This is a genomic window from Candidatus Eremiobacteraceae bacterium (assembly GCA_036511855.1).
In the GTDB taxonomy this organism is placed as follows: Bacteria; Vulcanimicrobiota; Vulcanimicrobiia; order Eremiobacterales; family Eremiobacteraceae; genus JABCYQ01.
The window spans coordinates 1-50136 of sequence record DATCBN010000074.1 but is presented as its reverse complement, the minus strand read 5'-3'; the positions used below and the strand labels follow the sequence as shown (position 1 = coordinate 50136).

The window sequence follows — 50136 nt, the reverse complement described above, 5'->3', positions numbered from 1 at the left end:
GGCTTCGACATTTCGGAAACGTACATCGACTATGCACGTGAACGAACGAACGATTCGCGCGCGACGTTTGCGGTAGCCGACGGGCAAGCGTTCACCTGCGCCGATGCCACCTACGACGTGGCAGTGGCCGGACTTTGCCTGAGCGCGATGCCCGATCAGCCGCGCGCGGTCGCCGAGATGATGCGGGTCGTGAAGCCCGGCGGCATCGTGGGAGCGTATGTATGGGACTTCGGTGGCAAGATGCAAATGCTGACGCATTTTTGGGAAACGGTCGAAGCGCTCGATCCGGGCTCGCAAGATTCCGATATCGACCCACAGTTTGCCATCTGCAAGCCCGAACCGCTTGCCGAATTATTTCGGAGCGCGGGTTTGCACGACGTCGAGGTGCGCGCCATCGATGCGCCCACAGTGTTCAAGGATTTCGATGACTATTGGAATCCATTTCTGACCGGCAAAGCCCCGGCACAGCAGCACACCGCGTCGCTCTCGACCGAACGCCGCGAGCTATTGCGCGATCGTTTGCGATCCACTCTGCCGGTTTCTCGAAACGGATCGATTCTGCTTATCGCTCGCGCATGGGCTGTGAAAGCAAGAGTTCCGCACGCTTAGCCGGTTTTGTAGGAGGGCAAGCATCGCTTGCCCATAGCAGAATCGGTTTATATGAAAAGCTGATAACTGATAGTTGATAACTGAACGGCACTTCTATATGACAGAGATCAACTAACCTTTAAATTGAAAATCAGACCGCTTCGTATGAGTCGCAAGTCCTATCAACGTGGGGATTATTTCCGCATGAGTGGGCGAGCAGTTGGTGAAGCCGTAACAGGACCAACTCGATGCATCATTGCGATCATACTCTAAGCAGGATGCGCGCATCGTCGGTCACCTTTTATTCTGAGGAGGAATCACACTAATGAGGGCAATTTTCCGGCCCGTGTTCGGCATTGCGTTCGCCGCGCTGTTGGCGGGCTGCAGTCACGGTATGAGCGGCGTCGCGCCGAATACCGGTGCGATGAACAATCCTGCGTCGACACATCAGGTATCGAGTCACGCTCTGTACGCAGGCGCGCTCCGTCCGGATGGTTCGGGCGAAGTTTGCGCTCAGGCGCTGTCTGGCCACGCGAGCTGCATGGCTCTCGTGCGGCTCAACGGGTTTGGCCAAATCAACCCCGACTTCAGCGGCTATGGCCCGACGGATCTGATCTCAGCCTACAAACTGCCGGCCGCTCCGCCGTCAGCGCAGACAGTCGCGATCGTCGACGCGTATGACGATCCGAATGCAGAAGCCGATCTGGGCGTGTATCGTTCGCACTACGGTTTGCCCGCGTGCACCACGTCCAACCATTGCTTCAAGAAGGTCAACCAAAACGGCCAAACCTCTCCGCTCCCGACCTCCAACGTCGGATGGGCCGAAGAAGAGTCGCTCGATGTCGACATGGTTTCGGCCATCTGCCCGACCTGCAAGATCATCCTCGTCGAGGGCAACGACAATTCGTTCAACAACCTGGCGCTGTCTGTTGACGAAGCCGCGATCCTGCACGCGAATGCGATCAGCAACAGTTACGCGGGCGGCGAGTCCGGCGGCTCGTCATTCAACTCGCACTACAACCACCCAGGTCACATGATCACGGCAGCTTCCGGCGATGGCGGCTTCGGCGTGCTGTTCCCGGCTAGCTCTCCGCACGTGACGGCAGTCGGCGGAACGCACCTCACAGTGGGCGGCGGAACGCGCGGCTGGACTGAAACCGTTTGGGGCGGCGCCGGCAGCGGTTGCAGCACCGTGTTCAGCAAGCCGGCATGGCAGCACGATCCGTTGTGCTCCAAGCGCATGGAAGCTGACGTTGCTGCGGTTGCTGACCCGAACACGGGCGTGGTCGTTTACGACTCGTTCGGCATTTCTCCAGGCTTCTACATCTTCGGCGGCACCAGTGTCGCGACGCCGATCATCGCCAGCGTCTACGCGCTTGCGGGCAATTCGGCTACCGTGCATTATGCGAAGCGCGGCTACACCCATACAGCCAACCTGTTCGACGTGACATCCGGAAGCAACGGCTCCTGCGGTGGCACATACGAGTGCACCGGCAAAGTCGGATATGACGGACCCACCGGAAACGGCACGCCGAACGGAGTCGGCGCGTTCTAACACCTACCCCCCGACAACGGAGTGGGGCAAGCATCGCTTGCCCCACTCCTATTTGCCCGACTTATGTAGTAGGCGAGCATCGCTCGCCCAAATTCTTTGGTGTGGGAGGGTGAGCAACGCTCACCCATTTTTTTGCGATGGGCAAGCGATGCTTGCCCTCCTACGGGATTGACGGGGCAAGCGATGCTTGCCCTACTACATTTGCCCTCCTACGGGATCAGCGGGGCACCTCGCACGACTCGAACGCGAAGCTGTAGATGCCGGCCCCGAATCGCTGCGGAAGCAAGCGCAGATCGTGCTGCCCGAATTTTGCGTTCGCGAGCAATTCGAAAGCGCGCGCCGCACCGACGGTCACGTATGACATGCCGCTCGAATCGTACTTTATGTCGCTCCCCGCGTCTTCGCGAGCGATGGGCTTGCCGTCTTGCGTGACGTTTACCCGGACCGAATCACCGGTCTCCGGCTTCATGACCGCGACTACTTGGATGGCATGATAGTGCAGGCTGAGCGCGCTGTCGTTGCCGCCCGAGATCATGGCCTGACCCTGCGGACCGGCGTGCCAGTACCCCTGTAGATAGACACTCCCGTCGCTGTGATTGGTGCCGCTGTCAACGTAGTTCGTGTCGCCGGGCCCGCTGTTCAGCGCGCCGGCATTTGCGATCATCTGACCATGCCACGGCCCGACGTACGTTTCCGCAGTCTGCGGATAACAGACAGCCCCTGGTTTGTCGTAGCTGTCTTGCGGCAGGAGCGCCATCACCGATGGAAACTTGAGACTCGGCGTCGCCGCCTTGAGCAACGATTGGATCTTCGCCTCGGTCGACTGGTAATTGCCCTCACCGGCTTGGCTTTCGACAAGATTGCCCTGCTGGTCGTAAAGGTACTCTTTCGGCCACGCATCGTTTTGGTAGCGCTTCCAGATCACGTATCCATCGTCCAATGCAACCGGCCATTTTATTCCGAGCCGTGCAACCGCAGCGGTGACGTTCTTCGTGTCTCCGGAGAATCCGAATTCAGGCGTGTGTACTCCCACGATGACCAATCCGTCGTCGTGGTAGCGATCGTACCATGTCTTCATGTACGGCAGCGTGCGAAGACAATTGATGCACGTGTATTCCCAAAAGTCGACGAGCACGACTTTGCCATGCAGGTCCGCCGCGGTCAACGGCTTGCTGTTGAGCCAGCCCACGGCACCGTCGAAGCTGGGAATGCCGGCCCCGCTCGGTGCGGGAGCCGCGGCGATTCGCGAGGATGCGCCCGGTGCCGCGAGCAACAGCGCGGCGGCGGCGATGACGAAGCGAGATCCGAGGAACTTCATTGACGGTCGGGACCTCCGAATTCATAAGAGCATCGAGAAAATTTGACAATCGACCATTCGCCCCTGCGATAACGTTATTCGCGCCACGTTCGGTTCGCGCTCAGGGTGCAACGGCGCTGCGTGTGCGAGGACGCATTCGAAGGCAATCGGGGCAGCGTTGCGAATCCGCCTCGTCAATTGTGGAACTAGATTGCGGCATCTGTCGCGTTCGCTCATGGCGGTCAACCGATCGCGACGTTCTCGCCCGCCACGCCGACAATCCGAAGGTGGCCGTGAATCTTCGCGATCGTTTTCCGAACCCGTACACGCTCGCCGATGCCGACGCGTGGCTCAAGCTCGCGTCCGAAACCCAGCCGGAGACGAACTTCGCGATCGAGCTGGACGGCGCCGCGGTAGGCGGCATCGGCTTCGAAATCCTCGACGACTTCGATCGATGCTCGGCGGAGATCGGCTATTGGCTCGGCCAGTCCGTTTGGGGGCGTGGCCTCGCCACGGCCGCATTGCGGGCCGTGACGGACTACGCATTTGCGAATCATAGCCTGACGCGCATCTTCGCCATACCGTTCGAGGGCAACGCGCGCTCGCGGCGCGTGCTGGAAACGGCCGGCTATGCGTTCGAGGGCATCATGCGGCGCAGCGTGCGGAAGCGAGGCATCGTCATCGACGCTGCGTTGTATGCGGTCACCCGTTAACGGAATGGAGCAAAGCGGACGCAGTGGAATGCAACACATAGCTTGATGCCTATCGTTCACTTCATCGGCCAATGGCTCTACGCATCGTTTGCGATGTTCTGGGCCGTGCTTTGGTCTTTGCTCTTCGGCTTTATGATGTCGGCGATGGTGCAGGCGTACGTGCCCAAAGGAGGCATGGCCAAGCACCTTGGTCGCGCGGGCCTTCGTGAACTCGGGCTGGCGACGGTCATGGGCGCGGCAAGTTCATCGTGCAGCTACGCCGCCGCCGCCACTGCAAAATCGCTGTTCAAACGAGGCGCCAATTTCACCACCTCGATGGTCTTCATGTTCGCCTCTACGAATCTGGTCATCGAACTCGGCTTCATTCTATGGCGGCTGCTGGGCTGGCCGTTTGTCATAGCTGAATGGATCGGCGGGATCGTGCTGATCGCGATCTTTGCAATTCTAGCGAAATTTTTCATTCCGGCCGACATGGCCGAAACAGGCCGCACGCACGTAGAAACCGAGTCGACGCATCAGCACGATCACGGCGAAATGCTCGCACCGGGCAACAGCCTTTGGCAAAAACTCCGATCGGGCGAGGGATGGCGCTACGTCGCGCACTATTTCGCGATGGACTGGTCCATGCTGCGGACAGACCTCATCCTCGGGTTCTTGATCGCCGGCTTTCTGGCGGTCGCCGTTCCCGTGACGTGGTGGCAGCATCTGTTCATCACCACCGGCTCCGCCCCGGTCCGGATCATCGAAAATGCGCTCATCGGACCGGTCATCGCATTCTTGAGCTTTGTTTGCTCGATCGGCAACGTGCCGCTTGCGGCTGTGCTGTGGAGTGGCGGCAGCACGTTCGGCGGCGTCATCGCCTTCCTCTATGCCGATCTCATCGTGTTGCCGCTCGTCGACATCTATCGAAAATACTATGGCTGGCCGCTCGCGCTGCGAATGGTCGCCGTATTCTATGCGTCGATGGTGATCGCCGGCATCGTGGTTGAATGGGCGTTCTCGCTACTACATGTGATCACGCGTCCGCCGGGCAACCTTTTGATGGCAGTCGAGCACATCGGCCTCGACTTCACCGCCGTTCTCAACATATCGTTTCTAGTTATCGTGGCCGTCTTGCTTTGGTGGGGCGGCCGCGATCGAAACGAGCCGGCGCCCGACGCTAAATTGTGAGATCTGTGGGGCCGATGTTTATCATCGGCCTCGTTTTTGAGTACTAGGGTGAGCAGCGCTCACCCATGGGCAAGCGATGCTTGCCCTCCTACAAGAAACGGGGCAAGCGATGCTTGCCCTAGTACACCTGCCCTCCTACAAATACAGAAACGGGCAAGCGATGCTTGCCCTAGTACACCTGCCCTCCTACAAATACAGAAATGGGCAAGCGATGCTTGCCCTAGTACACTTGCCCTGCTACCCCTGCATCATCGCGGGGAGCCCGAAGCCCTCGTATTGCACGACGGTCATCAGCCCGCTCATCACGTCGTGATTGTCGACCATGTGTGAGATGATATGACAGTGAAGCGGCCACACGCCTGGATTATTGGCTAGAAAGTCGATGTCGATGGTCTGCCCGGGCTGAACCGGAATGGTGTTCATGATGGCCGGCCGTTCAAGTGGACTGCCGTCTTGCGCGATGAAGCGGAACCAGTGGCCATGGAGATGGATGGGATGCGCCATGTTCGTCAAGTTTGCGAAGCGCACGCGCACGAGATCGCCGGTTTTGACCTCGATGGGTTTCGTGGCGGGAAAAGTCTTGCCGTTGAAGCACCAATACTCCACCATGTCCATGCGATCCATCGCATCGCCCATGTCGGGCTTCGGATCGGCCGCTGCGTTCGAAGCCATCGAAGGCATCAGCATGCTGTTCGCGAGCACCGCTTGCGCCTCCACGTTTCTCGTCTGCTCCCATTCCATGGAGCTGATGAAGATCGGCACATCCGAAGCATAACGTGGTTCGCGACCGGACGTCTGCGGATCGACCACGAGCATGCCTGCCACCGCTTGAAGTTCCAAGTCGTTGTAGTGGCTGTGGTACATATACGTTCCCGCTTGCGGCGCGGTGAAGCGGTAGACGAAAGATTGGCCGGGCTCGATGGCTTGTTGCGAGATCATGCCCGCGCCATCCATCAGAAAAGGAACCGGCACGCCATGCCAATGGATGGTGGCCGCCATCGTCAAGCGGTTGATCACGGTTACGGAAACGTCGTCGCCTTCGGTGGCGCGCAGCGTTGGTCCGGGCGACAATCCGTTGACCGCACGCACCGGCACGGAGTGGCCGGGAAGCGGTTCGGCGTTGGCGGTGGCCAAGGTGAGCGTGAACGTCTTCGTGCGGCCGGTTCGCGAGATGGCGTGCGGAGGCCGCAGTGCCGGCAACGCGCGCAACGCGGCGGTGGTCAGCCGGTCTAAGTCTCCGCCGCCGGAAGCTACTGCATATTGCTGCGGCGCGGTGACGCCCGCCATCGCGATGCCCGCCTTTGCCATGGCAGCGCCGAACGCGCCCGCCGCACCCATCTTCAAGACATCACGTCGATTGATCATGCGTTCCTCACATCACGGGTGTGGCTGCAGCGCCGCTCCAACGGGCGCGCTTTGTGTATCGAGCACTTCGAGGTATGCAGCTAAGTCCGCGATTTGTTTGTCGCTGAGTTTGATCCGCGGCATCGGCGGCGCCGGAGCCTTGATCTGCCATGCGAAATAACTCGGACTGTCCGTCTTCGCGAGACCCTGGAGCCGCGGACTGTCGGCGCCCACGCCTCCCGCGCCGTGGCAGCTTGCGCAGTTCGCGCCGAAGAGCGCCGCGCCGCTCACCGGATCGCCGGCCTCCACACCTGGGAAGTAGCCGTGCGTTCCTGCGTTCACCGGCGTTTGATCGGGTTGGCGCATCGGCGGCGCCATTCCCATCGACATCCCTGCCATTCCGCCGGCCGGGTGTTCTTTGGCGATATCGGCGGCGACCGCGTGCCCCGGCGTCAGCGAATCCACATACGCGACAAGGTCCGCGATCTCATCGTCGCCGAGTTTGAAGTCAGGCATCGGCGCACGCGGATGCTTGACGTAGTCGTAGATCTGCTCGGGCTGGAGCGACGTCGCCACGCCGATGAGCCGCGGACCGATGCCGCCGCCCGCACCGCCGGCGCCGTGACACTGCATGCACGAATGCGCAGTGAACGAGAGTGCGCCGCGGGTCGCATCGCCGTTCGCAAGCGTATGAGCCAGCGGCGACATTCCGCCGCCCATGCTCATGCCGCTCATCCCACTCATGCCGCTCATGTTCATGCCGGCCATCGTGCCCAAGTGCGGAGTGGCGATGATACGCGACTTGCTCCACGGCCCGGCCCATTCGAGCGCCATGCCCATCGTGGTGCCGGCGGTCGACTTGCGCCCCTCGATGGTGAACTTCGTGTTCGGTTCGATCTGATGGATGAGGTCGAGCGTGGCGCCGGCTTCGGGCGCGTCTCCATTTTGCGTATCCCAGCGAAGCACCATGAAGTTCTTGTGCGGCAACTCATATTGCGCTTCGAGGAATCCGCCGCGCGTGCGTGTGGCGACACCGATCCCCGTGGGATTTTCATCGTAACCGAGTTGACCCACAGCCTGGAACTGCAGCCCTTGGAATCCGCTTGGCCGGTACTGCAGATATAACGCCTCGCGGCTGAACGGGTCGAAGCCGCCTTCGGCCAGCGGAGAAAATCCGCGAACCAGGCCAAGACCGTAATTCAGCGGCGCATCGCTCATGGTCATCAAGTTGAAGTCGACGCTGTGATCGTGATCGCCGGTGAGTTGGAATGCGCCCTTGCCGATGAGATCGTTGCCGCCCAAGACGCTGAGGCCGTACATGAGCGTGCCTTGCATGTTCGACATCGTGACGCCCCAGTGGCTGTCGTCCTCGTTGAAGTCGTTCTCGCCCACCGTGTTGCTCGTGGTTTCGTACGGGGATAGCGTGATGCGGTGCGCGGGCATGAAGGGGAACGGCGTGTGGAACTTGCCGAACTGCAGCGAACCGGTGCCCCCGAAAAGATTATTGTACGCCATCCACATCTGATCGGTGCCGCCGATGAAGCCCCCGTCGACGACGTGCTGCTCGACGTAGTACGTGAAATCTTTTCCTACAAAGCCGCCCGATAAGAAGCCGAGATTATCGGTGTGGAGCTTCGGCACGCCGTCATCGGGCAGCGAATCGAACTCTTCGGCGAAGACCAGCGATGTGAAGCCGGGGCTGTGCGCCGCATCGTGCGGCAGCATCGAGAAGTTCGACATCATGACCATCATGCCGTAGTTCGTCATGCCGGGAAAAGTGGAATGACATAGATCGCACGACGCACCCGTCCGGATCGCGAACATCGGAATGGCCTGCGCAGGCTCCGGCTTCATGAATCCCACCGCCCATACACACGCCGAAATGCTCGTCATCAATGTGAACAGGACGCCAACGATGCGGACGCCCCGATCCTCCAAAAACCTAACCATCTACTTCGCTTCTCCACCAAATCATGCACGAGATAGCGTCCGTGTCGGCAGTTTCAGCACGACATCAAACGCAATGTCCGCGATAAGCGTAAGCGGCAGGCCGCTTACGCTGCGATCGACGGTGGAGGCCGGTTGGCGAAGCGAAGTGCGAGCGGGGCAGGGCGGACGGCCGAGCCTGAAGCGCGATAATGTTGCAGCGTCGTGGCCGCGGGCGATGGGCGCGAGCGTCGCCGGACTGTCGGCAAGAGCAGGCCGCGGATCCGCGACTCTGCCCGAACGACCGCGTGCGCGACGGCGAAGAGCAGCCAAACGATGGCCAGCGCGCAAAGTGCGTGGATCGGAATTCCAACGAAGAGCGGCGCGCCTAGTGCTGCCGCCGGCCCAAGCGAGTGCCCGAATTGGAGGATTTGCTCGGCGGCTTCGAGAGCGATGATCGCGCCGAGCTGCACGCTGGCGACCACGGCGAAAGCTCGCCGAGGACCAATAGCGGTGATCGTGCGGTGCAGAGCGGCGAGCCACGCCTCGCTGCCGCGCACGCCGGATGTGAAAGCGCAGGCGAGTGCGACGACTCCGATGATCCCGCCGGCGACGGCGGCGGTCAGGACAGCGGCGAACATCGCATCGTGCCGGTATGCGAGATAAGGCCCGTCGATCGCGCCCAAGGCGCTGAGCGACCAGACCAAAACGTGACTAAGACCGGCGGAGCAGAAACCTGCGACGACCAGCGACAGGACAGCCATGGCGGTCCGAAGGTGGTTCACGGGCGTTAGATTGGATGAGGCAAGCCCCCGGCCCTTGGCGCTATTATCTCTCGAGCACGTCTATGATCTGTCCGACCGGGTTGTCTTGCTCTTGCATCGATGTGGCTCCATATCGTGGCACCTGCAGGCAGCAGGCGTTTCTAATTGGCCTTGACGTCGCCGGTTCCTAGCTTCGTTGCATACGTATGCATTTGGTATTGAATCGTCCAGCAGGCCCGGCGAATGAAAAACAGTCGCGATTGTTTTCCGGCGTAGCTCTCCGGATTTCGTCGGCAGTCGCGATTGCCAACTTCGGAAATCCCGGTAACGCGCCCGCCCCAGACCCCCTGAGCCGGGACAGGCAAAACTTGATGGCCGCCCGGAAAGTGTTTCGAGGTGCTCTAGAAGAATCTGGATGCCGAGAAGCAAGCACCTCGCTATGAGATCAGAAGGAAATCAACATGATCATTGCCGCCTTGGCATTGACGGGCTTGATGCAGTTTCAAGCCGCGCCGGCCAACGACTTCCAGATGACCACCGCATTGCAACAGATCGCGGGCACCTCGAACTACGCCAGATACGTCAACTACGCTCCAAGGATCAACATGCGCAGCCCGGTATCCGGCAGCGTTTTGATCGCGCAGGCCATTCGTGCGGGAAAATTGCGGATTCCATATGCGATTCGGCCCCAAGTGTCTCCCGACAACTTAAATTGTTCGCCCGTGCCGTGCACGACGCCCAACGTCCAAGCGTCTAACGGTGGCAGTCCCGCCAACGAAACACCCATCACCGTAGACCCGAACAACTCGATGCATTTGCTTTCCGGAGCCAACGATTACAACTGTTCAGCCGTGGAAGGCTTCTATGCATCGAGCAACGGCGGATCGACCTGGAACCACACCTGCATGAACGTGCTTTCCGGCGCCAGCGGCGACGGCGATCCCGGCGTGGGTTATGACACGAACCACGTCGCCTATATCACCGCCATCGACGCCATCGGGTCTGGGAGTGTGATTGCGTTCGAAAAGTCGACAAACAATGGAACGACATGGTCGGCGCCCGCGCAAGCGGTCGTTGGAATCTCTCCGTGGACTTTCGTCGACAAACCCTGGACGCAGATCGACGACACGCCGACGAGCCCAGGAAAAGACGACATCTACATCTCGACAACGGAATTCGATCCGTCTTCGAACTCGATCATCGCCGTGGGCCACTCCACGGACCACGGTAGCACCTGGCACAACGTCAAGGTCGACAGCGCTGTGTATCCCGTCGTCGACCAATTCAGCGACCTCGCGATTGGAAAAGACGGCACCGTCTACGTCACCTGGATGCGTTGCTCGGCCACCGGCCCAACCGGGGACTGCGGCGGAACCACATCCATGATCATGTTCGCGAAGTCCACAAATGGCGGCGTTTCTTGGTCGGCGCCGGTCCTCATTGCAAAAGCTCCTCTCGCTCCGGACTCCTGCGGAGCGTTCTACGGCTGCCTGCCCAACACGAGCGAGCGGGTCAGCAACGTTCCAGCCGTCGACGTCGACCGTTCGAGCGGGAACTTTGCCAACCGGCTGTATACCATCATGTACAAGTGGAACGGAACGAGATTGATCGTCTACGTCTCACACTCAGGGTCCGGCGGCTCGTCATGGAGCACTCCCGTGCGAGTGGCGCCCGGAGCCCCGAACGATGAGTTCTTCCCCTGGCTCACGACAAGCTCGACTGGCACGGTGGGCGCGACGTGGCTCGACCGGCGTCTCGATCCTTCAAACATCAACTACGATGCCTTCGCCTCAACTTCTGCCAACGGCGGCGTCTCGTTCGCCGCGGGAGCGCGCCTCTCCACCGTCTCGTCTAATCCGTTCAACGACGGATTTGGCAGCGGATTCATGGGCGACTACACGGGAGACATCTGGAGAGGAAACACACTGTTCGGCTCGTGGACGGACACGCGGTCTGGCACCACGGGTCAAGACGAAATCGGCGGCTTGAAGATCTAACCGATTTCCAAAACTAGACACAGTTGATCCTCGCGTTTACGCCGCAAACGAAAGTTCGCGGCGTATTTTTTTTGTCTACCTCCGTGGTTTGTAGGAGGGCGAGCATCGCTCGCCCATAAACCGTCACGCAATAATAATGAAGAGACAGCCTATTCCCAGACGAGCGCATATCGAGGAGCATTTCACTGCTTCGAGTACGGTGCGCGATATCGTCATCGGCATGTCCGACGGGCTCACCGTACCGTTCGCTCTCGCGGCCGGTATAAGCGGAGCGATCGCGGCGTCGCACATCGTCCTCACGGCCGGCGTCGCAGAGCTTGCGGCGGGCGGCATCGCGATGGGGCTCGGTGGATATCTTGCGGCGCGCTCCGACGTCGAACATTATGCGAGCGAACGCAGGCGCGAAGCCAAAGAAATAGACGATGTTCCGGATGAGGAACGAGCAGAGATAGAAGCGATCATACGCTCGTATGGCGTGCAGGGTGACGCACTGAGGGTGGTAACGACCGCTATCACCTCGGACAAAGAGCGATGGATCGAGTTCATGATGCGATTCGAGCTAGGTCTTGAGAAGCCCAACGCCATGGAAGCTCCGATGAGTGCACTGCGCATCGGCGGCTCCTATGTCGTGGGCGGCGTTCTTCCGCTCGCGCCATACGTCGCATTTGCCGATGCCGGCCATGCGCTTCCGTATTCAATCGGAGTGACCATGGTGGCGTTATTTATCTTCGGTGCGGTGAAAGGTAATTTCACCGGTGTTTCCTGGGCGCGCTCAGCGCTCCAAACAACGCTAATAGGCGGGATAGCGGCTGCAGTCGCCTTTTTCTGCGCGCGCTTGATCGCCTAGCTGCGACAAGCGGTCTGTGGGGTCGTGAGCGTCGCTCACATTCTCGGCTCGTATCAAGGCCTTCGGTCGGCGCAGGTCGCGGAATCGACCGCCGCATTCGACAAGGCGCAAGTCGGCTACGAGCGTGCATCGCTGACGGCGCGAGGCGACGTTGCGAACGCGTGGCGCGCGCTGCAAGCCGCGCGGATCAACCTCGGGACGGCCGAACTCGCGCTCACATCAGCCCAGGAGAACCTGCGCGTCGCTCGTCTGCGCGAGCGCGCGGGCAAAGGGATAGAGTTGGAGACGCTTGACGCGCTTTCAGTGCTCGCGTCCGCCCGCGAGACCACGTTGACGGCACAGGCTCGCCTCGATCTCGCAGTCGCCGGGCTGCACCACGCCGCCGGTGATCCACTCTAACGTTCAAGGAATCCATTCAAGGAGCACATAGAATGAAGAATCTCGTCGTGTTCGTCACAATCGCGCTGACTCTGATGGGCTGCGGATCGGGCGGATCCTCCTCGTTGTCGCCGACGACATTGGTCCACGACGCCATCATAGCGTCGCCGGCTTGCGGCGACGCTTCGTGGCGCCGACCTTTATGGTCGGCCGGAACGATGATCCCTATTGTTTTGATTTCGGAACGTGGTGTAGCGTGGCCAGATGTGGCAGTTGGTGCGACGGCGCGCGTCCGGGAATCATAGAGGCTGTCGTCGACCTGAACGGCTGCGCTACGATGCGGTAGCTAAAAGCCGCCTCCGAGCGTCCGCCCTGACTTTCCCGCACGATAAAGCCGGCGGGCGTTTTTTGCGTAACGTAGAGGCCGCGCGTGTCGCCTTCCGGCGTGATGAATACCATGTACGTATACCGCGAATCGATCGCGCTGGCAAATGCGCGCTTGATGCTTACGTAGGTCTGGCCAGCGGTCAACTGCGCTTCGCCAAAGTCTTCAACATTCGGTGTGCTCGACATAGTCGCGTAGGTGGTAACTTTTTGCCCGGCCGTGTCAAACGCATTGACGAAGCTGTGTGCGAACACAGTTCCATTATCCTGGACCTGAAATTTGAGGTTGCTTCCGCTATCGAATCCGTTGACGAGGACGCCTGTGCCCGCGAGATCCTGAACGACAAGAGCGGCAGCATCGGTCGCGTTGCCGAAGCCGACGACGCCGGCTCCAAACGTCCCTTCGCCGAATCCGGCAATACCAGCCACGCTTCCAGCTCCGACAACGCCGCGGCTCGGAGCGATACCGCCCGCGTCCAAAGCGTCTACATCCGAATTTCCTACAACCGTCTCACTGCCCGCAACGCCGACGTTGCCGCCGTTATCGACGGTGAAAACGTCGAGGCCCCCGGAGCCGTTCCCGACAAAGAGCGGACCGCCGAAACCGTTCGCGCGGACGGCAATCGTGGAGGAGTTATTTTCTCCTTGGACGCCGGCGTTCGACGTGTTGCTTGAGGTGGATATACCCTCGACGCCAATGAGGGAAGTCGAGTTTCCCAAGACACCAATGGACGACGTCGAAGCCCCGACGACGCCGAGGCCGTTTGCAGACGTTCCAATCACGCCGGGGCCCGTGCTCCCCTGACCCGTTACTCCCGTGCCGTTCAAGGTCGCCGTTCCGATCAGGCCCGAACCAGCGGATGATGAACTTGTATTGATACCGCGCAGACCCGGACCCGTGCCGGCGTTGCTGTAGGCTTTACACGGCGCCGATTGAGTGCAGTGAGTGACGGTGAACGGACCCACAATAGCGGAGCCGCCAACCGCAAAAGCCGGCCGAAGGGCGAGTCCACCCGCCAGAATCCCGGCCGAAGCGACAATTGCCGCCGTCGTCAACGCCGGACGTAAGGATGTAATATGCATTAATTCTCTCCTCTATAAATTAACGGGCCAAAAACGAACGCGCCCCCGGGCGAAATCCGCAACGGCCGCGAAGCGGAGAGCTTAACATATCGCCGTCCAAACTCCGTGCGCGCAGCGTCGAGTAAAAGGTCCCTGACGCGGGACGCCATGGTTAGGACAAGCGGGCTAATTTAGGCCGGACGGCCAAACGCGAGGTCTTCGGTGCGATGGTATACATGGTGGATTCTTTACCGCGCGCACTCTTTTGCTCTCGGTGACCCCGCGAGCCCGGCGAGCAGCCTCATTCGAGATGCGGCCGGCAATCTCTGTGGCGTCGCCGCCGGCGGCCCGTGAGGGCACGGCTATGTGTACGAGCTCAGCCCCTAGCGAGCTCAGCTAAGCAGCGAGTGGCAGGTCATCTCGGGCGGTTGCGCCAGGTCCATCAACGCCAAGATCGTCGGCGCCACGTCGCAAAGCGCGCCGCCGGACTTGAGTTTGGTCACACCCTTCGCGCCGACAACTACGAACGGCACCGGGTTGATGGTGTGGGCGGTCAATTCCGTGCCGGTCGCGAGGTCGATCTTTTCTTCGGCGTTGCCGTGGTCTGCGGTCACGATCAAGATGGCGCCGGCCGCGCGCACCGCATCTTCGAGTTGTCCCAAGCAGTTGTCCACGACGTGCAGTGACTCGATGATCGGTCCCCATTTGCCAGTGTGGCCCACCATATCGGGGTTCGCGTAGTTCATCACGATCAGCGCGAATTTGCCGGACTTGACCGCCGAGAGCGCGGCTTCTGTTATTTCTCTCGCGCGCATTTCCGGTTTCTTGTCGTACGTGCCGACATCGCGTGCGGAAGGAATGAGCACGCGCTCTTCGCCTGGGAACGGCTGCTCGCGGCCGCCGCTAAAGAAATACGTGACGTGCGCGTATTTTTCCGTCTCCGCCAGACGGAGTTGCGCGAGCCCGGCATCTGCTACGATCTCGCCGAGCGTGCGATGCTCCAGAATTTTGCCGAACATGACCGGATTGGTGAACGTGGCATCGTACAGCGTCATGATCGCGAAGACGAAATCGGAGAAATGTTCGACGGGGAATTCTGTGAAGCTCGGATCGGAGAAGGCGCGCGTGAGTTGCCGCGCACGATCCGGACGGAAGTTGAAGAAGAGGCATGCATCGCCGTCCACGATTGGGTTGCCAATCATTGTAGGTAGCACGAACTCGTCGTCCTCGCCGCGCGCGTAGGCGGCTTCCAATCCGGCTGCCGCCGAATCTGCCGTCAGACCTTTGCCGCGCACGAGCGCATCGTACGCTTTTTCGGTGCGGTCCCAGCGCTTGTCGCGATCCATCGCATAGAAGCGCCCGCAGATCATCGAGATGGCGGCATTGCCATTTTCGCGGCATTTCGCTTCGACTTCCGCGAGATACGGTCCGGCGCTTCGGGGTGGCGTGTCGCGGCCGTCTAAAAATGCCGCGATCCGCACCGGCACACGCGCCTCTTTTGCGGCGTCCATGAGCGCGAAGAGGTGTCTCATCGACGAGTGCACGCCGCCGGGCGAGACCAAGCCGAGCAAGTGCAGCACGCCGCCGGTCCGCTTGACATGCGCGAAGCATTGCTGGAGTGCAGGGTTGCTCGCAAAGACACCGCGATTGATGGCATCGTCGATCCGCGTTGTGGTCTGCAGCACCACACGGCCGGCGCCGAGATTCAAATGGCCGACTTCGCTGTTGCCCTGCTGCGCCACCGGCAACCCGACGCTCTCTTCGGCGGCGCGGATTTCCGTGTAGGGATTATTTTTGGCGAGGGCGTGCCAGCGAGGCATGCCGGCGGCGGCGATCGCGTTGCCGCGCAGTTCCTTGGAGCAGCCGAAGCCGTCGAGTATGCAAAGGACGACGTGGGGATGGGCAAGCGATGCTTGCCCTAGTACGGGATCGGATTTTGGATGGGCAAGCGATGCTTGCCCTAGTACGGGGGCTTGCGCGGGATGGGCAAGCGATGCTTGCCCTAGTACGGTTTGCCCTAATACCTTGTCAGGCATTGCCCAGGCCGTTGCTGATGAGGGTGAGGAATCCGGCAGGGTCGAGGCTGGCGGAGCCGATCAATCCGCCATCGATGTCGGGCTGCGCGCAACAAAGCGTCGCGTTGTCGGCCTTCATAGATCCGCCGTACACCACGCGCGCGTCAGCGAGGCCGCCGGCGGATTGCCGGATGAGTGAAATCGTGCGGTTGGCGTTGTCCGGTGAATCGGTCATGCCCGTTCCTATGGCCCAGATCGGTTCGTACGCCACCACGAGCGCCGCGCGCTCATCGTCTTCGAGATGCCCCAGCCCATCGTTCACTTGCTGCATGACGCGCTGTAAGGTGAGGCCGGCTTTGTGTTCGTCGAGCGATTCGCCGACGCAGACGATCGGCGTGACCCCGACCGCGAGCAACGCCGAAACTTTCTTGGCGACCGTCTCGTCGGTCTCGCCGAAATGCTGGCGCCGTTCCGAATGTCCGACGATGCAATAGCCGCAGCGCATCGCCTTGAGCATGGCAGCGCTGATCTCGCCGGTGAACGCGCCCTCTGCCTGCCAGTAGCAATCCTGCGCGCCGAACGCCACCGGGCTGCCCGCCAACGCGTCGGCCACTGCTTCGAGGTCGATGAACGGCACGCACAACACGATGTCCGCGCGCTGGCTAAGAGTCGCGGCCGCCGGCGCGAACGCGTGTAGGTAGTCGCGCGCCTGCGACGGCGTCTTGTACATCTTCCAGTTGGCCGCGAAGAGCGGCCGGCGCGCGCTCACTACTGCGCGGAGTTGCGCAGCGCCGTGACGCCCGGCAAGTCGCGTCCTTCGATATATTCTAGTGTGGCGCCGCCGCCCGTGGAGATGTGCGTCATCTTCGCCGCGAACCCGAGTTGATGCGCCGCCGCGGCAGAATCGCCGCCGCCCACCACCGACATGGCTCCCGAGTCCACGATCGCCTGACCGACGGCTTCGGTCCCGGCTGCGAACGCATCGTTTTCGAAGACGCCCATGGGGCCGTTCCACAGCACCGTTTTCGCGTGCAAGATGATGCCGCGATAGTGCTCCGCGGTCGTCGGACCGATGTCGAGGATCATCTCGTCGGGCGCGACCTTGCTCACCTCGGCGAAATGCGTGTCGACGCCTTCCTTCAGTTCTACCGCGACGACGGCGTCGCTCGGCAAATGCAGATGCGCCTTCACATGTCCGGTCTTGAGCTTCGCGAGCACCGCGCCGGCGGGACCGAGGTCGGCATCGCGCAACGATTTGCCAACGTCGATGCCCTCGGCGGCCAACAGCGTGTTCGCCATTCCGCCGCCGACGACGATCTGATCGCACAGTTCCAGCAGCCGCTCGATCACCGCGATCTTGTCGGCCACCTTGGCCCCGCCGAGAACGGCGACGAACGGCCGGTGCGGATCGGCGAGGATGGAATCGAGCACGTCGAGTTCGCGGGCCATGAGCGGACCCATGTACGATGGAATGTAGGCCGCGATGCCCGCCGTGGACGCGTGCGCCCGGTGCGCGGTGCCGAACGCGTCGTTCACGTACAGGTCGCCGAGCGCCGCAAGCTGCTTGGCAAAGCCCGGATCGTTTGCTTCCTCTTCCTTATGAAAGCGCACGTTTTCGAGCATCAGCACGTCGCCGTCGTTCATCGCGTCGATGGCCGATTCGGCCGCTGGGCCGACACAATCCGTGGCGAGCTTCACCCGCAAGTCCAAGATGTCGCCGAGACGAGAGGCAACGGGCGCGAGGCTCAACCCCTCGACGACCTTGCCGTCGGGCCGGCCGAGGTGCGACAGCACGATCACCTTGGCCCCGCGGTCGCTCAAACCGCGCAGCGTGGGCGCGGCTGCAAGGATGCGCGTGTCATCGGTGATGTGGCCGCCGTCCAGCGGAACATTGAGATCTTCGCGGACCAGCACGCGTTTGCCGCGCACATCGGCGTCCGCTAAGCGACGTTCGCTCACTTCAGCTCACGCGGATTTCTTCAAAACAAATGCCGCGAGATCGGCCAAGCGACACGAGTAGCCCCACTCGTTGTCGTACCAGGCGATCACTTTCACGAGATTGCCGCCGACGACCAGGGTGGAGAGCATGTCGACGATGGACGAGCGAGAGTCGCCGCGGAAGTCGGTCGAGACGAGCGGCTCGTCGGTGACGCCGAGGATGCCGTTCATGCGCGGGGTTTCCGACCACTTGCGCATCATCGCGTTGACGTCGTCCTTGGTGGTGGACTTCTCGGTCTCCACCACGAGATCGATGACGGAGACGGTGGGCGACGGCACGCGCAGCGAGAAGCCGTCGAGCTTGCCCTTCATCTCGGGAATCACGAGATAGATGGCCTTGGCCGCGCCGGTGGTGGTGGGGATGATGTTCAGAGCCGCCGCGCGCGCGCGACGCAAGTCCTCGTGCGGAAAGTCGAGCAGGCGCTGGTCGTTTGTGTACGAGTGGATGGTGGTCATCGTGCCTTTGACGATGCCCAGCTCATCGAGCAGCACTTTGGTGGGCGGCGCCAAACCGTTGGTGGTGCACGACGCGTTTGAGATGATGAAGTGCTTGGCGGGGTCGAACTTGTCGTCGTTCACACCAAGCACGATTGTGATGTCTTCGTTCTTTGCAGGGGCGGAGATGATCACGCGTTTTGCGCCGGCGTCGATATGCGCTTTGGCTTTTGTCGCATCGGTGAAGAAGCCGGTGGACTCGATGACGAGGTCCACGCCGAGCGCTTTCCACGGCAGCTTTGCCGGATCGCGCTCCTGCACGAGCTTGATCGTGGTGCCGTCCACCGTGAACGAGTCTGCTGTGTGCGTGACGGTTCCGGGATACCTACCGTAGGTGGAATCGTATTTGAAGAGGTGTGTCGCGGTCTTGGCGTCCCCGAGATCGTTGACGGCCACCACTTCGATGTCTTTTTGCCGTTCCATGATGGCGCGGAAAGCCTGGCGGCCGATGCGGCCAAAGCCGTTGATGGCGATGCGGAAAGCCACGTGTGCGAACCTCCAAAAGGTGCGAAGCGTGCGTCTCCTCGATTTTACCCGCGCGGCCACGCCCGAACCTGCAACAACCCGCGACCTCAGCCGTAGCCTCGCCGACTTTAGTCGGCGAGAACGTCCTTCTATTACTTGCGCATACTCCGCTTGCCGCTGCCGGCAAGGCGTTCCAGCGCGCGCAGACGATAGCCCATCGTGGCTTTTGTCACGGCCGGCTTCGTCCGCTTGGCTAGTTCCGCAAGCGTGAGATCGGGATGCGCTACGCGCAGCCGCGCCGCTTCGCGAATCGGCGGCGTGAGCATCTTCAATCCTGCTTTTCCCAAAAGCGCGACGGCTGCTTCGCGCTGACGCGCGCTCGCGGCGCCGGCCCGCGCCGCATTCGCGGTCTCGGCGTTCACGGCGCGCCGGATGACATTTTTCGTCTCGCGCCGCGCGCGCAGATCGTCGAGGATCAGAACGGCATTCGTCGCGCCCATTTGTGCGAGCAAGTCGGCCACGGCCTGCACGCCCTTGACGTACACGAGCGCGCGGTGACGGCGCCGCGTTATGCCCGCATCGATGCGTAAGTCGGTCAACCCTTGCGTGAGCGCGCGCGCTGCGGCGTCGTCGCGGCAGTACAACTCGAGGTGATAGCCGCGCGCCGGATCCGATACCGATCCGCACGCCAAGAACGCGCCGCGAAGCCACGCGCGACGGCAGCAACTGCGGGCGGGCGGATTCAATCGCGTGGAGAGCGGCGCATCGCAAGTCACGGTGACGATGTTGCCGTCGTGAAAGCGCGTGCCGGCCACGTGCGTCGCGTGCGCGATGATCCCCACGGTTTTCGCCGCCTTGAGCGCCGCGCGCGCGATCGCGCCGCGCTCGGTGCGGACGATGAGCGACCGATGGGCAAGCGATGCTTGCCCTAGTACGGGCGATTTCCCATGGGCAAGCGATGCTTGCCCTAGTACGGGCAATTTCCCATGGGCAAGCGATGCTTGCCCTAGTACGGGATGTCGTCCATGGGACGCGGCCCCGATTCTGGCCGAAAAGCCGGCGAGCGAGCGCAAGAACACCGCAGGACAGCACTCGCGCTCGAAGCGCGCGCGCGCGATCTCATCCTTGGCGTCGGCGGAGAACATGCTGCGGTTACCGGGGAAAACGCCTCAGCGGGCGATGGACTCGAGGACGCGCTCGTCCTTTATGCAGCGCACGATAAGCTCGGAGCGAGTAGAAACTCCGAAGAGCCGATAGAGCACACTAAGATAGTTGCGCACCGTGTTGATGCTGAGTTTCAGATGCGTGGCGATTTCTTTGCGCGACCGGCCCTCCAGCACGAGGCGCATGAGGCGCCGCTGTTCGTCGGTCATGAGTGGATCGTGGCCGCGCTGCGGAAGTACCGGCGCTTGGAGAGCGGGCTCTTCGCCAGTGGTCAATTTCGCGATGGTCTTAAGATCGTGCTCGACTTCCATCGCGCGCCATTCGTAGCCGATGGATTCCCAGTCGGTCTTGACGCTCGCAAGCGCATCTGCCGCGCCGGCCTCACCCATCGCACCCGCCACAACGGCTTCGACATGCCTGCGGTAGATGCCGGCGCGGGGATCTCCCCGCAACGCGCTAAGGCCGCGGAATTTCGCGCTCTCGCCGAACTGCAACACGAAGCGTCGCGCCCGGCTCCCATTGCCCGAACGTGCAAGCGCGAGCGCCAACTGCAATAGTGCGAGACGCGATTCGCCTTCCACAAGATTCCAATTGACGTGCTCGGCTGAGGCGCACGCGAACTGGAGAAACGCGCGCGCGCCGTGCGGCTCGCCCATGGTGGACGCCGCTGCCGCGCAATCGGCGAACGCGAGCACGGCCCACGCGCTGCGCGGCGCCAGATCGGCGGCGCGCACGAAGTGGAGGAACGCGGGCTCCGCTTGACCGCGGCGGGCGAACGCCAATCCGATGTGGCGAAGCGTTTGAAAATGTTCTTCAAGCTCGCCCGTCGTCCACGGAAACTCTTCGACTTCGCCCGCAAGCCGCTGCGCATCGCCCGCCGCAAGTTCGGCGACGCCGATGGCGGATGCGTGCAAGAGCGTGGCGTGGAGGTGCGCGTCTTTGTTCCGGCAATGACGCAGGACGGTGAGCGACTCGCCGAATGTTTTTGCGCCGTCGGCATAACGCTGCTCGGCCACGTAGGTCCAACCGACGAGCGACAGCGCGCGTGCGTAGATGATGTCTTCGGCCGGATCCAGCGCCGGTGCGAGTACCGCGCGCGCTTCGTCGCTGCGGCCGTCTTGCCAATGCTCGAGCGCGCGATAGTATGCCAATTCCGCGCAAACGCTTTTGTGCGGGCGCAGCCGTTCGGCTTCATCGAACAATTCGTGTGCGAGCGCAGGTTTGCTCAGGCGCGAGGCCGCGCTTCCTGCGAGCATGAGGTACGTGGCGCGCGCGTCGTGTGTGGCGTGTTTCGATGCGGTGAGGTGCAGCCATGTCTCTGCTGCTTCGATTCGATCGAGCCGCAGCAACGCGCGCGCGCGGACGAGCACGCTCTCTGAAGTCTGCGCGTCGAATGCGATATCGTCGAGTTCGCGCAAACACGCGGCGAAATCGCCGTCAGCCCACAACCGAATAGCAGCCGTGATGCTATCGGGTCTAGCATCCGGTTCGAGACGGTGAGCTTGATGTTTGCCTGTCATGAGTAAATGCTAACGCGCGCGATGATGATCATTGTTATTACGATCCCGCGCCGTGTCGCGGAGGCGAGGTCGGCGTGGGGTGAACGACCGTGCTGCCCACTGGACCGCCGCCACTTACGCCTGCCGGATCTGCGTCCGCGGGCGGGGGGTGCATGAAAAGTCGCACCTGATGGGACGAACCTGAGCCAAATCCATTCGCTAGGCTGAACGCGACGAAAACTGATACGGCAAAAGCGAGAAACTGTGACACAGCGCACTCCATTTCCCGGAATTTGAAACCGCGTTCGCTGGGGAGCCATATGCCTCATTGAGACAAAAGTACCTGTCTAGCACGTAGTATTCCACGGCGGTAAGCATAAAGTTCTAAATATACTCGGGCAGCATTATTCTCGGAGGATTACGTAGCCGCCGACGCGCACCCAGGCCCAAGCGTACCTCACCGTTCGGGAAGGTTGCTTCTCAGCCATCGTCCGCAAGCATTTACAACGATGCTCGCAAAACAATGGCGATTTCTCGATAAAGCGGTTATCCAGGGCGCTACTTTAGTGACTCACTTAAAGTCGAGGAGAGAAATCCAAATGCGTATTCCCACCCCAATCCAAGCGCTGAGCGCAGCGGCAGCATTAGCGCTGCTTGCTGGTTGCTCCAGCGGCTCGGCGATCGCGCCGATAGGCTCCGCGCTGCAAGGCCATCACAGCGTGATGAACAGCGGCCGCATCCCGGCAGCGGTATCCCCGAGTACCCTCTTGAAAGTGCAACAGTTTGGGACCCACCCGAACAACAAGGTTGGCTTCAATGCCTGTCCGGCCGCCGGCACCCTGATCTACATGTCCGACTTCAACCTTGGCGTCGTCAACATCTACAAAGGCGGAAACACGTCGCCGCTCGTTCTTTGCGGACAGCTCACAGGATTGGCGAATCCCCAAGGCATGATCGTCAAGGCCGGCAACCTCTACGTTGCCAACACCGGCGGCCTCGACGTCTTGGCCTTTCACAGAGGCGCGACGACGCCGTTCATAACCTACACGGATCCGAGCTGCAGCGGCCAGTTCACCGTTGACGTCACGGTCTCGAGCGACAACATCGTGTACGCATCAAACATCTTCGGTGGCAGCTGCGAAGGTTCGATCTCCGCGTGGAACAAGAACTCCGGCGCATTGATCGGCAACATGCAGAATCCCGACGGTAACGAAACGTTCTTCCTGACAATCCAAAACAACGGCACCATGTACTATGACGATCCCACCGGGCTGTTCAAGCAAACCTGCACCGCTGGCAGCTGCAACTCAAACAGCAACACCGGCGCAACGTTCACGTTCCCCGGCGGCGTTCGTTCGGAAGACGGCGAAGACCTCGCTCTGGATGACCAGGGCAACGGCAGCACTACCGGCCCAGTGACCACGTTCGAACCGCCGGCCTTCGGCAGCGGCGGCGTCTGCAACCACGCCGGTACTGACGACGTCAGCTTCGACGTCAACCACTCGCAACACCACATGTTCCTCGCGGACGCTGGCCTCGACCAACTGACCGAGCTCAAGTACACGAACACGACGGGCGCTTGCGCTCCGAAGGGTTCGATTGCTGGCAACACCAGCGGTCTCCCGATCGGCGTCGCCGTCGATCGTGCAGAGAACCTGCAGTAATCCAGCAACCGTCGATTCGTAAATCGACAAAAAGGGCGGGCGCTTCGGCGCCCGCCTTTTCGTTTACTCGTTCTCTGTAGGAGGGCAAGCATCGCTTGCCCCGTCGTTTCGTACTAGGGCAAACATCGCTTGCCCCGTCGTTCTTACGTACTAGGGCAAGCATCGCTTGCCCATTCGTTTTTTTGTACTAGGGCAAGCATCGCTTGCCCCTCGTCGATCAACTAATCTAATCGTTTACACTGTCGATCGTCAAATCGACTAAGCGAGCGCTTTGATGGCCGCCTCTTCATTTTCGCTTGTCATATGGGAAGAAAGTTCTAAGTTCTTCCCGGCGGTTTTTTTCCCGGAGGATTCCGCCGGACCCGAAACGCAGAGTGGACCAAGCGTACCTCCCTCGTTCGGGAAGGCTGCTGTTCTGCTTTGTTTGCAAGCTACCGCTTGCAAAAAGTACGGTGATTTTCTCCGATCTTCCCGGAGTGCGCCCCCTTAATCGTTGAGGAGGAAACCCAGATGCGTTTTCCTACCACAATCCAAGCGCTGAGCGCAGCGGGAGCACTCGTATTGCTCGCCGGCTGCTCAAGCGGCTCGGCGCTCGCGCCGAAGATGCCCTCATCCACACAAAGTCACGTGCACAGCGTGAACGGTAGAAGCACTTCCGTTCTGAATCCGGTCGGAATGCTAAGAATCGGTCACGTCGCGCGACCCGGTTACCATGGCGCGAGCTACAATGCGTGCCCGGCCACCGGCATACTTGTGTACGTCTCCGATGCAGCCGACAACACCGTCAACATCTTCGCCGGCAATCTGGCCGGCCAATCAGCGTGCGGAATCCTCACCGGATTCGTCGAGCCGCAAGGCATCACGGTCCATGACGATAACCTCTACGTTGCCAATACCGCAGGAAACCCTAATGGCGGGGGCAATGTTTTGGCGTTCAAGAGAGGCGCAACGACCCCGTTCATAACCTACTCGGATCCAAGCAACGGCGGTAATTACCCGGCCGGCGTGACGGTCTCCAACGACAACGTCGTCATCGCTTCTAACATCATCAGCAACGCCGGCGTGGGCGGGCTCTCGACATGGAACAAGCACACCGGAGCCGTGATCAACAACTATCTGAACTCGGATGGCACCGAAACCTTTTTCGTGACCATCCAAAAGGACGGCACGACGTACTACGACGGCTTTAGCTCAGGCTTCGCCTCTGCAGTCATGTCGCAAGGCAGCTGCGTGGCCGGCGTCTGCGGCGCGTTCGCCGACACCGCTGCGTCGCTTCTCTTCCCCGGCGGCATCCGTTCGTCTAACAGCGAGAACGTTGACCTAGACGATCAAAGCGCCTCCGGCGGCGGAACCGTGAGCTCCTACACGTCTCCGAACTTCGCCACCCCCGTCGGCGTATGCACCGAAGGCGCAGTCGACCCGGTCACCATCGACATCAATCACTCGCAACACCACCTCTTCTACGCAGATGCCGGCCAGGGCCAGGCATTTGAAATGAGTCACTACAATCCGGGCGCCGGGAACGGCTGCACGCTGATGGGTAGTGTCTTCACGTCGGGCGGCGAACCGATCGGCGTCGCGATCGATACTCCGACCTCGAACTAAAGGAACAAACCGTCGATTCAGTCATCGACACGCGGGGCGAACGCTACGGCGTCCGCCCCGCTTCTGTATCGACCGGAGTCTTGAAATGCGTCCTGCAATCCCGGCACTCGTTCTGACTGCAGCCGCAACGCTAACGCTGCTTTCCGGTTGCGCCGGCGGACCGGCGTTCACGCCGAAACCGTACGTGCAGCAAAGCGTCGTGCGATCACCGATGACCCGCATTCCCGCGGCCGTGGGGCCGCTCGGCATGCTCAGCGTCCATCCGACCGTCGGCCATCATTTCAAAGGTTTCGATACGTGCCCCGCCGCGGGTCCCATCGAATACATCTCCGACTTCAACAACAATGTCGTCGAGATATTTGCCGGCAAATTCGCGGGTCAAGCCGCCTGCGGTCAAATCGCCGAGACGTTGCAAAGTCCGCAAGGGCTCTTTGTCGGGCCCAACGGCAATCTTTACGTTGCCAATACGGGCGCCGGCAACATCCTCGTGTTCCACAGAGGCGCAACGACGCATTTCACCACGTATACCGATCCGACCGGACAATATCCGGTCGACGTCACCGTGGCCCACGATAAAACCGTGATCGCGTCCAACCTATTGAAGCAAGACGGCAGCGCCGCGGGCTCGATCTCGACTTGGACGAAAAGCGGAACCTTCGTCGGCAATTACCCGATGGTCCACGACCTGGAAGGACTGTTCCTCACCGTGCAAGCGGATGGCACGTTGTACTACAACGACATCGACGCCACTTTGGGCCAGGGCCTTTTATGGACGGGCAGTTGTCCGGCGGGCGTATGTGGCAAGTTCACGTCGACCGGCGCGGTCAGCGTATTTCCCGGCGGGCTGCGTTCAGCGCAAAGTGAAGCGGTGGTTCAGGTCGATCAGATATTGCTCACCGTGACCACATTCCAATCGTTTCCGAATTTCACGTTCTGCGTCATCATCGGCAACGGCATCGTCGGCCCAATAGGCATGGACATAAACAAGTCTGAGAAACATTTGTTTTACGGAGATGCCGGTGGAGTAGGCGGCGAGATCAAGTATCCGACGTGCGCAGCCATCGGCACGGTTCCAATGCAAGCTGGCGCTTTACCGATTGGCGCAGCATCCGATCCGCACGAACCGCTCTAGCTATTTGTCAAGATTCGGTCGTCTCATATTGTTCGGCCGCATGATAATTTTTCTTCCAAAAACGCTGAAAAGATTCTGCTGCACATCGTATAGCATATGGTTTCGCATATGCGAAGGGGATGCGTTGGCCCAAATGTAATTCACGCGAATCCAAAGTCCACGCACCACCCGAGTTTTCATCTCGTGAGGAGGATCAATCTTAGTATGTCGCACACACTCAAAGTAGCGGCCGTAGGACTCGTCGCTTTGGCGATGACTGCCTGCAGCGGAAACAGCAGCTCGATGCCGACGCTACAACATTCGGGCACGCAGTCGATCGGTCACACCGGCGGATCGATGTCACAAGCAGGCATCGACCTCAGCAAAGTGCACATCATGCGCACGCGCAACTCGCAAGGCCCGACATCGGATGCCCCGCAGACGCTGCAATACTTCGGTGGCCCGGTCGAACGCACACCTGCGATTTACATCGTATTCTGGGGATTCAACGTCTCCGGCAGCGACCCGTCCGGCGAACAAGCATACATGACGGCGCTCTTCAACGGACTCGGCGGCAGCACGTGGTTGGCCACCGACAAGCAGTACTACCAAACCAAGGCCGGCGTCAATCAAAAGATCAAGAATCCGACAGGACAGCTCAAAGGCACCTGGGTCGACTCGTCATCGGTACCGTCGTCGCCCACCGATGCCCAGATCCGCGCCGAAGCAGCCTCTGCTGAATCGCATTTCGGCTATAACAAGAATGCCAACTACATGGTCGCGACGCCGCACAACCACAACTCGTCGGGCTTCGGCACGCAATACTGCGCCTACCACAGCCCCACCGCTTCCAACGGCGGCGAAATCTCCTATTCGAACATCCCTTACATGACCGACGCTGGTGGAAACTGCGGCGAGAACTCGGTCAACCCGGGTAGCTCTGGAATTCTCGACGGCGTGAGCATCGTCACCGGTCACGAAGAAGCCGAGTCACAGACCGATCCGGAAGTAGGCCTCGCCACCGCTTGGTACAATAACAACTACGGCGAAATCGGCGACATCTGCGCGTGGCAGGGTCTTGGCAACATCACCATCTCCACAGGCAAATTCGCGATGCAGCCGCTCTGGAGCAACAAGACCTCGACGTGCACACTGCACACCCCGTAATCTGATCGCTCCGTGAGTTCACGGTAACGCAAAGAGCCCGCCTTTAAACAGCGGGCTCTTTGCACGACACCTACACGCTCACTTGTTAAGGAAGAGAGAAGACCCCGATCATGCAGCACAAACTCAAACTCGCCATCGTCGGACTCGCGGCGGTTGCGCTTGCGGCGTGCAGCGGCAACGGCAGCTCTGTGCCGTCGCTGCAGCATGCCGGCACGCAGTCGGTACACGCGGCCGGCGCACCGATGGCGCAAAACGGTTCCAGAATCTACATGCGCACGGCATTCTCACGTGGCCCGATGTTGGACGCCCCGCAAACGCTTCATTACAACGGGGGCTTGATCCAGCGCACGCCCAGCATCTTCGTCGTGTACTGGGGATTCAACGTCTCGGGCAGCGACCCGTCAGGCGAACAAGCCTACATGACCAACTTCCTTAAGGGCGTCGGCAAGGGCGCGTGGCTGAACACCGATCATCAATACTACGAGATCGTCGGCGGCGTGCAGCACAAGATCCAGAATCCGTCCGGACAGCTCAAAGGCACATGGGTCGATCCCTCGTCCGTGCCGGCCAGCCCGAGCGATGCGCAAGTAGCAACCGAGGCCGCTGCCGCCGAAGCGCACTTCGGATACAGGAAGAACGCTTCGTATGTCGTCGCCACGCCGCACAACCACAACACGCCTGGATTTGGTTCACAATTCTGCGCGTATCACGACGCTACGACCACGCCCGACGGGATCATCTCATTCTCGAACATCCCGTACATGACCGATGCCGGCCAGAACTGCGGCGAGAACTTCGTCAACCCGGGTCAGCCGGGAATCTTGGATGGCGTCAGCATCGTGGAAGGCCACGAACTCGCGGAGAGCCAGACCGATCCGCGACCCGCCAGCGGCTGGTACAACAACTCGTTCGGTGAGATCGGCGACATCTGCGCATGGCAGGGTCTCGGCAACACCGTTCTAAGAACCGGCACGTTCGCGGTGCAACCCCTGTGGAGCAACGCCGCAAGCGCTTGCGTGCTTAGCTCACCGTAGTCGTTCGTTAATTAGGGCAAGCCGTTCAAGGCGAGCCGTACCAGGGCAAGCCGTACTAGGGCAAGCCGTACTAGGGCAAGCATCGCTTGCCCATTTCCCCGCCGGAGAGGATTCCGCCATAACCGCCGCGCAAATCGACGGCCATTTCTCGTAACCGTCGAGGGGAGAATTCCAATGCGTATCCTCACCCCGCTTCAAGCGCTAAGCGCGGCGGCGGCGTTAGCGATCCTCGCGGGCTGCTCCGCCAATTCAACCATTGCTTCCCAGCCGTTCGGGGCGCAAGGTCGCGTGCATTCATTGATGGGCCGCATACCAGTTGCGTTGGGTACACTCGCCATGCTCAGGATCAACCTCAATGCAGGCCATCATTTCACAAGCTTCGATAGGTGCCCAGCTTCAGGCAACATCGAATACATTTCCGACTTCAGCAACAACGTCGTCAATATCTACAGAGGCAAGTTCGCGGGTCAAGCGCCATGCGGCCAGTTGTCCCCCGGCGGCATGGTCCAGCCGCAAGGCATGTTCGTGCTGGGTTCCACACACGATCTCTACGTGGCCAACACCGGCGGGCACAACATCCTCGTGTTCCATCGCGGCGCGAAGACGCCGTTCAAGCAGTACACCGATCCGGGTTTGCAAAATCCGGACGACGTCACCGTCGCAAAAGACGGCACCGTCATCGCGGCTAACATCTTTCAAGCGAACTTCAACGAAGCGGGGTCCATCTCAACCTGGCACAAGGGCGGCGCATTCGTCGGCAACTTTCCGATGCCCAACAGTTTTGAGGGCCTGGACGTGACCGCGCAAAAAGACGGCACACTTTATTATAACGACATCGACAACACGTCCGATGCCGGACTTTTGTGGACGGGGAGCTGCCCGAACGGCGCGTGCGGCACATTCACCTCGACCGGTGCGACGACCGCATTTCCCGGTGGCCTTCGATCGGCTGACGGCGAAGACGTCGTGCAGATCGATCAGAACGCTCCCGGCGGCGGCGCGCTGATCACCTATGAATCGTTTCCGACCGGCGTGTCGTGCGCCATCGGCGGCGGCGACCCGGATGCCATGGACATAAACAAAACACAGCAGCACGTCTTCTACGCCGACGCTATCAACGACGTTGGGGGCGAAATTTCGTACCCGTCGTGCGCGCCGATCGGCACCGTTCCCGGTAATTCGGGCGGCCTTCCGATTGGAGCCGCGGTCGACGCGCCCGAATCGCTGTAACGACTCGTTAGTGCGTGGGCAAGCACTGCTTGCCTTGCCTTCTTCGTCCGAGACCTAGAGGGACATGCCTACATCGGAGCGCAGTCGGGAAACTCCGGCGTAAAGGTACGCGGGGTTTTCCCCTTTGGTAACTCGCACAATGTCGAGGAGAGCTTCCAAATGCGTATTCCAACCTCAGTCAAATTGCTGAGCGCGGCGGCAGCGTTGGCACTCCTTGCCGGCTGCTCAAGCGGCTCGGCGATCGCTCCGACATCCTCAACGATGCAGAGTCATCACTTCCAGGCGATGAGCGGCCGGGTTCCGACCGTTTTGAACCCCGTCGGAATGCTGAAGCTGCGTCAGCTCGGCACGCCCAACCGCAAAGCGAGCTTCAACGCCTGCCCCGCTGCGGGTCCCATCGTCTACATGTCGGACTTCAACGCAAGCACGATCAACATCTACAAGGTGCCGTTCGCAGGCCAGGCTCCGTGCGGACAACTCACAGGCGTGGTCAATCCGCAAGGAATGATCGTCCGGCGCCACGTTCTCTACGTGGCCAACACCGGCGCCGGCAATGTCGTCGCCTTCCACAGAGGCGGAAAGGCGCCGTTCAAGACGTACACCGACCCGAATTGCAGCGGCCAATTCCCAGTTGACGTTACGGTCTCGCTCGACGGCTACATCTACGCGACCAACATCTTCGGCGGCTCCTGCGCCGGGTCGATCTCGTCGTGGAAAAAAGATGGCACATTCATCGGCAACATCCCGAACCAAGCCGGTGCCAATTCTTATTTCTTGACGATTCAAAAAGACGGCACCCTGTACTACGACGACAACACGTTCGCGTTGTACGTGGGCAGCTGCTCCGCGGGCACTTGCGGTTCGTTCTCAAACACAGGCGCGACGTTCGCGTTCCCGGGCGGCCTACGTTCGGCGGACGATGAAGATCTCGTCCTGGATGACCAGAGCGCTTCAGGCGGCGGCGCGTTGATCACCTACGAACCCCCGAGTTTCACGAGCGGTGATTCATGCTCCGTCGGCGGAGTCGATCCCGTAAGCTTCGACATCAATCACAAGCAACACCACGCGTTCATCGCCGACGCAGGCCTGAACCAAGGTACAGAGTTGGGCTATCCGGGTTGTGCTCCTATCGGCACGGTTCCGGGAAATTCCAGCGGTCTGCCGATTGGCATGGCCAAGGACTATCCCGAGACGTTGAACTAACGCGACGTAACGTATCTCGTTATTCCGGCGGTAGGGCGAGCGTTGCTCGCCCTACTACTTCACATAGTCGACGTTGTTTTTTATCGTATTCGAGGGGAGATATCACATGGTTACCCGCACCCCGATTCGAGCGTTGAGCACAGCGGTGGCGCTTGTATTTCTTGTAGGCTGCTCCAACGGCTCGGCGATCGCGCCGAAACCATCAGTCCCGCAAGGCCACGCGCGTACGCTGATGGGTCGTATACCGGTGGTTCTGAGCCCGATAGGCATGCTCAGAGTCAATTTCAACTCGGGCCAGCGCTTCATGGACTTCAACAGGTGTCCGCCGGCGGGTCCCATCGAATACATTTCCGACTTCAACGACAACGTCATCGACATCTACAAAGGGAATTTCGCGGGGCAGACCCCATGCGGCCGGCTTACGAGCGGATTGCTCAACCCGCAGGGCATGTTTGTGAAAGAATCCACGCACGAACTGTATGTGGCCAATACAAACGACCACGACGTGGTGGTATTCCGCAGAGGTGCGACGTCGCCGTTCAAGACGTACATCGACTCGACCGCCGGCGGTCAACTTCCCGTCGACGTCACAGTTGCAAAAGACGGCACCGTCATGGCGACAAACATCGTCGACGTCGGCTTCAACGTAGGATCGCTCTCAACATGGCATAAAGACGGAGCGTTCGTCGGTAACTTTCCAAATCCGAACGGCGCTTTAGACTACTTTCTGACAGTCCAAAAGGATGGCACGGTCTACTTCGACGACAACACGCCCAACCTATATAAGGGGAGTTGCCCAGCCGGCGCTTGCGGTTCATTCGTTGCAACCGGTGCGAAATTTGTTTTCCCCGGCGGCGTGCGGTCGGCTGACGGGGACGATGTCGTCCTCCAAGATCAAGAGGGCGCCGGCGGTGGAGACGTTCTCACCTACGAGCCTCCGGATTTCGGATCCCCCACCTCATGCGCCATCGGCGCCGGCGACCCAGTTTCGTTCGATATCAATCGGACACAACATCACTACTTCTATACTGACGCCCCAAATAACATTGCGGTCGAGATTGACTATCCGAGTTGCGCACTCATTGGCACCGTGCCGGGCAACACGAGCGGCGTGCTGGTCGGTGTCGCCAGAGATGAACCCGAAACGCTTTAAGCAGTAGGGTGAGCCCGGATATTCGCTGTTCGCGGCTCATCTAAAGTTGAGGAGAGCATCCAATGCACATTCGAATCTCCGCCAAATCTCTGAGCGCGCTCGCGGTGTTGGTCCTGCTCGCCGGCTGCTCCAACGGCTCGGCGATCGCTCCGAAACCATCAGCCCCGCAAGGCAACGCGCGTTCGCTGATGGTGCGTATACCGGTGGTTCTGAGCCCGATGGGAATGCTCAAGGTCAACCTCAACACGGGTCTTCACTTCAAGGATTTCAACAGATGCCCACCTGCGGGTCCCATTGAATACGTCTCCGACTTCAACAACAACCTGATCGACATCTACAAGGGGAATTTCGCCGGCCAAGTCCCGTGCGGCCAGCTTACGAAAGGTTTGGCCAACCCACAAGGCATGTTCGTGAAGGAATCCACCCACGAACTCTACGTGGCCAATACCGGCGACGATGACGTGGTCGTGTTCCGCCGGGGCGCAACGTCGCCGTTCAAGACATATATCGACTTGACCAATGGTAGCCAATTCGTGGCCGACGTGACCGTCGCGAAAGACGGCACCGTTTTAGCGACCAACATCTTTGACATAATTGATAGTGTCGGTTCCATCTCGACCTGGCGCAGAGATGGAACGTTTGTCGGCAACTTTCCAAACGCCAACGGCGCGTTCGACTATTTCTTGACGGTGCAAAAAGACGGCACCGTCTACTTCGACGACAGTACTAACACCCTTTATAAGGGAAGTTGTCCGGCCGGTGAGTGTGGTTCATTTGTCGCAACCGGCGCGACCTTTGTATTCCCCGGCGGCTTGCGATCGGCCGACGATGAAGATGTCGTCCTGCTAGATCAAGAGGGTGCCGGCGGCGGCGACGTGCTCACGTTCGAACCTCCGGATTTCGGGTCGCCCACTTCCTGCGCCCTCGGCGCCAGCGACCCGGTTTCGTTTGATATCAACCGCACACAGCATCACTATTTCTACGCAGATGGCGGGAATAACGTCGCAGGCGAGGTCGAGTATCCGACGTGCGCACCCATCGGCACCGTTCCGGGCAACCCGAGTGGCTTGCTGATCGGTGTCGCCAGAGATGAACCCGAAACGCTTTAAGCGCCCAGTGGCTTATTTGAAACTTGTCACGGGACTCTGCCTGTACACGTCGCGGATGGCGTCGATGACAACCTTTGGCTCGTCGAACTGAACGTATTCTGAGCTGTGGCTGGGAAATATCTGCTTGGCGTTCGACGATAGAGTGAGCCAGCGCGCCTCTGCCTTCGCAATCTGACGCTCATATTCGATATGCGTCGGGTCTTGCGCATTACGCGCCGGCAGGTGGCCGATGCCGTGGTTGCCCGTGGTCAGCACGCGCACGGGACGAGAGCCTAGCGAGCGGACGTGCTGCTGCAGCCACGCTTCATCCGACGGCATTTCCTCCATTTCGGAAATGTATGCGTCGTACATCGCGACCTTGGTCTGCGCGATGTGCAACAGCTTGCCATTAAGTTCCGGCGACCACTCAGCTTCGGGCAGCCCGCGAAAGAACTGCTGAGCGCAAGTGCGATGGGGCTGACCGGGACGCGGGGGAAGCAGCGGCAGCGGATTTCCTGCGGCGATCGCATCGCGGCATTCACGCAGCCTGACGAGGTTCCGGGCTTCCCCGCGGTGATCGTCATCCTGCATCGCCTTCGGTTCCACGTCGCTTGGATCGGCCTCGACAAGCACGAGCCCCGCAATCTCCGTCGTGTATCGGTCCGCAAACGTGCGCGCGGGGTCGCCGCCAAAAGCATGGCCTACTAAGATGTACGGCCCTTTGATGCCGGCATTGTGGAGCGCGCTATGCAGCTCGTCGGCGATGCGAACGCTCGTGCGCGGCATCGGTCCGGCGCCGCTGAAGCCTGCACCGGCGCGATCGTAGCTGCAGGCGCGCGTCCACTTCGCGACCTGCGGCTGCACCACTGCCCAGGCCGGCGCCCAATCCTCCCAACCCGAGTCGAAGACGACCGTGGGAGAACCGCTTCCCATACAGTAGAAGTTCAATCGCGCTCCGTCCGCCGCGGATTCGATCTGCCCGGGTCGCGAGTAGACGTCGTCGCCGGGCGCAGAGTCGGCCGCACCTTGCATCGCGAGAAGCAAGCTCGCCGTCAGCGTGCAAACAAGCGGTTTCAACAGCATACGTCTCCCCGACTAGCGCTCACAAGGTAACCTGCGGAGGCACGGATTCGATTACCTGCGGCTCGTCTGCAAGCACGCGCGCGACGTTCGCGTTTCGCACGTTCAGCGGACGGCGAAGATGTCATCAATGGAACGGGGCAAGCGATGCTTGCCCTCCTACATAAGAACGGGGCAAGCGATGCTTGCCCTAGTACAGTCGCCTTAGTACGGATACCCTACGCGAGCGCGCTGAAGTACAGCGATTCCAGACGTTCGCACAGTGAATCCACGGCATACGGCGTTGCCGCGGCGTGCGCGGCGGCGACTCGAGCATCGCGCTCGTCGCCGGTGCGGGTGAGCGCTACGTAAAGCGCGTCTGAGAGTCCATTGACCGATTCGTCGACCAGCTCGACTGCAACGCCGCCGCCGACTTCGCGCGATACCGGGCAGTCGACCGCGACGACGGGCACACCGTGCGCCATCGCTTCGACCAGGACTAGCCCTTGCGTCTCGGTGGTCGACGCGAACACGAACGCGTCGGCGGCTCGATACCACGATCCGAGGTCGGCCTTCTCCAAGGCGCCGGTGAATTCGATCCGATCGGCGCATTCGAGCGCAGCGGCGTGCTTGCGCAATTCATTCTCATGCGGTCCCTCGCCGGCGATGATGAGCCGGGCACGTGGCAGCCGCACCGCCGTCTGTGCAAACGCGTCCAGCACGAGGTCGAGATTTTTCTCCTTGCCCAACCGGCCTGCGAAGAGCGCGATCTCGCCGCCGCAGCGCGCGCGATGCGTTTCCGGCGCGACGGAGCCGCCTTTGAATATTCTGAGGTCAACGCCGGTCGGCAGGACGTCGATCGGCTTGTTGACGCCGTAGCCGTTGAGCTCCGCCGCCGTGAAATGCGTGGGCACGATGATGCGATCGCAGCGATTGGAGAATTCGCGCGACAGCCAGATAAAACGCGACTTCGCGAAATCGCGCTGCAACGGCAGGTAGTGGGTGTACTGCGTGAAGAGCGTGTGATAGGTGAACACGAGCGGCGTCTGCCGGCGCTGCGCGAGATATGCGCCCAAGCAGCCGACGAAGAAAAACGAGTGGCTGTGGATTATGTCAAAGGGCATGCGCGGCAGCGACGTGAGCAGACTTGCGGGCAACGGGAACGCCATGCGAAGCTGCGGATAAAACGGAAACGACGTGGAGCGAAAGCGGAAGACGTCCGGATCGTCGTCGGGCGCGTCCTTGTGCGCGGGAGCCACCACGATGACCCGGTGACCGCGGCGCCGTAGCGCATGCGCGGCGCCCACCACCGACGTGACGAGTCCGTTTTTCTCCGGTAGATACGAGTCGGAGAACATGCCGATGGTCAGCGGCCCGCTCACATTCGCGGTAAGCGCGCGAGCCGTCACGACGATCGGACGTCCGATAGCAACGTGTAGAGATCCGCGGGCTTGACGCGCGCGCCGGGTTTCTCCGGCACGGCGAGGACACGCACGAGCACGTCGCGCGATGCATAGTGGATGAGCAGCTCATCGCCGGGTTTGACGTGGTGGGCCGGCTTCACCGGACGCCCGCCGCACTCGATACGGCCTGCGTCGAGCGCTTCTTTGGCGGCGGTGCGGCGCTTGGCTAAGCGCGACACCTTAAGAAACTTGTCCAGCCTCATGGTCTTTGGCGCGCTGCCAGAGCGCGTCGAGATCGTCTAGGCTGCGCCCGGCAAGTGCGGTTGCGCCTCCGCCCGCGAATCGTTCCATCGAAGCGAAGCGCTCGCGGAACCGGACGTTCGCGCCGCGCAACGCCGCTTCGGCATCCACGCCGAGGCGCCGCGCAAGGTTCACGACGGTGAAGATCACGTCGCCGAGTTCGTCGCGCACGCGGTCGCGCGCGCCGCCGGCGATCGCTTCGTTCAGCTCGTCCAATTCTTCGCGGAGCTTTTCGAGGACGGCGTCGGCCTTCGGCCAATCGAATCCGATCGTGGACGCCTTTTCTTGCAACCGTTGCGACCCGAGCAGCGACGGCAGGCTCTTCGGAATGCCGTCGAGCAGCGACTCGCGATGTTTGATCAACGCCTCTTGCGTCTTGAGCAATTCCCACGACGCCATCTGTTCTTGCGTGCTGGAGATGCGCGCATCGCCGAAGACGCCCGGGTGGCGCCGGATCATCTTGTTCGCGAGCGCGTCGATGACATCGGCCACGGCGAACTGGCCTCGCTCCGCAGCGATCTGCGAATGGAAGACGATCTGAAGCAGAAGGTCGCCCAGCTCTTCGCACAGCTTCTTCGGGTTGCGCTCGTCGACGGCTTCAACGACCTCGTGCGCTTCTTCGACGAGATACGGCAGAAGCGATTCGTGCGTCTGCTCCATATCCCACGGACAACACGTGCGCAGCCGCGCCATGATCTCGACGAGTTCTTCCCACGAATGATGAAGCGCCACCGCCGGCAGCGCCAACAGCGGCGAGCTTGCCGCGGCCGAAAGTGCGGAGCGCGGCACGCCGGGCACGAGCTGCACGTCGACCCCACGCAGCTCGAGCGCGCGCAACAAGTGCGGCAGACCGGGAACGTCGATCATCGGATGGCCGGGCACGCCCAACACCGCGTCGCCTTCCGCGGCGAATTCGGCGGCGGCTTCTACGGCTTCCGGCACGCCGCGCAGAAGCGACGGCGCGTGAAACGGCACGCCTTGGATCTTCACGCCGCGATCGCGTAGATGCTGTTCGAGCGTTGGCGCGATGTTGCACAACGCGACGCGCGGAGCGCGCTCTAGCCGCTCGAGCGCGCCCAACGTGAGCAGCGACGCATCGCTGGGGCCGAGGCCGACAATGGTCAACGTGGGCATTGCACAAGAGGTTGGCAGACTGGCGGCGGCGGCCCTTTGCCGACAAGACGTTCCGTAGTAGGGTGAGCATCTCGTACTAGGGTGAGCATCTCGTACTAGGGTGAGCAGCGCTCACCCATTTGGGCAAGCGATGCTTGCCCTAGTACAGTTGCCCCGTACTATGGTGAGCAGCGCTCACCCATTTGGGCAAGCGATGCTTGCCCTAGTACAGTTGCCCCGTACTATGGTGAGCAGCGCTCACCCATTTGGGCAAGCGGGACCGACCATAAAAGTCGGCCCCTATAAGAAAACGGGGCAAGCGATGCTTGCCCTAGTACGAGCTTGCCCTCCCACTGCAACGGGAAAAAAATGGGCAAGCGATGCTTGCCCTAGTACAACGAGGAGGTCGGCCTCTACGACTAGTGAGTGGGCTGCGGACCCGGTGCGCCGCCGGTGGGCGGCATGGGCGCCGGTGACGGGAACAGGTTTGCGAAACGCGGATCGTTATAGTCGATCTTCGCTTGCGTGCGCAGTTGCTGGATCAGCGCGGTCGTGGCGTTCGGTTCCTGTTGCGACTGGATGGCCGCGACGACAGTGGCCATGGAATTGGGGATGATTTGCTCCGACTGGATGATGTGCCAGCCGAACGGTGACTGAACCGGCGGGCTTATCTGGCCGACCTTGAGCTTGAACGCGGCTGCCTGGAACGGCGCGACCATTTGACCAGGTCCGAACACCGGCAACTCGCCGCCCTTGTCTTTGCTGGACGGATCGACTGAATATTGTTTCGCGAGAGTGGCGAAGTCCTGACCGCTCTTCAACAATTGCTCGACTTTGAGCGCTTCGGCCTGGGTCTTGACGAGGATGTGGCGGACGCGGACTTGCGACGGCGAGCCCATGTCGATCTTGTTGGTCTTCAGGTAGGCGTCGATTTGGGGTTGGCTGACCTTGATATCTTTATCGACGGCATTCTTGAGGAGCACTTGCTCACGCACGATGTCGCGCGCATCTTGCAGGCTCAGACCCTGTTGCTTGAGGACCATTTCGAATTGGCCGGCGGGGAAGTTCGCTTCGATCTTCGTCATCTGGGCATCGATGTCGGCGTCTTTGGCCTCGATCTTATTCGCTGAAGCGTATTGGTCGATGAGCATCTTGTCGACCATTTGCTGGAGCACCGGGTCGCTTGCGCGCGTGTTGTTCTCCAGCTTGTTGTCGAAATCGCTCTTTGAGATGGCCGAGCCGTTGACCGTGATGACCGGTTTGCTGGCGGCGCAGCCCGCGGTGGCGACCACGCCCGCAGCGAGGGCCACTACCATCGCGAACTTGGGATTCATTAACTACCTCCTAGTAGAGTGCCGCAGTGTCGCCGTCAAAGGGCGGTCAGGACCTCGCGGACGGCACCGAGCGTGCCGTTGCGCGCCTGCGTTGTAGGCGGCAGGTGAATGACAATCGCGCTCTGCGTGAAACGAAAGTTTCCCCGGGTTAAGGCGGTGAGCGCTGGAAGCGCCTGTTCGGACAGCGAAAACCTTCTACCAATTTCGAGCGTCAATCGTCGCTGTTCGAGTGACAGTTTTTCGACTCCTTTGGCTTGTGCGAGTACACGCACACGCGAGAGCTCTAGAAGCGCTTCGACGGTGTCGGGCGGGCGTCCGAAACGGTCCCGCAATTCGTCACCGAGCGCGTCGATTTCAGCCGTCGATTGAGCGGCCGCGAGCCGCTGGTACAGCGCAATCTTCTGGCCAGCACCCTTCACGTAGTCCGAAGGGAGATACGCGCTCACGCGAAGGTCGAGCACCGGCGGCGGCGCGCTTTCGATTTGCGGAAGACCGCGCCTCTGTTCGATTGCTTCCTGAAGGATCTGGCAATAGGTCTCAAAGCCTACTGCCGCGATGAATCCGGATTGACGCGGTCCCAAGAGATTGCCGGCGCCGCGGATCTCGAGATCGCGCATGGCCAACTGCAAGCCCGAGCCGAGGTGCGAGAATTCGCGGATGGCATCCAACCGCGACTGCGCCTCTTCGGAAAGTTTGCGGTGCGGCTGATGTAAGAAGTACGCGTAGGCTTGGTGCGCGCTGCGGCCGACACGCCCGCGCAATTGGTACAGCTGCGCCAATCCGAAGCGGTCGGCGTTGTTCACGACGATCGTGTTGACGTTCGGAATGTCGAGCCCGTTTTCGATGATGGTCGTCGAAACCAAGATGTCGAATTCGCCGTCGACAAATCCGACCATCACATCTTCGAGTTCGCCTTCCTTCATCTGTCCGTGGCCGATGACGATGCGCGCCCTCGGCGCGAGCCCCTGCAGCGCGGCCGCGACGCCGTAGATCGTCTCGATGCGGTTATGCACGAAGTAGACTTGCCCGCCGCGGTCGAGTTCCCGGCGCAGTGCTTGGCCCACCACCGCATCGCTCGACGGCGTCACGACCGTCTTGATGGCCACGCGATTGACCGGCGCGGTTTGGATGAGCGAGAGATCGCGTACGCCCATCATGGACATGTGCAGCGTGCGCGGGATGGGCGTCGCAGAGAGCGTGAGCACGTCCACCGAGCGGCGCATTTCTTTAAGGCGTTCTTTGTGCATGACGCCGAAGCGCTGCTCTTCGTCGACGACCACCAGTCCGAGCCGCGCGAATCCGACGTCCTTTTGCAGCAAGCGATGTGTTCCGACCACGAGATCGACGCTGCCGTCGAGCAGACCGAGCAGCGTTTCCTTCTGCTCTTGCTTAGTTCGAAAGCGCGACAGCAGACCGATCTTCACCGGGAACGCGGCGAGCCGTTCAGTGAATGTGCGGTAGTGCTGCGCCGCTAGGACGGTGGTGGGTACGAGAATGGCCACTTGTTTGCGATCCATAATCGCTTTGAATGCGGCGCGGATCGCGACTTCCGTCTTGCCGTAGCCCACGTCGCCGCACACCAAGCGATCCATTGGGTGGGGACGCTCCATGTCGGACTTGACCGCGAGGATTGCCGCTTGCTGATCCACGGTCTCGTCGTACGGAAACGATTCTTCGAGTTCGGCCTGCCACGGCGTGTCCAGCGCGAACGGATGCCCCGGCGCGATTTCGCGCTCGGCGTAAAGTCGGACCAGACCTTCGGCGATGCTGTCGACTGCTTCTCGCACTCTGGAGCGCGTGCGCGCCCAATCGCCGCCGCCCATCTTCGACAGGCGTGGGGTCGCGCCGTCGGATGCGACGTATTTGCGCACCAAATGCATTTGGTCGATGGGCACGTAGAGCCGGTCTTCGCCAAGATACTTGAGCAGCATGAAGTCGCGCTCGACATCGTTGACCGTGAGGCGTTCGAGACCGAGATACTGACCGATGCCGTGGTTTGCGTGGACGAAGAATTCGCCCGTGCGCAGATCGCTTTCGGATATCGGCACGCCTTCTTTGGCGGCTTTTAGTTTGTGGCGGCGCGCGGCATGAGCGAAAAGTTCGGCGTCTCCGAGCACGACAAGTCCGAGGCGCTCCATTTGAAATCCGGCGTCGAGCGCGCCGTCGGTGACGAGCACCTGAGAACTTGGCCCTGTCTCACGCCAGACAGCGCCCACAGCGATATCGGCTTCGTCCAACATCTCGCGGATGCGTCGATGGCCGACCGAGACGATCGCGATCGTCTGGCCTAAAGCGGCGCGTTTCTTCACGTCCTCGATGAATCGTTCGACGCTGCGCCCGTACGCAGGCGCCGGCTCGGCCTGCACTGCCACCGTGAGATCAGCTTCGCGCGCGAGTCTGGAACCTTGTACGCCCGGCGTGAACGTGAACAGCGCGCGGGCTTGCGTGCGCGCGACGAGTTCGGACATTTCGATCACGGACTGACGTTTCGGCTCTGCGCGGGCTGGTTCAGCGTCGATGTCGTCGGCTTCGTCCGCAACGAGGAGCGTGTCGCTCTTCGCTTGCGCGCCGCCCGTTTGGTCGAAGGCTAAGATCTCGTCGGCTCCGTCGATCACGACGACTGCATCGGGCGCATAGTCGAGCACGCAGCCCAGCGCATCTTCCGCTGCATCCGACCACGGCGAAACCGTCAGTTCTTCGACATCTCCAACCGATCGCTGGTCGGCGAGCGTGAAGCTTCGAATTGTCTCAAGCGCATCGCCGAAAAATTCGAGACGCAACGGCAGGTCGGCCAGGGCGGGAAACACGTCGACGATGCCGCCGCGCACGGCAAATTCGCCGGCCGCGCCGACCGTTTCGACGCGCTCGTAGCCGAACGCGACGAGATCGGCGAGCAGGGTCTCCCAATCGTACGATCCGCCCGCCTTGTACGATCGCGTTCGCGACTTGAACTCAAGCGCGGCGAGTACCGGATCACGCATCGCATCGTGGGCGATGCAAAAGATGCCCGCGCGGCGCGCCGCGAGCGCGGCGAGCGTCTCGATTCGAGCGCTCTGCGTGGTCGGATTTTGCGGCGCTCCAGGCGCGACGTCTCGCGGCGCCAACGTGAGCACTGGTGCGCCGCGCGATTCGAGATAGTAGGAGCAATCGGTCGCGAAGCGATCGGCAGATTCTTGCGCACCGCTCCACACGATGATCTGACCGCCGATCTCGTGCCACAGCGCCGCGACCACAAAAGGCCGCGCAGATGACGCGGTTTCCGCAATGTCGATCGCCTGATGCGAACGCGCCGCTTTGACCGCGCGCGCAATCGCATCGCTGTGGCTTGTAAACGTGTGCAGCAGCCGGTCGCCGAGGTGTTTCAATCGCGCTCCAAACGGGCAGTGGCCGGGTCGCGCTCGACCCGGCCTATTACTAGGACGAGCGATATTCGCGAGCAACGGCCGACGCCCTCCGATGCTTGCTAGGACGGAACGGCCTCCGCTCGGCGCGAACGGTGATATAGATGAAGATGCGCGCGATGCTTCTTGGAGCGACGATCGTCCTAACGAGCTGCGGCGCATCGCAAAGCCATCCCGTTGCGGCCGCAGTCAGTACGCCGGTGAGCGAGCCTTCGACGGTGGCATCGACTGGACGCGTCGCGCCGCAGAGCGGGGCGTCGGAGGCGGCGAGAGCCGCCGGAGCCGAGTTGCGAAGCGTGATTATCCCGAAGATTCGCAACGTCCCCGCTAGCGGCGTGACGAGTCCGGCGACTGCCGCCGGAGCCGAGCCGCGAAAGGTGACTATCCCGATTGTTCGCGGCGTCCCCGCTCGCGGCGTGACGAGCGTGGCAACGCCCCTACCGAAGGGTGTGCCGTACGCATCGGACACAGACCCCGTACGGATCGTTTCGGTTCTGCTATCCTCGAACATCGTCCACCCAGGCGACAAGGTCACCGGTGACGTCGTCACATCGAGCAACGCTGCGTCGGTCACCGCGCGGGTGAGCGCGTTTTCTGTCGCCGTGCCGAAGATCGCGCCCGGAAAATTCCACTTGGAAATGAAATTGCCGTCGCTTCCTCTCCCGCCCGGCGACACAAAGCTCACCATCACCGCAGTCCGCACCGACGGAAAGAGCACGACGCGCGAAATCGCGATAACGGTCGTGTTGTAGGTGGCGCACCCGCGAGCCATCGTGCTCGTGATCGATTCCGGCGGCGTCGGCGCTGCGCCCGACTTTGCGAACTTTGGTGACGCACCCGGCGCCAACACGATCGGCCACGCCGCACAATCGGCGGGCGGTCTCGCACTAGCAAATTTCGAACGGCTCGGCCTCGGGTGCATCGCCGAAATCCCGGGTGTCGCACGCGTGGTCAACCCATTGGCCGGCGTGGGGCGTTTGCGCGAGATCAGCAATGGGAAGGATACAATAACCGGTCACTGGGAGATGATGGGCATCGTGGTGCGTCACGCATTTCCAACATATCCTAATGGATTTCCGGCGGAGATCGTCGAGAAATTCGAGGCGATCGCCGGCGCGAAAGTGCTGGGCAACAAGGCGGCGTCGGGAACGGAGATCATCGAAGAGCTCGGACCACTGCACATGAGCACCGGCCGGCCGATACTATATACGTCAGCCGATTCGGTGTTTCAAGTCGCGGCCCACGAAGACGTCGTTCCACTCGAAACCCTGTGGTCGTGGTGCGAAAAGGCGCGCGTAATACTAGCGCCGCCGCATCGCGTCAACCGGGTTATCGCAAGACCGTTCATCGGAGAGTCAGGTAATTTCGTGCGAACTGCAGGCCGGAGAGACTATGCAGTCGCGCCGCCAAGACCAAGCGTTCTCGACGTTCTCGAGCGCGCGGGCGTTCCGACATGCGGCCTTGGCAAGATCCAAGACATCTACTGTTGCCAGGGTATCGCGGCCGGGAGCCGAACAGCGGACAATAATGAGGGCATCGCGCGCACCCTTGCGTGGCTCGACCGTGACGCCGGCGGTTTTTGTTTCACCAATCTCAACGATTTCGATTCGAAGTATGGGCATCGGCGCGATCCCCATGGATATGCTAAAGCGTTGGTCGCCCTCGACCTCGCGATGCCCGAGATATTGAATCGCCTACGACCCGGAGATAGATTGCTCGTGACTGCAGATCACGGATGCGACCCCACGGCCCGCGGCACCGATCACACTCGAGAGTTCGCGCCGCTCATCGATTACCGGCCGGGAATACGAGGCACCGAATTGGGTGAGCTCGATTCATTTTGTCAAGTCGGCAACCGTGTGATCGAAACGTTTGGCCTCGTCGCACCCACGGAACCGCTCATCGTATGAGCGCGCCGTCGGCCACTCTTGCAGAACTCGCTCGCCATCCGGCCTTAGCACCGCGCCGTGCCGCCGCACCGACGCTGGTCCATCGGCGTATTCCGGCGGCGTGGTCATTTTTCAAACGCGCGTCGGATGTCGTCCTCAGCGCAATATTGCTCGTCGCACTCTCACCACTTTTGGCAATCATCGCCGTCGCGGTGAAAATGACGTCACCGGGCCGCGTGGTCTTCTCGCAGATGCGTGTCGGTAAGAACGGCAAGACGTTTCGGTTCTACAAGTTTCGGACGATGGTGGACGGAGCGCATCTCCTCCACGATCACGTCGCCCATCTCAACGAGTGCGATGGCCCCGCGCTGAAGATCGCGAACGATCCGCGACTGCACGGTCTCGGCCCGTTTCTGCGGCGCACCAGCCTCGACGAACTGCCCCAGCTTTGGAATGTGCTGCGGGGCGATATGAGTCTTGTCGGTCCGCGTCCGGCGCTTCCGAACGAAGTGGCCAACTATGCGTATCCTTATTTCGAGCGCTTCGACGTGTTGCCGGGCCTCACGGGCTTGTGGCAAGTGAGCGGCCGCGCCACGGTCCCGTTCCGTCGTTGGATGGCCATGGATGTGTGGTACGTCCGCAACTGGTCGCCGCTTGTGGACCTCTGGTTACTCGCGCGCACCGTTCCCGCCGTGCTTTTCCGCGAAGGCGCCTGGTAAACCGCAAGAGGGTAAACCGTACTAGGGCAAGCATCGCTTGCCCTAATTTTTCTGTGGCCGTACTAGGGCAAGCATCGCTTGCCCTAGTTTTTTGTTGCGGGGCCGATGTTTATCATCGGCCTTCTTCGTATGTAGGAGGGTGAGCATACCGTACTAGGGTGAGCAACGCTCACCCATTTGGGCAAGCGATGCTTGCCCTAGTACAGTTGCCCTACTAAAGACTCGGCGACGCGTCGACCACCGGCGCTTCTTTTACCGAACGCCACGTGTGCGTGACTATGGCCGGTAGCAGCAAGGCATTTGCCGCTATGCCGATGCCGATGAGACGGAAGGGCGTCAGCCCGAATACAGCCATCAGTACCGCTTCGGCGGCGACGGCGGCGAAGACGTACCAACCAATCGCGTAATCGCCGACTGCCACGAGATAGCTCGTCCCCATGATGCATATCGCGATGAGCGAGGCGTCGACTGCATATAATGGAAGGATCGTTGCGGCCGGACCGAATTGCGCGCCGAACATCACGCGCACGAGCAGGCCCGGCACAAGCCACGCGCACAGCAAGCCGAACAGGCTGCCCGCGATTCCGGCTCCGAATGTTACCTGCAGCACGCGCTCTAGCGACGCGCGGCTGCTTCGATGCAACGCCGCACTCTTGGGCATGAGGATAAGGCTGATCAAGCCGACCGCAAACGGGATGATGCGCGCAAGGGTGCCCGCCGCTCCATAGAATCCCGCGGTCTGCCCATCAAGGTGATGCTTCGCGAAGATCGGATCCAAAAACACGAGTGCGGTCGTGCCGGCGGACACCGCCAGGACTTTGAGCGATTCGCTTCCCAAGCGCAGATGATCGGTGGCGACGGCCGCGCCCACGACTGCGGGCTTGTCTACGTTCCTGCGGCGAGCCATCGCAAACATCACCACAGCCAGACCCGCTGCCGAGCCGATCGCCAGACCACCCATAGCTCCGAACACCGCAAACCCGAGCGCGACGAGCGCAAGAGCGCTTGCGAGCTTGACGATGGCTTCGGTGATCAGCGACGCGGCGAATAGGCCGAACCGATGCGCCCCCTGCGCGGCGCCGCGCGCGTAGCTCGCCGTTATTCCAACCAACAGATACAGCGCAAACGCCAGCCACACGAACGGTTGTGCGACGTGCAGGTAGCCAGCCAACAACGGCGCGCCGGCGAGCAGCGCAACCGCGGCAGCCGCTCCGATGCCAGTCGCATACCACGCTGTGCGCCTGACGAATCCGACTATCGCACCGTCGTCGTGCGCCGCCCACATCCGCGCGGTTTCTCGCATCGCGACGACGTTGATGGCGCTGCCGATCACGCCCATGATCGCGGCGATCGAAATCAGCGCGGCGAGCGTGCCATAGTTGGTCGGTCCGAGCGATCGCGACAACATCGCGTGGAACACGTAGTTGAAGGCGTTTGCGATGAGCGCTCCGCCGACCGCGAGTCCAGCGTCGCCGGCAAAACGCCGGACGTCGAACGACGAACGTGACGGATTCGCAACGGGCTCGATTAGGTCCATTTGACCTCCGATTTGCAGGGGACATCGTCCATGCACTTGCTGAACACCTGTATACCCGCAGCCGTCGCCGATTTGAGGCGCCAGCAGTTTTCCGTCTATCAAAGGAAACGCAAATGAAAATTCTTCAATCGGGTCGCGCGAAAGCATTTGTATTTCTCGCGATAGGCGTCGTCGGCGGATCGCTAGCGGCCGGACCGCTTCCACCTGCCTTCGCGAAAGCGTTCGCCGGACAATCGAGCGTTCAGCCGAACGTCATCTTCACAGGCAACAGCAATCAACCGGTGCTAAAGGCGGTAAACAACGGAACCGGCATCGCGATCTCAGGTCAAGCTGTTTCGAGCGCGGGTATTTTCGGCCAATCGACCAGCGGCGGCGGCATTGTGGGCGTTTCGTCCAGCGGCTATGGCCTTACTGGAACGTCGTCGACCAACATCGGTCTGAACGGAACTTCCAGCAGCAACTTCGGAGTCGGCGGCTCCACCCATGCCGACTATCCATTCGCAGGAGTGCTGGGAATATCATTAAGCACTGACGGCAACGCGATCGGCGTCGCCGGCGAACAAGGCGCTAACGGAATTGGAACCATCGGCACCTGCACGACCGGCAGTTCCGGTTCTTGCACAGGATTGCTTGGCCAGACTCTTGGGCAGAACGGGATCGCGCTGTCCGCAGTTGGGAGCAACACCGCACCGGCGGTCGGCTACACGCCCGCTCCTGTCTTCATGATCGATGCGGTCGGCGGCGGCCCAGCCATGCAGGTCCAAGTCGCGGCGAAATCAGCACCGGTGCTGACTATCGACGGCAACGGAAGCATGGTTCTCACCGCGGCTCATGGCGCGAATCCATTGCGCATCTCAAGCGCAGGAACCGGAAGCGACGCGCTTGACGTTGTCACCGGCGGCATCGCAGGACAGGCGTTTCTCGGTTTGGCAAACGGTGAAGGCGGCGAATTCAACGGCTTTGCGTCTGCCGGCGGCCAAGCAGCTTTGGTCGTCAACGAGTTTCTAGGTGCGCCCGCTATCGTCGTGACCGATTCGTCCAATTGCGGATGTCACATCATGTCGCTCGATCCCGGCGGGAATATGATCCTCAAGGGATTATTGACCACGTCCGGCTCGCCGCTCATACGGACGCAAACAGTAACCGGCCGTTCCGTAGACTCGTACGGCCCGCAAGAATCCGAACCGACCATCGAGGACTTTGGACAAGGTCAGCTCGTCAACGGTCAAGCCGTGGTCCGCATCGATCCCGCGTTTGCCAACACGATGGATCAACGGTCGCCATATCTTGTCTTCATCACTCCGGACGGCGATAGCCGCGGTCTGTATACAACGCAAAAGACGCTCACTGGCTTCATCGTTCGCGAGAACGGCGGCGGACGATCCTCGGTGGCGTTCGACTATCGTATCGTCGGAAAACCATTTGGCAATACGTCTGCGCGCCTGCCCGCCGCGCAAACGGCGACGAGGCTTTCTCCGGGCGAGCTCGCAGATCTCCAGCGTGCACGCTTCGCAAAGATGCATCCCGATCTGCCGCGCGCATATCCGGCGATGCGGCTTTCAAAGCGCACCCGTCCCCATTAACGCGCGGTGCGCGGACCTCGTACTAGGGCAAGCATCGCTTGCCCAATTGGGTGAGCGTTGCTCACCCTAGTACGGGTTGTTCACCCTCCTCCAAGCCGAATCTTGAAACGGGGACGGGCGCGGAAACGTTAAGCATCCAAAAGGGGGATTATTGACATGTTCTCACTCGTGCTCATGGTAGCTGCGCTTAGCGCGCCTCAGACGTTGGCGATGGCCGCTCCGACAACCGTACAACCGCTCGTGCGGTATAACGTGCTCGCCCCGGACCAAGCCACCGCACAGAAGGTCCATCAATTCCTTTCCACCCCAGGTACTCTCTCGATCGCCTTCCCAGCCCCTCCGAGCGGTACTCTCAACGAGCGGGCATCGTATCGCGGCGCGATCACCGTTGCCGGCCTTTCGTATTACGCCCAGACCATACAACCCGGTCAAACCGCGCCGACGCCGCAGATGTATCAGAATAAATACGTCGTGCAGCCCGCGGCTGGAGTATCGTTGGATACCGAACTCTACATCGGAAGGTGCGCGGACGCACTAAACCGCGGAGAGACCAATCAGTGGCAGTTGACCGACTTCGCAATATCGCGCTGGTCCTCAACTGCACCGGGCACGCTCGCTTCGTGGACGTCATTTGCCCGCGGTCAGATCGCACGAATGAAAGCAGGCGGTTGGACCTATGCAGGCGAGAGTCACAGCTACAATCCGGTCGCACGATATAGCGGAACATCGTGGCGGTACACTCGTTCTTCGACGGGCCTCATTCGAACGCTGTACGTATCGCTGAACAATTCTGGTCCTGTGCGTTTAATGGAGACCGAATACGCGTTCAGTCAAATCTAGCGCTAGTCGCATTTCAGATGGCGAGATACTAGGCAACCGCGTGCGGCAAGGACCATCAGTCCGTACTAGATAACTCGCGATACGATGACCTTCGCGCTCGACGACATCGCAGAGATTGTAAGAGCCGTACCGCTCTCGATGGTGCGGCTCATGCGTGGCAATGTCGTCCGCACCACCGTGCACGGTCACCCGTTCTACGTCGACACACGCGACAACATCGTGAGTTTCGATATTTTGTTCCGACGTACGTGGGAGCCGCGCGAGACCGCATTGCTCGGGTCTATCATCGAGCCCGGTGATCACGTCATCGACATCGGCGGCCATATCGGTTACTACGCGGTCATGTTCGGCATGGCCGTCGGCAGCACCGGAAGGGTGCTCGCGGTCGAGCCCGATCCCGACAATGCCGCGGTCCTCCGGATGAACGTGGCTCTCAACAATCTCGAAGCCGTCGTAACCGTGATCGAAGCCGCCGCGGGCGAAAAATCGAGTTCTGCGGAACTATTCCGTGCCGACTCGCGAAACCGGGGCGACCATCGTATGTATTCCACCGGCACCGGCAGAACCACCGTCGACGTTCGAGTCATCGCCATCGATGAGAGCATTGCCGGATGGGATCGCGTCGACCTGATCAAAATGGACATTCAGGGATTCGAGCCGCACGCGCTCAAGGGGATGATGAATACGCTTCGGAGCCACGAGAATGTCGTACTCGTGACCGAATTTTGGCCTCACGGCATGCGGCTGAGCGGATGCGATCCGGAAAACTTCCTCGCGCAACTTCGGGCGCTGGGATTTTCGTTCTTCACGATGACTCGCGAGGGCGCCCTGACTCCGGCAAAAGAAGAGCAGCTTCTCGCCGAACACGCACGGCCGAAATCGTTCACGGACATCGTGTGCGCACGCGCGGCTGCCGTAGAACGCCGGCTCAAACCTGTATTGGCGTGACGGCGCCACGATGAAGGCGCGAGCCCGCACGTGCGCCGAAGGCGGTCCTTGATGGTTCCATTCGTCGATCTCAAGCGCCAACACGCGCGAATCGCGCCCGATCTGCAAAACGCCATCGCGCGGGTCCTCGAAGATTGCGGATTTGCCCAAGGGCGCGATCTCGAGGAGTTCGAGCGAGAGTTCGCGCGCTATATCGATAGCGCGCATTGTGTTGGGACGTCCAGCGGCACCGCCGCATTGAAGCTCGCGCTCGAAGCGCTCGGCGTTGGTCCGGGCGACGAGGTGATCGTCCCCGTCAACACGTTCGCCGCAACCGCATTCGCCGTCACCGCGAACAATGCCACGCCGGTGTTCGTCGACGTCGATCCAGATACACTATTGCTCAGCATCGCTGCCGTGGCCGGCGCCACAACCGCGCGCACCAAGGCGGTCATGCCGGTGCATCTTTTCGGCCAGGTGGTCGAAATGGATCCCATAATGCTCTTCGCCCGCGAGCGCGGGCTCTTCGTCGTCGAAGATGCAGCGCAAGCACACGGCGCCGAGTATCGCGGCAAGAATGCCGGCACGTTTGGCGACGCCGGATGCTTCAGCTTTTATCCCACGAAGAATATCGGCGCGCTTGGCGATGGCGGAGCACTGTTGACGAACGATCCGGAGCTTGCGCGCATCGTACGCGCGAAGCGATGGCTCGGGCAAGAGAAGACGAGCCGCTACCGCCACGACATGCTGGGCGAGAACAGCGTTCTCGATACGCTGCACGCAGCCGTGCTGCGCGTGAAGCTCGCGCACCTGAAGGCATGGAACGACGAGCGTCGGGCCGCGGCGGCCCACTATCGCGACTTGTTCGACGGAGCCGCGGGCATCAAGCTTGTGGCGGAGCGCGGAGATGGCCGCCACGTCTATCATCTAATGGTGGTGCTGGTCGACGATCGCACAAACGTTGAAGCCGCGTTGCGAGAAGCGGGCATCGGCTACGGCATACACTATCCGATGCCGCTCCACCGGCAAGCTGCGTTCGCCGGCAGATCGAGAGCCGCCGGCCCGTTTCCCGTAGCCGAAGATGCGGCTTCGAGGATGCTTTCGCTGCCGATGTT

At 61.0% G+C, this 50136-nt stretch carries 41 protein-coding genes; 23 read left to right on the top strand and 18 right to left on the bottom strand.

Annotation, left to right across the window (positions count from 1 at the left end; all coding sequences use genetic code 11):
• Nucleotides 1-609, top strand: a 609-nt coding sequence (locus tag VII69_09780; protein HEY5095393.1) for a class I SAM-dependent methyltransferase, incomplete at its 5' end; no start/stop codon positions are given.
• Nucleotides 610-913: 304 nt separating this feature from the next.
• Entirely contained in the window at nucleotides 914-2143 is a 1230-nt protein-coding gene (locus VII69_09775) for a S53 family peptidase (GenBank protein ID HEY5095392.1), read from the top strand.
• Between the two features lie 217 nt (nucleotides 2144-2360).
• Here VII69_09775 and VII69_09770 read toward each other — a convergent pair whose 3' ends face one another.
• Nucleotides 2361-3461 carry a redoxin family protein gene (locus tag VII69_09770; GenBank protein ID HEY5095391.1) on the bottom strand — a complete coding sequence of 367 codons (1101 nt, stop codon included), beginning with the start codon at nucleotides 3459-3461 and terminating at the stop codon, nucleotides 2361-2363.
• Between the two features lie 122 nt (nucleotides 3462-3583).
• On the opposite strand from VII69_09770, the gene VII69_09765 reads away from it, so the two are divergent.
• Nucleotides 3584-4153, top strand: coding sequence for a GNAT family protein (locus VII69_09765; protein HEY5095390.1), 570 nt, complete (start codon nucleotides 3584-3586; stop codon nucleotides 4151-4153).
• A gap of 45 nt (nucleotides 4154-4198) precedes the next feature.
• Nucleotides 4199-5323 carry a permease gene (locus VII69_09760; GenBank protein HEY5095389.1) on the top strand — a complete coding sequence of 375 codons (1125 nt, stop codon included), beginning with the start codon at nucleotides 4199-4201 and terminating at the stop codon, nucleotides 5321-5323.
• A 237-nt stretch (nucleotides 5324-5560) separates the two neighbouring features.
• Here VII69_09760 and VII69_09755 read toward each other — a convergent pair whose 3' ends face one another.
• The 3 genes from VII69_09755 to VII69_09745 all read right to left on the bottom strand — a co-directional run bounded on the left by VII69_09755 (nucleotide 5561) and on the right by VII69_09745 (nucleotide 9357).
• Nucleotides 5561-6688, bottom strand: a complete 1128-nt coding sequence (locus VII69_09755) for a multicopper oxidase family protein (GenBank protein ID HEY5095388.1) — start codon at nucleotides 6686-6688, stop codon at nucleotides 5561-5563.
• A gap of 12 nt (nucleotides 6689-6700) precedes the next feature.
• Nucleotides 6701-8617, bottom strand: a complete 1917-nt coding sequence (locus VII69_09750) for a cytochrome c (GenBank protein ID HEY5095387.1) — start codon at nucleotides 8615-8617, stop codon at nucleotides 6701-6703.
• A gap of 104 nt (nucleotides 8618-8721) precedes the next feature.
• Nucleotides 8722-9357: a hypothetical protein gene (locus VII69_09745; protein HEY5095386.1), complete on the bottom strand. Its 636-nt coding sequence runs from the start codon at nucleotides 9355-9357 to the stop codon at nucleotides 8722-8724.
• A 461-nt stretch (nucleotides 9358-9818) separates the two neighbouring features.
• On the opposite strand from VII69_09745, the gene VII69_09740 reads away from it, so the two are divergent.
• From VII69_09740 to VII69_09730, 3 genes are all read left to right on the top strand, one after another.
• Complete coding sequence (locus VII69_09740) at nucleotides 9819-11354, top strand: sialidase family protein (GenBank protein ID HEY5095385.1); 1536 nt, start codon at nucleotides 9819-9821, stop codon at nucleotides 11352-11354.
• Nucleotides 11355-11490: 136 nt separating this feature from the next.
• On the top strand, nucleotides 11491-12201 hold the full coding sequence (locus tag VII69_09735) for a VIT1/CCC1 transporter family protein (protein ID HEY5095384.1): 711 nt from the start codon (nucleotides 11491-11493) through the stop codon (nucleotides 12199-12201).
• 24 nt (nucleotides 12202-12225) lie between these two features.
• On the top strand, nucleotides 12226-12600 hold the full coding sequence (locus VII69_09730) for a TolC family protein (GenBank protein ID HEY5095383.1): 375 nt from the start codon (nucleotides 12226-12228) through the stop codon (nucleotides 12598-12600).
• A 204-nt stretch (nucleotides 12601-12804) separates the two neighbouring features.
• On the opposite strand, the gene VII69_09725 is transcribed toward VII69_09730, so the two are convergent.
• The 7 genes from VII69_09725 to VII69_09695 all read right to left on the bottom strand — a co-directional run bounded on the left by VII69_09725 (nucleotide 12805) and on the right by VII69_09695 (nucleotide 21682).
• Nucleotides 12805-14046, bottom strand: coding sequence for a hypothetical protein (locus VII69_09725; protein ID HEY5095382.1), 1242 nt, complete (start codon nucleotides 14044-14046; stop codon nucleotides 12805-12807).
• Nucleotides 14047-14417: 371 nt separating this feature from the next.
• Nucleotides 14418-16061: a 2,3-bisphosphoglycerate-independent phosphoglycerate mutase gene (gene gpmI, locus VII69_09720; protein HEY5095381.1), complete on the bottom strand. Its 1644-nt coding sequence runs from the start codon at nucleotides 16059-16061 to the stop codon at nucleotides 14418-14420.
• Nucleotides 16054-16809: a triose-phosphate isomerase gene (tpiA, locus tag VII69_09715; GenBank protein HEY5095380.1), complete on the bottom strand. Its 756-nt coding sequence runs from the start codon at nucleotides 16807-16809 to the stop codon at nucleotides 16054-16056. The genes gpmI and tpiA overlap by 8 nt, the downstream gene beginning before the upstream one ends.
• Complete coding sequence (locus VII69_09710) at nucleotides 16809-17999, bottom strand: phosphoglycerate kinase (protein HEY5095379.1); 1191 nt, start codon at nucleotides 17997-17999, stop codon at nucleotides 16809-16811. The genes tpiA and VII69_09710 overlap by 1 nt, the downstream gene beginning before the upstream one ends.
• Nucleotides 18000-18005: 6 nt before the next feature.
• The gene (gap, locus tag VII69_09705) at nucleotides 18006-19019 is read right to left on the bottom strand and encodes a type I glyceraldehyde-3-phosphate dehydrogenase (GenBank protein HEY5095378.1); all 1014 of its coding nucleotides are present in this window, start codon (nucleotides 19017-19019) and stop codon (nucleotides 18006-18008) included.
• A 131-nt stretch (nucleotides 19020-19150) separates the two neighbouring features.
• Nucleotides 19151-20143, bottom strand: coding sequence for a DNA-binding protein WhiA (gene whiA, locus VII69_09700; protein HEY5095377.1), 993 nt, complete (start codon nucleotides 20141-20143; stop codon nucleotides 19151-19153).
• A gap of 24 nt (nucleotides 20144-20167) precedes the next feature.
• A complete protein-coding gene (locus VII69_09695; GenBank protein HEY5095376.1) occupies nucleotides 20168-21682 on the bottom strand; it encodes a LuxR C-terminal-related transcriptional regulator in 1515 nt (504 codons plus the stop codon).
• Between the two features lie 578 nt (nucleotides 21683-22260).
• Between VII69_09695 and VII69_09690 the strand changes: the two genes are divergently transcribed.
• The 9 genes from VII69_09690 (at nucleotide 22261) to VII69_09650 (ending at nucleotide 32937) form a co-directional block, all read left to right on the top strand.
• Nucleotides 22261-23325 (top strand): hypothetical protein, encoded by a 1065-nt coding sequence (locus VII69_09690; GenBank protein ID HEY5095375.1) that lies wholly within the window; start codon nucleotides 22261-22263, stop codon nucleotides 23323-23325.
• Nucleotides 23326-23835: 510 nt separating this feature from the next.
• The gene (locus VII69_09685; protein ID HEY5095374.1) at nucleotides 23836-24930 is read left to right on the top strand and encodes a hypothetical protein; all 1095 of its coding nucleotides are present in this window, start codon (nucleotides 23836-23838) and stop codon (nucleotides 24928-24930) included.
• 85 nt (nucleotides 24931-25015) lie between these two features.
• The gene (locus VII69_09680) at nucleotides 25016-26062 is read left to right on the top strand and encodes a hypothetical protein (protein HEY5095373.1); all 1047 of its coding nucleotides are present in this window, start codon (nucleotides 25016-25018) and stop codon (nucleotides 26060-26062) included.
• A gap of 204 nt (nucleotides 26063-26266) precedes the next feature.
• Nucleotides 26267-27208, top strand: coding sequence for a hypothetical protein (locus VII69_09675; protein ID HEY5095372.1), 942 nt, complete (start codon nucleotides 26267-26269; stop codon nucleotides 27206-27208).
• Nucleotides 27209-27318: 110 nt separating this feature from the next.
• Nucleotides 27319-28242: a hypothetical protein gene (locus tag VII69_09670; protein HEY5095371.1), complete on the top strand. Its 924-nt coding sequence runs from the start codon at nucleotides 27319-27321 to the stop codon at nucleotides 28240-28242.
• A 174-nt stretch (nucleotides 28243-28416) separates the two neighbouring features.
• Nucleotides 28417-29472: a hypothetical protein gene (locus VII69_09665; protein HEY5095370.1), complete on the top strand. Its 1056-nt coding sequence runs from the start codon at nucleotides 28417-28419 to the stop codon at nucleotides 29470-29472.
• A gap of 159 nt (nucleotides 29473-29631) precedes the next feature.
• A complete protein-coding gene (locus tag VII69_09660; protein HEY5095369.1) occupies nucleotides 29632-30675 on the top strand; it encodes a hypothetical protein in 1044 nt (347 codons plus the stop codon).
• Between the two features lie 106 nt (nucleotides 30676-30781).
• Entirely contained in the window at nucleotides 30782-31828 is a 1047-nt protein-coding gene (locus VII69_09655) for a hypothetical protein (GenBank protein ID HEY5095368.1), read from the top strand.
• A gap of 62 nt (nucleotides 31829-31890) precedes the next feature.
• A complete protein-coding gene (locus tag VII69_09650; protein ID HEY5095367.1) occupies nucleotides 31891-32937 on the top strand; it encodes a hypothetical protein in 1047 nt (348 codons plus the stop codon).
• Between the two features lie 12 nt (nucleotides 32938-32949).
• Here VII69_09650 and VII69_09645 read toward each other — a convergent pair whose 3' ends face one another.
• The 6 genes from VII69_09645 to mfd form a co-directional block, all read right to left on the bottom strand.
• Nucleotides 32950-33993: an alpha/beta hydrolase gene (locus tag VII69_09645; GenBank protein HEY5095366.1), complete on the bottom strand. Its 1044-nt coding sequence runs from the start codon at nucleotides 33991-33993 to the stop codon at nucleotides 32950-32952.
• Between the two features lie 221 nt (nucleotides 33994-34214).
• Entirely contained in the window at nucleotides 34215-35384 is a 1170-nt protein-coding gene (locus tag VII69_09640; protein ID HEY5095365.1) for a glycosyltransferase, read from the bottom strand.
• The gene (locus tag VII69_09635) at nucleotides 35381-35641 is read right to left on the bottom strand and encodes an RNA-binding S4 domain-containing protein (GenBank protein HEY5095364.1); all 261 of its coding nucleotides are present in this window, start codon (nucleotides 35639-35641) and stop codon (nucleotides 35381-35383) included. The genes VII69_09640 and VII69_09635 overlap by 4 nt, the downstream gene beginning before the upstream one ends.
• Entirely contained in the window at nucleotides 35619-36812 is a 1194-nt protein-coding gene (gene mazG / locus VII69_09630; protein ID HEY5095363.1) for a nucleoside triphosphate pyrophosphohydrolase, read from the bottom strand. The genes VII69_09635 and mazG overlap by 23 nt, the downstream gene beginning before the upstream one ends.
• 398 nt (nucleotides 36813-37210) lie before the next feature.
• Nucleotides 37211-38125: a peptidylprolyl isomerase gene (locus VII69_09625; GenBank protein ID HEY5095362.1), complete on the bottom strand. Its 915-nt coding sequence runs from the start codon at nucleotides 38123-38125 to the stop codon at nucleotides 37211-37213.
• 35 nt (nucleotides 38126-38160) lie between these two features.
• Nucleotides 38161-41490, bottom strand: coding sequence for a transcription-repair coupling factor (gene mfd / locus VII69_09620; GenBank protein HEY5095361.1), 3330 nt, complete (start codon nucleotides 41488-41490; stop codon nucleotides 38161-38163).
• A gap of 140 nt (nucleotides 41491-41630) precedes the next feature.
• Here mfd and VII69_09615 point away from each other — a divergent pair, with 140 nt between their 5' ends.
• The 3 genes from VII69_09615 to VII69_09605 are packed head-to-tail and all read left to right on the top strand — an operon-like array spanning nucleotide 41631 to nucleotide 44134.
• Nucleotides 41631-42278, top strand: coding sequence for a hypothetical protein (locus VII69_09615; GenBank protein ID HEY5095360.1), 648 nt, complete (start codon nucleotides 41631-41633; stop codon nucleotides 42276-42278).
• On the top strand, nucleotides 42279-43436 hold the full coding sequence (locus VII69_09610; protein ID HEY5095359.1) for a phosphopentomutase: 1158 nt from the start codon (nucleotides 42279-42281) through the stop codon (nucleotides 43434-43436).
• On the top strand, nucleotides 43433-44134 hold the full coding sequence (locus tag VII69_09605) for a sugar transferase (protein ID HEY5095358.1): 702 nt from the start codon (nucleotides 43433-43435) through the stop codon (nucleotides 44132-44134). Before VII69_09610 ends, VII69_09605 begins: the two co-directional genes overlap by 4 nt.
• Before the next feature lie 214 nt (nucleotides 44135-44348).
• Here VII69_09605 and VII69_09600 read toward each other — a convergent pair whose 3' ends face one another.
• Nucleotides 44349-45671, bottom strand: a complete 1323-nt coding sequence (locus VII69_09600) for an oligosaccharide flippase family protein (GenBank protein ID HEY5095357.1) — start codon at nucleotides 45669-45671, stop codon at nucleotides 44349-44351.
• Between the two features lie 113 nt (nucleotides 45672-45784).
• Between VII69_09600 and VII69_09595 the strand changes: the two genes are divergently transcribed.
• The 4 genes from VII69_09595 to VII69_09580 all read left to right on the top strand — a co-directional run.
• Nucleotides 45785-47254: a hypothetical protein gene (locus tag VII69_09595; GenBank protein ID HEY5095356.1), complete on the top strand. Its 1470-nt coding sequence runs from the start codon at nucleotides 45785-45787 to the stop codon at nucleotides 47252-47254.
• Nucleotides 47255-47410: 156 nt separating this feature from the next.
• Nucleotides 47411-48094 (top strand): hypothetical protein, encoded by a 684-nt coding sequence (locus VII69_09590; GenBank protein ID HEY5095355.1) that lies wholly within the window; start codon nucleotides 47411-47413, stop codon nucleotides 48092-48094.
• Between the two features lie 84 nt (nucleotides 48095-48178).
• Entirely contained in the window at nucleotides 48179-49042 is an 864-nt protein-coding gene (locus VII69_09585; GenBank protein ID HEY5095354.1) for an FkbM family methyltransferase, read from the top strand.
• 51 nt (nucleotides 49043-49093) lie between these two features.
• On the top strand, nucleotides 49094-50136 hold a 1043-nt coding region (locus VII69_09580), incomplete at its 3' end, for a DegT/DnrJ/EryC1/StrS family aminotransferase (protein ID HEY5095353.1).

Coding starts and splice junctions, on each gene's coding strand:
- VII69_09775 (HEY5095392.1), top strand. CDS start 914: ATGAGGGCAATTTTCCGGCCCGTGTTCGGCATTGCGTTCGCCGCGCTG.
- VII69_09770 (HEY5095391.1), bottom strand. CDS start 3,461: ATGAAGTTCCTCGGATCTCGCTTCGTCATCGCCGCCGCCGCGCTGTTG.
- VII69_09760 (HEY5095389.1), top strand. CDS start 4,199: ATGCCTATCGTTCACTTCATCGGCCAATGGCTCTACGCATCGTTTGCG.
- VII69_09755 (HEY5095388.1), bottom strand. CDS start 6,688: ATGATCAATCGACGTGATGTCTTGAAGATGGGTGCGGCGGGCGCGTTC.
- VII69_09750 (HEY5095387.1), bottom strand. CDS start 8,617: ATGGTTAGGTTTTTGGAGGATCGGGGCGTCCGCATCGTTGGCGTCCTG.
- VII69_09745 (HEY5095386.1), bottom strand. CDS start 9,357: ATGGCTGTCCTGTCGCTGGTCGTCGCAGGTTTCTGCTCCGCCGGTCTT.
- VII69_09740 (HEY5095385.1), top strand. CDS start 9,819: ATGATCATTGCCGCCTTGGCATTGACGGGCTTGATGCAGTTTCAAGCC.
- VII69_09735 (HEY5095384.1), top strand. CDS start 11,491: ATGAAGAGACAGCCTATTCCCAGACGAGCGCATATCGAGGAGCATTTC.
- VII69_09725 (HEY5095382.1), bottom strand. CDS start 14,046: ATGCATATTACATCCTTACGTCCGGCGTTGACGACGGCGGCAATTGTC.
- gpmI (HEY5095381.1), bottom strand. CDS start 16,061: ATGCCTGACAAGGTATTAGGGCAAACCGTACTAGGGCAAGCATCGCTT.
- whiA (HEY5095377.1), bottom strand. CDS start 20,143: ATGTTCTCCGCCGACGCCAAGGATGAGATCGCGCGCGCGCGCTTCGAG.
- VII69_09695 (HEY5095376.1), bottom strand. CDS start 21,682: ATGACAGGCAAACATCAAGCTCACCGTCTCGAACCGGATGCTAGACCC.
- VII69_09690 (HEY5095375.1), top strand. CDS start 22,261: ATGCGTATTCCCACCCCAATCCAAGCGCTGAGCGCAGCGGCAGCATTA.
- VII69_09685 (HEY5095374.1), top strand. CDS start 23,836: ATGCGTTTTCCTACCACAATCCAAGCGCTGAGCGCAGCGGGAGCACTC.
- VII69_09680 (HEY5095373.1), top strand. CDS start 25,016: ATGCGTCCTGCAATCCCGGCACTCGTTCTGACTGCAGCCGCAACGCTA.
- VII69_09675 (HEY5095372.1), top strand. CDS start 26,267: ATGTCGCACACACTCAAAGTAGCGGCCGTAGGACTCGTCGCTTTGGCG.
- VII69_09670 (HEY5095371.1), top strand. CDS start 27,319: ATGCAGCACAAACTCAAACTCGCCATCGTCGGACTCGCGGCGGTTGCG.
- VII69_09665 (HEY5095370.1), top strand. CDS start 28,417: ATGCGTATCCTCACCCCGCTTCAAGCGCTAAGCGCGGCGGCGGCGTTA.
- VII69_09660 (HEY5095369.1), top strand. CDS start 29,632: ATGCGTATTCCAACCTCAGTCAAATTGCTGAGCGCGGCGGCAGCGTTG.
- VII69_09655 (HEY5095368.1), top strand. CDS start 30,782: ATGGTTACCCGCACCCCGATTCGAGCGTTGAGCACAGCGGTGGCGCTT.
- VII69_09650 (HEY5095367.1), top strand. CDS start 31,891: ATGCACATTCGAATCTCCGCCAAATCTCTGAGCGCGCTCGCGGTGTTG.
- VII69_09635 (HEY5095364.1), bottom strand. CDS start 35,641: ATGAGGCTGGACAAGTTTCTTAAGGTGTCGCGCTTAGCCAAGCGCCGC.
- mazG (HEY5095363.1), bottom strand. CDS start 36,812: ATGCCCACGTTGACCATTGTCGGCCTCGGCCCCAGCGATGCGTCGCTG.
- VII69_09625 (HEY5095362.1), bottom strand. CDS start 38,125: ATGAATCCCAAGTTCGCGATGGTAGTGGCCCTCGCTGCGGGCGTGGTC.
- VII69_09615 (HEY5095360.1), top strand. CDS start 41,631: ATGAAGATGCGCGCGATGCTTCTTGGAGCGACGATCGTCCTAACGAGC.
- VII69_09605 (HEY5095358.1), top strand. CDS start 43,433: ATGAGCGCGCCGTCGGCCACTCTTGCAGAACTCGCTCGCCATCCGGCC.
- VII69_09600 (HEY5095357.1), bottom strand. CDS start 45,671: ATGGACCTAATCGAGCCCGTTGCGAATCCGTCACGTTCGTCGTTCGAC.
- VII69_09595 (HEY5095356.1), top strand. CDS start 45,785: ATGAAAATTCTTCAATCGGGTCGCGCGAAAGCATTTGTATTTCTCGCG.
- VII69_09590 (HEY5095355.1), top strand. CDS start 47,411: ATGTTCTCACTCGTGCTCATGGTAGCTGCGCTTAGCGCGCCTCAGACG.
- VII69_09585 (HEY5095354.1), top strand. CDS start 48,179: ATGACCTTCGCGCTCGACGACATCGCAGAGATTGTAAGAGCCGTACCG.